Annotated in this window: 58 protein-coding genes and 2 pseudogenes (2 of these 60 cut by a window edge); 42 read left to right on the forward strand and 18 right to left on the reverse strand. The window is 68.0% G+C overall.

What is annotated here, in order from left to right:
* The 8 genes and pseudogenes from C5E41_RS07865 to C5E41_RS36140 form a co-directional block, all read left to right on the forward strand.
* Positions 1 to 650, forward strand: the 3' portion of a protein-coding gene (locus tag C5E41_RS07865) for an alpha/beta fold hydrolase (protein ID WP_181063154.1). Its footprint begins 283 nt before the window's first position; the window shows 650 of its 933 coding nt (coding positions 284–933); its start codon lies off the left edge, out of view; it ends in the stop codon at positions 648 to 650.
* 576 nt (positions 651 to 1,226) lie between these two features.
* The gene (locus C5E41_RS07870) at positions 1,227 to 2,207 is read left to right on the forward strand and encodes a terpene synthase family protein (protein ID WP_146097499.1); all 981 of its coding nucleotides are present in this window, start codon (positions 1,227 to 1,229) and stop codon (positions 2,205 to 2,207) included.
* 149 nt (positions 2,208 to 2,356) lie between these two features.
* Complete coding sequence (locus C5E41_RS07875; protein ID WP_104375197.1) at positions 2,357 to 3,490, forward strand: polyprenyl synthetase family protein; 1,134 nt, start codon at positions 2,357 to 2,359, stop codon at positions 3,488 to 3,490.
* 202 nt (positions 3,491 to 3,692) lie between these two features.
* Positions 3,693 to 4,331 (forward strand): TetR/AcrR family transcriptional regulator, encoded by a 639-nt coding sequence (locus C5E41_RS07880; RefSeq protein ID WP_104375382.1) that lies wholly within the window; start codon positions 3,693 to 3,695, stop codon positions 4,329 to 4,331.
* Between the two features lie 110 nt (positions 4,332 to 4,441).
* A pseudogene (locus tag C5E41_RS07885) lies at positions 4,442 to 4,738 on the forward strand (dehydrogenase); the annotation flags it as partial.
* Positions 4,739 to 4,775: 37 nt separating this feature from the next.
* Positions 4,776 to 5,999: an acyl-CoA dehydrogenase family protein gene (locus tag C5E41_RS07890; protein WP_104375198.1), complete on the forward strand. Its 1,224-nt coding sequence runs from the start codon at positions 4,776 to 4,778 to the stop codon at positions 5,997 to 5,999.
* 1 nt (position 6,000) lies between these two features.
* A pseudogene (locus C5E41_RS07895) lies at positions 6,001 to 6,264 on the forward strand (SDR family NAD(P)-dependent oxidoreductase); the annotation flags it as partial.
* A 12-nt stretch (positions 6,265 to 6,276) separates the two neighbouring features.
* Entirely contained in the window at positions 6,277 to 6,384 is a 108-nt protein-coding gene (locus C5E41_RS36140) for a hypothetical protein (RefSeq protein ID WP_439956533.1), read from the forward strand.
* Between the two features lie 78 nt (positions 6,385 to 6,462).
* On the opposite strand, the gene C5E41_RS07900 is transcribed toward C5E41_RS36140, so the two are convergent.
* Positions 6,463 to 7,446: an Acg family FMN-binding oxidoreductase gene (locus C5E41_RS07900; RefSeq protein WP_104375200.1), complete on the reverse strand. Its 984-nt coding sequence runs from the start codon at positions 7,444 to 7,446 to the stop codon at positions 6,463 to 6,465.
* Positions 7,447 to 7,601: 155 nt separating this feature from the next.
* Positions 7,602 to 8,756, reverse strand: a complete 1,155-nt coding sequence (locus C5E41_RS07905) for a PucR family transcriptional regulator (protein WP_146097500.1) — start codon at positions 8,754 to 8,756, stop codon at positions 7,602 to 7,604.
* A gap of 448 nt (positions 8,757 to 9,204) precedes the next feature.
* Between C5E41_RS07905 and C5E41_RS07910 the strand changes: the two genes are divergently transcribed.
* The 3 genes from C5E41_RS07910 (at position 9,205) to C5E41_RS07920 (ending at position 11,192) form a co-directional block, all read left to right on the forward strand.
* Positions 9,205 to 9,747, forward strand: coding sequence for a hypothetical protein (locus C5E41_RS07910; RefSeq protein ID WP_104375383.1), 543 nt, complete (start codon positions 9,205 to 9,207; stop codon positions 9,745 to 9,747).
* 352 nt (positions 9,748 to 10,099) lie between these two features.
* Positions 10,100 to 10,306, forward strand: coding sequence for a hypothetical protein (locus C5E41_RS07915; protein WP_258080826.1), 207 nt, complete (start codon positions 10,100 to 10,102; stop codon positions 10,304 to 10,306).
* A 94-nt stretch (positions 10,307 to 10,400) separates the two neighbouring features.
* Positions 10,401 to 11,192 (forward strand): tetratricopeptide repeat protein, encoded by a 792-nt coding sequence (locus C5E41_RS07920; RefSeq protein ID WP_104375202.1) that lies wholly within the window; start codon positions 10,401 to 10,403, stop codon positions 11,190 to 11,192.
* Here the strand turns inward: C5E41_RS07920 and C5E41_RS07925 are convergent.
* Positions 11,180 to 11,908, reverse strand: a complete 729-nt coding sequence (locus tag C5E41_RS07925) for a M50 family metallopeptidase (RefSeq protein WP_219823112.1) — start codon at positions 11,906 to 11,908, stop codon at positions 11,180 to 11,182. The two genes, C5E41_RS07920 and C5E41_RS07925, sit on opposite strands and share 13 nt — an antisense overlap.
* 124 nt (positions 11,909 to 12,032) lie before the next feature.
* Between C5E41_RS07925 and C5E41_RS07930 the strand changes: the two genes are divergently transcribed.
* Positions 12,033 to 12,368 (forward strand): hypothetical protein, encoded by a 336-nt coding sequence (locus C5E41_RS07930; protein ID WP_245921224.1) that lies wholly within the window; start codon positions 12,033 to 12,035, stop codon positions 12,366 to 12,368.
* Between the two features lie 48 nt (positions 12,369 to 12,416).
* Here the strand turns inward: C5E41_RS07930 and C5E41_RS07935 are convergent, their stop codons facing one another.
* Positions 12,417 to 13,970: a succinic semialdehyde dehydrogenase gene (locus C5E41_RS07935; protein ID WP_104375203.1), complete on the reverse strand. Its 1,554-nt coding sequence runs from the start codon at positions 13,968 to 13,970 to the stop codon at positions 12,417 to 12,419.
* A gap of 237 nt (positions 13,971 to 14,207) precedes the next feature.
* On the opposite strand from C5E41_RS07935, the gene C5E41_RS07940 reads away from it, so the two are divergent.
* The 5 genes from C5E41_RS07940 (at position 14,208) to C5E41_RS07960 (ending at position 19,458) form a co-directional block, all read left to right on the forward strand.
* Positions 14,208 to 15,431 carry an MFS transporter gene (locus C5E41_RS07940; protein ID WP_104375386.1) on the forward strand — a complete coding sequence of 408 codons (1,224 nt, stop codon included), beginning with the start codon at positions 14,208 to 14,210 and terminating at the stop codon, positions 15,429 to 15,431.
* A 214-nt stretch (positions 15,432 to 15,645) separates the two neighbouring features.
* A complete protein-coding gene (locus C5E41_RS07945; RefSeq protein WP_104375204.1) occupies positions 15,646 to 18,087 on the forward strand; it encodes a sensor histidine kinase in 2,442 nt (813 codons plus the stop codon).
* Positions 18,065 to 18,490: a roadblock/LC7 domain-containing protein gene (locus C5E41_RS07950; protein WP_104375387.1), complete on the forward strand. Its 426-nt coding sequence runs from the start codon at positions 18,065 to 18,067 to the stop codon at positions 18,488 to 18,490. Before C5E41_RS07945 ends, C5E41_RS07950 begins: the two co-directional genes overlap by 23 nt.
* The gene (locus C5E41_RS07955; protein WP_104375205.1) at positions 18,487 to 18,870 is read left to right on the forward strand and encodes a DUF742 domain-containing protein; all 384 of its coding nucleotides are present in this window, start codon (positions 18,487 to 18,489) and stop codon (positions 18,868 to 18,870) included. The genes C5E41_RS07950 and C5E41_RS07955 overlap by 4 nt, the downstream gene beginning before the upstream one ends.
* Before the next feature lie 6 nt (positions 18,871 to 18,876).
* Complete coding sequence (locus C5E41_RS07960) at positions 18,877 to 19,458, forward strand: GTP-binding protein (protein ID WP_030514367.1); 582 nt, start codon at positions 18,877 to 18,879, stop codon at positions 19,456 to 19,458.
* 23 nt (positions 19,459 to 19,481) lie between these two features.
* On the opposite strand, the gene mtnC is transcribed toward C5E41_RS07960, so the two are convergent.
* The 4 genes from mtnC to C5E41_RS07980 form a co-directional block, all read right to left on the reverse strand.
* The gene (gene mtnC / locus C5E41_RS07965; protein WP_104375206.1) at positions 19,482 to 20,213 is read right to left on the reverse strand and encodes an acireductone synthase; all 732 of its coding nucleotides are present in this window, start codon (positions 20,211 to 20,213) and stop codon (positions 19,482 to 19,484) included.
* Entirely contained in the window at positions 20,210 to 20,782 is a 573-nt protein-coding gene (locus C5E41_RS07970) for a 1,2-dihydroxy-3-keto-5-methylthiopentene dioxygenase (protein WP_104375207.1), read from the reverse strand. Before C5E41_RS07970 ends, mtnC begins: the two co-directional genes overlap by 4 nt.
* The gene (gene mtnA, locus C5E41_RS07975) at positions 20,779 to 22,500 is read right to left on the reverse strand and encodes an S-methyl-5-thioribose-1-phosphate isomerase (RefSeq protein ID WP_104375208.1); all 1,722 of its coding nucleotides are present in this window, start codon (positions 22,498 to 22,500) and stop codon (positions 20,779 to 20,781) included. Before mtnA ends, C5E41_RS07970 begins: the two co-directional genes overlap by 4 nt.
* Before the next feature lie 492 nt (positions 22,501 to 22,992).
* Entirely contained in the window at positions 22,993 to 24,237 is a 1,245-nt protein-coding gene (locus tag C5E41_RS07980) for a KasA/KasB family beta-ketoacyl-ACP synthase (protein ID WP_104375209.1), read from the reverse strand.
* A 39-nt stretch (positions 24,238 to 24,276) separates the two neighbouring features.
* Between C5E41_RS07980 and C5E41_RS07985 the strand changes: the two genes are divergently transcribed.
* On the forward strand, positions 24,277 to 24,882 hold the full coding sequence (locus tag C5E41_RS07985) for a TetR/AcrR family transcriptional regulator (protein ID WP_104375388.1): 606 nt from the start codon (positions 24,277 to 24,279) through the stop codon (positions 24,880 to 24,882).
* Between the two features lie 28 nt (positions 24,883 to 24,910).
* The gene (locus C5E41_RS07990) at positions 24,911 to 25,351 is read left to right on the forward strand and encodes an SRPBCC domain-containing protein (RefSeq protein ID WP_104375210.1); all 441 of its coding nucleotides are present in this window, start codon (positions 24,911 to 24,913) and stop codon (positions 25,349 to 25,351) included.
* 49 nt (positions 25,352 to 25,400) lie between these two features.
* On the opposite strand, the gene C5E41_RS07995 is transcribed toward C5E41_RS07990, so the two are convergent.
* From C5E41_RS07995 to C5E41_RS08005, 3 genes are all read right to left on the reverse strand, one after another.
* Positions 25,401 to 25,625 (reverse strand): hypothetical protein, encoded by a 225-nt coding sequence (locus tag C5E41_RS07995; RefSeq protein WP_082857040.1) that lies wholly within the window; start codon positions 25,623 to 25,625, stop codon positions 25,401 to 25,403.
* Positions 25,626 to 25,660: 35 nt separating this feature from the next.
* Complete coding sequence (locus tag C5E41_RS08000; RefSeq protein WP_104375211.1) at positions 25,661 to 26,416, reverse strand: HNH endonuclease family protein; 756 nt, start codon at positions 26,414 to 26,416, stop codon at positions 25,661 to 25,663.
* 330 nt (positions 26,417 to 26,746) lie between these two features.
* Positions 26,747 to 27,865: an NAD(P)H-dependent flavin oxidoreductase gene (locus tag C5E41_RS08005; RefSeq protein ID WP_104375212.1), complete on the reverse strand. Its 1,119-nt coding sequence runs from the start codon at positions 27,863 to 27,865 to the stop codon at positions 26,747 to 26,749.
* A gap of 335 nt (positions 27,866 to 28,200) precedes the next feature.
* Between C5E41_RS08005 and C5E41_RS08010 the strand changes: the two genes are divergently transcribed.
* Complete coding sequence (locus C5E41_RS08010) at positions 28,201 to 28,650, forward strand: SRPBCC family protein (RefSeq protein ID WP_104375389.1); 450 nt, start codon at positions 28,201 to 28,203, stop codon at positions 28,648 to 28,650.
* Positions 28,651 to 28,684: 34 nt separating this feature from the next.
* Here C5E41_RS08010 and C5E41_RS36145 read toward each other — a convergent pair whose 3' ends face one another.
* From C5E41_RS36145 to C5E41_RS08030, 3 genes are read right to left on the reverse strand one after another with little or no spacing between them, the layout of a single operon-like run.
* Positions 28,685 to 29,101 (reverse strand): hypothetical protein, encoded by a 417-nt coding sequence (locus C5E41_RS36145; protein WP_439956531.1) that lies wholly within the window; start codon positions 29,099 to 29,101, stop codon positions 28,685 to 28,687.
* A 60-nt stretch (positions 29,102 to 29,161) separates the two neighbouring features.
* Positions 29,162 to 30,193: a MerR family transcriptional regulator gene (locus tag C5E41_RS08025; protein WP_104375213.1), complete on the reverse strand. Its 1,032-nt coding sequence runs from the start codon at positions 30,191 to 30,193 to the stop codon at positions 29,162 to 29,164.
* The gene (locus C5E41_RS08030) at positions 30,187 to 30,864 is read right to left on the reverse strand and encodes a HEAT repeat domain-containing protein (protein WP_104375214.1); all 678 of its coding nucleotides are present in this window, start codon (positions 30,862 to 30,864) and stop codon (positions 30,187 to 30,189) included. The genes C5E41_RS08025 and C5E41_RS08030 overlap by 7 nt, the downstream gene beginning before the upstream one ends.
* Before the next feature lie 88 nt (positions 30,865 to 30,952).
* Here C5E41_RS08030 and C5E41_RS08035 point away from each other — a divergent pair, with 88 nt between their 5' ends.
* The 3 genes from C5E41_RS08035 to dinB all read left to right on the forward strand — a co-directional run bounded on the left by C5E41_RS08035 (position 30,953) and on the right by dinB (position 33,736).
* Entirely contained in the window at positions 30,953 to 31,567 is a 615-nt protein-coding gene (locus tag C5E41_RS08035) for a class I SAM-dependent methyltransferase (RefSeq protein WP_104375215.1), read from the forward strand.
* Positions 31,568 to 31,638: 71 nt separating this feature from the next.
* Positions 31,639 to 32,100, forward strand: coding sequence for a phage tail protein (locus tag C5E41_RS08040; RefSeq protein WP_104375216.1), 462 nt, complete (start codon positions 31,639 to 31,641; stop codon positions 32,098 to 32,100).
* Between the two features lie 412 nt (positions 32,101 to 32,512).
* Entirely contained in the window at positions 32,513 to 33,736 is a 1,224-nt protein-coding gene (gene dinB / locus C5E41_RS08050; protein WP_104375217.1) for a DNA polymerase IV, read from the forward strand.
* Positions 33,737 to 33,799: 63 nt separating this feature from the next.
* Here dinB and C5E41_RS08055 read toward each other — a convergent pair whose 3' ends face one another.
* Positions 33,800 to 34,219, reverse strand: a complete 420-nt coding sequence (locus tag C5E41_RS08055) for an NUDIX hydrolase (RefSeq protein WP_030514386.1) — start codon at positions 34,217 to 34,219, stop codon at positions 33,800 to 33,802.
* 105 nt (positions 34,220 to 34,324) lie between these two features.
* On the opposite strand from C5E41_RS08055, the gene C5E41_RS08060 reads away from it, so the two are divergent.
* Positions 34,325 to 35,284: a patatin-like phospholipase family protein gene (locus C5E41_RS08060; protein WP_104375218.1), complete on the forward strand. Its 960-nt coding sequence runs from the start codon at positions 34,325 to 34,327 to the stop codon at positions 35,282 to 35,284.
* 60 nt (positions 35,285 to 35,344) lie between these two features.
* On the opposite strand, the gene C5E41_RS34870 is transcribed toward C5E41_RS08060, so the two are convergent.
* A complete protein-coding gene (locus C5E41_RS34870) occupies positions 35,345 to 35,836 on the reverse strand; it encodes a winged helix DNA-binding domain-containing protein (protein ID WP_258080827.1) in 492 nt (163 codons plus the stop codon).
* 479 nt (positions 35,837 to 36,315) lie between these two features.
* On the opposite strand from C5E41_RS34870, the gene C5E41_RS08070 reads away from it, so the two are divergent.
* From C5E41_RS08070 to C5E41_RS08090, 4 genes are all read left to right on the forward strand, one after another.
* A complete protein-coding gene (locus C5E41_RS08070; RefSeq protein ID WP_258080828.1) occupies positions 36,316 to 37,026 on the forward strand; it encodes a YoaK family protein in 711 nt (236 codons plus the stop codon).
* A gap of 255 nt (positions 37,027 to 37,281) precedes the next feature.
* The gene (locus tag C5E41_RS08075) at positions 37,282 to 37,815 is read left to right on the forward strand and encodes an OmpA family protein (RefSeq protein WP_146097501.1); all 534 of its coding nucleotides are present in this window, start codon (positions 37,282 to 37,284) and stop codon (positions 37,813 to 37,815) included.
* Between the two features lie 773 nt (positions 37,816 to 38,588).
* Positions 38,589 to 39,047, forward strand: a complete 459-nt coding sequence (locus C5E41_RS08085) for a MarR family winged helix-turn-helix transcriptional regulator (RefSeq protein WP_104375220.1) — start codon at positions 38,589 to 38,591, stop codon at positions 39,045 to 39,047.
* Between the two features lie 98 nt (positions 39,048 to 39,145).
* A complete protein-coding gene (locus C5E41_RS08090; protein WP_181063155.1) occupies positions 39,146 to 40,129 on the forward strand; it encodes an aldo/keto reductase in 984 nt (327 codons plus the stop codon).
* A 21-nt stretch (positions 40,130 to 40,150) separates the two neighbouring features.
* Here C5E41_RS08090 and C5E41_RS08095 read toward each other — a convergent pair whose 3' ends face one another.
* Positions 40,151 to 40,540 carry a PASTA domain-containing protein gene (locus C5E41_RS08095; protein WP_104375221.1) on the reverse strand — a complete coding sequence of 130 codons (390 nt, stop codon included), beginning with the start codon at positions 40,538 to 40,540 and terminating at the stop codon, positions 40,151 to 40,153.
* 281 nt (positions 40,541 to 40,821) lie between these two features.
* Here C5E41_RS08095 and C5E41_RS35915 point away from each other — a divergent pair, with 281 nt between their 5' ends.
* Positions 40,822 to 41,277 carry a TetR/AcrR family transcriptional regulator gene (locus C5E41_RS35915; protein ID WP_104375222.1) on the forward strand — a complete coding sequence of 152 codons (456 nt, stop codon included), beginning with the start codon at positions 40,822 to 40,824 and terminating at the stop codon, positions 41,275 to 41,277.
* Here C5E41_RS35915 and C5E41_RS08105 read toward each other — a convergent pair.
* Entirely contained in the window at positions 41,172 to 41,600 is a 429-nt protein-coding gene (locus C5E41_RS08105) for a CBS domain-containing protein (RefSeq protein WP_104375223.1), read from the reverse strand. The two genes, C5E41_RS35915 and C5E41_RS08105, sit on opposite strands and share 106 nt — an antisense overlap.
* A 230-nt stretch (positions 41,601 to 41,830) precedes the next feature.
* On the opposite strand from C5E41_RS08105, the gene C5E41_RS08110 reads away from it, so the two are divergent.
* The 13 genes from C5E41_RS08110 to C5E41_RS08170 form a co-directional block, all read left to right on the forward strand.
* On the forward strand, positions 41,831 to 42,238 hold the full coding sequence (locus tag C5E41_RS08110; RefSeq protein WP_181063156.1) for an Rv3143 family two-component system response regulator: 408 nt from the start codon (positions 41,831 to 41,833) through the stop codon (positions 42,236 to 42,238).
* Between the two features lie 343 nt (positions 42,239 to 42,581).
* Positions 42,582 to 42,962: an NADH-quinone oxidoreductase subunit A gene (locus tag C5E41_RS08115; protein WP_063030371.1), complete on the forward strand. Its 381-nt coding sequence runs from the start codon at positions 42,582 to 42,584 to the stop codon at positions 42,960 to 42,962.
* Between the two features lie 103 nt (positions 42,963 to 43,065).
* On the forward strand, positions 43,066 to 43,620 hold the full coding sequence (locus C5E41_RS08120; RefSeq protein ID WP_104375224.1) for a NuoB/complex I 20 kDa subunit family protein: 555 nt from the start codon (positions 43,066 to 43,068) through the stop codon (positions 43,618 to 43,620).
* A gap of 170 nt (positions 43,621 to 43,790) precedes the next feature.
* The gene (locus C5E41_RS08125; RefSeq protein WP_439956372.1) at positions 43,791 to 44,417 is read left to right on the forward strand and encodes an NADH-quinone oxidoreductase subunit C; all 627 of its coding nucleotides are present in this window, start codon (positions 43,791 to 43,793) and stop codon (positions 44,415 to 44,417) included.
* Positions 44,417 to 45,748 carry an NADH dehydrogenase (quinone) subunit D gene (gene nuoD, locus C5E41_RS08130; protein WP_104375226.1) on the forward strand — a complete coding sequence of 444 codons (1,332 nt, stop codon included), beginning with the start codon at positions 44,417 to 44,419 and terminating at the stop codon, positions 45,746 to 45,748. Before C5E41_RS08125 ends, nuoD begins: the two co-directional genes overlap by 1 nt.
* The gene (gene nuoE, locus C5E41_RS08135) at positions 45,745 to 46,506 is read left to right on the forward strand and encodes an NADH-quinone oxidoreductase subunit NuoE (RefSeq protein ID WP_104375227.1); all 762 of its coding nucleotides are present in this window, start codon (positions 45,745 to 45,747) and stop codon (positions 46,504 to 46,506) included. Before nuoD ends, nuoE begins: the two co-directional genes overlap by 4 nt.
* Positions 46,506 to 47,864, forward strand: a complete 1,359-nt coding sequence (nuoF, locus tag C5E41_RS08140) for an NADH-quinone oxidoreductase subunit NuoF (protein ID WP_104375228.1) — start codon at positions 46,506 to 46,508, stop codon at positions 47,862 to 47,864. Before nuoE ends, nuoF begins: the two co-directional genes overlap by 1 nt.
* On the forward strand, positions 47,861 to 50,329 hold the full coding sequence (locus tag C5E41_RS08145) for an NADH-quinone oxidoreductase subunit G (protein WP_104375229.1): 2,469 nt from the start codon (positions 47,861 to 47,863) through the stop codon (positions 50,327 to 50,329). Before nuoF ends, C5E41_RS08145 begins: the two co-directional genes overlap by 4 nt.
* 1 nt (position 50,330) lies before the next feature.
* Entirely contained in the window at positions 50,331 to 52,247 is a 1,917-nt protein-coding gene (gene nuoH / locus C5E41_RS36150) for an NADH-quinone oxidoreductase subunit NuoH (RefSeq protein ID WP_104375393.1), read from the forward strand.
* Positions 52,244 to 53,119: an NADH-quinone oxidoreductase subunit J gene (locus C5E41_RS08155; protein WP_104375230.1), complete on the forward strand. Its 876-nt coding sequence runs from the start codon at positions 52,244 to 52,246 to the stop codon at positions 53,117 to 53,119. Before nuoH ends, C5E41_RS08155 begins: the two co-directional genes overlap by 4 nt.
* On the forward strand, positions 53,116 to 53,415 hold the full coding sequence (nuoK, locus tag C5E41_RS08160) for an NADH-quinone oxidoreductase subunit NuoK (protein WP_025350204.1): 300 nt from the start codon (positions 53,116 to 53,118) through the stop codon (positions 53,413 to 53,415). Before C5E41_RS08155 ends, nuoK begins: the two co-directional genes overlap by 4 nt.
* Before the next feature lies 1 nt (position 53,416).
* Positions 53,417 to 55,321: an NADH-quinone oxidoreductase subunit L gene (nuoL, locus tag C5E41_RS08165; RefSeq protein ID WP_104375231.1), complete on the forward strand. Its 1,905-nt coding sequence runs from the start codon at positions 53,417 to 53,419 to the stop codon at positions 55,319 to 55,321.
* Positions 55,318 to 56,030 carry the beginning of an NADH-quinone oxidoreductase subunit M gene (locus C5E41_RS08170; RefSeq protein WP_104375232.1) on the forward strand. It continues 937 nt past the right edge of the window, so only the first 713 of its 1,650 coding nucleotides appear in the window; it begins with the start codon at positions 55,318 to 55,320; its stop codon lies off the right edge, out of view. Before nuoL ends, C5E41_RS08170 begins: the two co-directional genes overlap by 4 nt.

The following is a 56,030-nucleotide window of genomic DNA, read 5'->3' on the forward strand; positions in this document are numbered from 1 at the left end:
TCGGACTCCCGCGAGCCCACCTGGTGGGGTTCTCGGTGGCCGGATGGATCTGTCAGCTCGCCGCGCTCGACCACCGCGACCGGGTGTCGGCCCTGACTTTGATCAATACCAGGCCGACGTCCCCTGGACCCGCGGACCCCGATCTGCCCGACCACTCCGACCGGATCATGGGCTTCTTCGCCGCGACACCGCCCCCGGACTGGTCCGACCAGGCGGCGGTGATCGACTACCGCGTCGAACAAGCCCGGATACTCTCGGGCGCAAACGGATTCGACGAGCAGCACGCACGGCAGCAGGCGCGGCGCACGGTCGATCGCACCACCGACATGGGCTCCAGCGCGCTCAACCTGGCCTTCGTCGACGCCGGCGGTCGCTCAGCACGAGGCCGATGCGGTGCTCGCCGATCGGCAGCCCTATCTCGGCGCGGCTGGACTTCTGGGAGCGTGGCAGCGCCGGCGCGACATGGTGGTCGATCCGTAGCATGCAGAGCCAGGGCGAGATCGCGACTCGACGCGGCCCGTGTCGCCGCAATGCCGGCCGGAATCCAGGGTGGTGACGGCATCCCGCCGGCGACCGGTGACATCGGTTACCTGGAGTCCGCCCCCGACACCGGAATCGACCCGCTGCGAACCGCCGTCGAAACCCACTGAACTGCAAGGACTTCGGACTGGCTGCCGGAGGTTCCGGAACATTCGCCGGCCCGGTTCGCGCTGCGCGGGCCGGGTAGCCTGCCGTAAACTTGGCGGCGCCCGCGAAGGTGGCGGAACGAGGGGGCCATGAATCGTTCGCGATATCCGGCGCGACTACCCGATCGGCATGTTGTGCCGATTGCCACGATCGTGCTGAGGTCGGGGCCTGCCCTTGCTCCTCGGCTGCACGCCGAGCGCGAGTCGCACGCGCCTATCCGGCCGTCGTATCTCCGCCGACTCCCCCGTGAGGTACGGCGACGCGCCGATCCCGGCCGTGCGGAACGGGTGGTCTTCCGTGCCCCCTGTCGGCGATCGCCCAATGAATGCTCCCGGGCAGGCGGCGTATCCGCCGCCTCTCCGCGGCGAGTGGTTCGCTGTTTCGCCGAATCCGCCGGGAAGCATGTGGGCATGAGCGACATCGATCCGAATCCGTTGTGGCACTTCGTGTTGTCGTCACCCTGGGTCGACCCGATATCTCAAACCGAATGCCCGGATTGCCGTACTCGCGTTAAACTGCTTGGGAGATAGGCGGTTTCGATGCATGTAACTGAGTTCTTCATGCCGTTCGATTCGGCGGGTGCCAATCCCGCCGAATCGGAGGCCGAGCAGGCCATGTGGGCCTGGCTCGAACGTTGTGATCTGGTTCCCTCGGAGCCGACCCGCCGGCGCATGCGCCGGACCCGGCCGGCTCGCATGTACGCGCTGTGGTGCCCGTATGCCGAGGCGGACGCGCTGGGATTGCTGAGCCGATTCACCGCATGGGCATTCATCGTCGACGATCAGTTCGACATCGAAATTCCCGACCCGGCACGGACATTGGCGACCATCACCGCACTGGAGGAGGTATTCGAACCCGGCGCGCGCCCGACCGGGGTGCTCGCGGTGGCCTTCGCCGAGCTGTGGCGCGAACTGTGCGCGGGACGCTCGAGTCAGTGGCGTCACGCGGTGCGCACCGAACTCTCGGCATGGCTGTGGACCTACTACACGGAGAGCATCGGGCGGCTCACCGATCGCTATCCCGATCTGGACGACTACCGCGCCCACCGGCGGGACTCGGTCGCCCTGTACGTGTTTCTCGATATCAGCGAGATCGCCGAGGGGGTCGACCTGTGCGCGGCAGCGCGGGCTCTGCCGGCGTTGCGCGCGATACGGGAGGCATCCGTCGAACATATGGGCCTGTTCAACGACATTCTGTCCATCGACTCCGACGAGGCGTCGGATTATCTGTACAACTCGGTGCTGCTGGCCGAACGTCAGCTCCGTCTCGACCGGGAACGCGCGGTCGACGTGGTCGACCGTATGCTCACCGCATGCGTGCGCCGCATGCTCGCGGGCATCGACGCACTGCCGGCCGAACTCGACGCGGCGGGACTGTCCGGCCGCGACCGCACCGATATCCTCACCACCGCAACCTGCTACACCCGATACGTCCGAGCCAACTTCGACTACCACTATCAGGCCGCGCGTTACACCAGCGCGCCGCGCGAGGCACTCGAGCACGGCGCTCCCCTGGCCTGACGACGAACCCGCGGAGGCAGGCGTTGTGCAAACGCAACCCGGGCCATCGCCCGGCCCGCGGGTTCCGATGCGACGATGAATACTTCACGCACCGCCGACCGCGACGCGGAGCGGGCGCGGCGGCTGTGCCCGAGCGAGCGGGGCCGGTAATGCGAGCATCCAAACCCACCACTTACTCTCCGGGGCAACGTCTTCCCGCGGCGGACCGCAAGGACTGCGCGGTCGCCCGTGAACCCGGGCGCCGTCCCCGCGCCACCACCGATGCCGCTCCGGGCACGCGCGTCGCGGCCACCCTGCTCGCCGATGCCCGCACGGCGATCGCGCCGGTCCTGCGGGCCGCCGTCGCCACCCTCGGTCACCCCCTCGACCGGATGGCCGGTTACCACTTCGGGTGGTGCGACGCCGAGGGCAACCTGCGCGCCGGATCCCACGGCAAGGGCCTGCGCCCGGCGCTGACCCTGGCCGCCGCGGCCGCCTGCGGCGCACCGACCGCCGATGCCGTACACGCCGGCGCCGCGGTCGAACTGCTGCACAACTTCTCCCTCGTCCACGACGACGTGATGGACGCCGATCCGCTGCGCCACGGCCGGCCCACGGTCTGGCAAGTGTGGGGCACCACCAATGCCACATTGCTCGGTGACGCGTTGCAGGCCTTGGCGTTCGCGGTGCTCTCCGACGCCGGATTGCCGGAGGCGGCTGGTGCCGCCGCGGTGATCCGGCTGGCCCGCACCGCCGCGACCCTGTGCCACGGCCAATATCAGGACTGCGATTTCGAAACCCGCCCGGATGTGAGCGTCGAGGACTACCTGTCCATGGCGGCCGGCAAAACCGCTGTGCTGCTCGGCTGTTCCTGCGCCCTGGGTGCGTTGTGCGCGGGTGCGGATTCGCGGACGGTGGCCGCGTTCACCACCTTCGGCCGTAATCTCGGCCTGGCGTTCCAACTGGTCGACGACGCCATCGACATCTGGGGCGATCCAGCGGTGACCGGTAAACCCGCGCTCAGCGATCTGGCTGCCCGGAAACGGTCGTTTCCGGTGGTGTGCGCGTTGGCCTCCGACACCGACGCGGGACGCGAATTGGCCCGGCTGTACAGCGAGCCACGGCCGATGACGACGGCCGACGTAGTGCGCGCGGCCGAACTGGTCGCCGCCGCCGGTGGCCGCGAACTCACCCGCGAATATGCCGACCGGGCACTGCGTTCCGCGCTCGCCGGGCTACCGGCGGGCGTCGCCCGGGGCGATCTCGAAACCCTCGCCCACGTCGTGGTCCGGCGGAACAGGTGAAGCGGCCTGTGATCGTTCGCAGACGATCACAGGCGGCGCGTGATGGGGCCGCGGCGACGAAACTGCACACCGCGGCCTTGGCCGCATCCAGTTCTGTGCCCTTGGCCGCATCCAGTTCTGTGCCGCCATCGGCCTCGTCGGCTATAACTGCTGCATGGGAAAGTTCGGCGAGGATGGTCGCAGCACGGACACAGCGCCGTCGATGGCCCGGACTTCCCTGCTGCGGGAATTGCCCACCACCGAGCGCGGGCTGCGTACCCGCTCGGCGCTGATCGCCGCCGCGCGCCGCGTCTTCGAGACCAGTGGCTATCTCGACACCCGGCTGGTCGACATCACGACCGAGGCGCACTGCTCCTCCGGCACCTTCTACACCTATTTCTCCAGCAAGGAAGAGATTTTCGCGGCGGTTCTGGAGGTCGCCCAGGAGGACATGATGCACCCGGGGATGCCGCATGTGTCCGAGGCCGACGATCCGGCCGCAGTCGTGGCCGCGAGCAACCGCGCCTACTTCGAGGCCTATCAGCGCAATGCCAAACTGATGGGCCTGCTGGAACAGGTGGCCAATATCGACCCCGAATTCCGGGTGCTGCGCCAGCGCCGCGCCGCGGCGTTCATCGACCGCAACGCTCGCAGTATCGAATCGCTGCAACGTCGCGGGCTGGCCGATCCCGAGCTGGATCCGCTCCTCGCCTCGCGTGCTCTCTCCGGGATGGTCAGCCGCTTGGCCTTCGGGCATTTCGTGGCCGGTGACGACACCGGTCGCCCGGCCGACCTGGACGAGCTCACCTATACCGCGACCCGGTTGTGGGTCAACGCGCTGCGGATTCCGGCCAGGTCCTGACTCGCCGTTTCGTCCTCCGGCGCGGCGCGGACCTGCTACAACAGCAGAGTGCGGCCCGCGCGCACACGCAAAATTGAACTTGACGTCAACCTCAACTACGATGAGGTGACATCACGGACGGGGGTACGGCAGTGCAGGTTGCGCAGATCGACACACCCCTGCTGTATGCCGGGCTCGACTCCGGCGACCGGCTCGGCGCGGCCTCCACCCGGGCGGTGACCACCGCCAGCGAGGTGCTCGAACCCGCACAGGTCGCCGACGCGGTACTCGCCGCGATCGACGCCGAGCAGTTCTTGATCCTGCCGCATCCGAGTGTGCTCGAGATGTATCGGCGCAAAGGGGCCGACTACGACCGCTGGCTCGCCGGCATGCGCCGCTACCAGCGCAGTCTGCTCGACGAGATCTGAAGCATCACAACAGAGTTCACAACGATCAGGAGATCACATGTCGATGTTCGACATCTCCGAGCGGGCCGAGAAATACCGCGGCCGGCTGCTGGAGTTCATGGATTCGCACGTCTACCCCGCCGAGGCCGTCTACGACGAGCAGATGCGCGCCGCCGGCGATCCACACTTCCAGCCGCCGATCCTGGAAGAGCTCAAGGCCGAGGCGCAGCGGCGCGGCCTGTGGAATCTGTTCCACCCCTACCCGGAATGGGGTCCGGGTCTGACCAACCTCGAGTACGCACCGCTGGCCGAGATCATGGGCCGCAGCCACCTGGCGCCGGAGGCGTGCAACTGCAGTGCCCCGGATACGGGAAACATCGAGGTCTTCACGCTCTTCGGCACCGACGAGCACAAGGAGAAGTACCTGAAGCCGTTGCTGGCGGGCACGATCCGCTCGGCGTTCGCGATGACCGAACCCGCGGTCGCCAGTTCCGACGCCACTAATGTGGAACTGTCGATGGTGCGCGACGGCGACGAGTACGTTCTCAACGGCCGCAAGTGGTTCGCCTCCAACGCCTTGCACCCGAACTGCACCGTGCTGATCGTGATGGGCAAGACCGATCCCGACGCTGCGCCGCACCGCCAGCAGTCGATGATGGTGGTCCCCATCGACGCACCGGGCGTGACCGTCATGCGCGGCGTGCCGGTCTTCGGCTACCACGACCGCGAGGGTCATGCCGAGATCGATTTCGAGAATGTGCGGGTACCGCTGAAGGACGTGCTGAAGGGTGAGGGGGAGGGCTTCGCGATCAGCCAGGCTCGGCTCGGTCCCGGCCGTATCCACCACTGCATGCGGGCCATCGGAATGGCCGAGCGCGCCCTGGAGTTGACGTGCCGGCGCGCGAGTACGCGCATCGCCTTCGGCAAGCCGATCGCCGCCAACGCCAATATCCAGGACTGGATCGCCGAGGCGCGCATCGATATCGAGATGATCCGGCTGCTGACCCTGAAGGCGGCCTATCTGATGGACACGGTCGGCAACAAGGAGGCGCGCACCGAGATCGCCGCGATCAAGGTCGCCGCTCCGAATATCGCCTTGAAGATCGTCGACCGGGCCATCCAGGTCCACGGTGGCGCCGGTGTCACCGACGACTTCCCGCTCGCCATGGCCTGGGCGCATCTGCGCACGCTGCGGCTGGCCGACGGACCCGACGAGGTGCACAAGCGCACGCTGGCCCGGCAGGAACTGCGCAAGTATCGAGATGTGAAGGCGAACAACTGATATGCCGAACGCGGATCTGACCGGCCGCACCGCGATCGTCACCGGCGCCTCGCGCGGCATCGGCCTCGCGACCGCGCAGGCCCTCGCCGCGGCCGGGGCCGATGTGGTGCTGACCTCGCGGGATCAGGAATCGGCCGAGGCCGCGGCCGCGCAGGTGCGGGGCAACGCGCTCGGTATCGCCGCGCACGCCGTCGACGAGGATGCCGCGCGCGCCTGCATCGACCGCACCCTCGAGCGGTTCGGCAGTGTCGACATCCTGGTCAATATCGGGTCGGCCATCGCGTTCCTGGTATCCGACGCCGCACGCTGGATCACCGGTGAGGTGATGGTCGTCGACGGTGGGCAGCGACTCGGCCACCCGGCGGCATTCCGGGCGGCACCGTGACCGCCACGCCGAAGCAGGCCGGGCGTGATCACCTCACGGGAGATCGCGGCGGCCGCGGGCCTTGTAGCCGCGGGCCGCTCAGATCGCCACGGGGGTCGCGAGCACCTCGGTGACGAGCCGCCGCGGTGTCTGCGGCAGCAGCGCGGCGCCGGCGGGCAACCAGCCCAGTCGCACCATCGTCTGCGGGTAGGCGCACTCCAACAGCACCCCGTGGCGAATGTGGGCGCGCAGGTCGGGCATGGCCAGCGGTTCGGACTGCAGACTGGACGACAGGCCCAGCGTGGTCGCCGACAACAGCAGCGCGCTGACCGCCTCCCCCGCGCGCAGCCGAGCGAGCCGATCATCGCCGGCCGTGCACACCACCAGCCATTCGGCGGCCTCCGGTTCGGTGGCCGGATCGGCCAGTTCCGGTGACTCGAACCGCCGCCTGGCGATCTCGTCGTCGGGACGCGGGGCCGGAGTATTCGCGGCCGGAACACCGTCAGAGGTCCCGTGCCGACCGCTCCACACCGCCAATTCGTGCAAATATGCGGGGTCGGCGGCGTGGCGCACAGATGCGACCCGGGCAGCTTCGGCCAATTCCGGGCGTAACTCCTGCGGCACCTGCCGGGCAGCGGCGCCGTAGGAACGAGCCGCGGCGGACACCTCCCGTACGAACGCCTGCGGTACCGGTCGCGCGCTGTAGCGGCGACGATCCGACTGCCGATGGCCGATCGCCGCGGCGAGTTCGATATCACGCGCCGACGGCCGGTGCGTCGGGCGCACGGTGATGGCCGCGAGGTGATCGGGATCGGCGTCGTGGGGAAGGTAGGTGACCTGCGCGGACCAGCCGAGCATGGCCAGTGCCATCCGCATGTGATGCAGTGCCGCACCGCAGCTCAATAGCAGTGCACGCTGGGCCGGATCGGTGACGACCAACTGCCGGGACCGATCGGCATACAGGTGGATGGCGTCCTCGCGCAGCGACCACCGCCACGGCTGGGTGTTGTGCACCGAGGGTGCGCGCACGGCCATATCGACGGCGTCGGCGAATTCCGCGGTGACCGGATCGGCGAATGTCATGATGCCGGTCCTTCCTTTTCGAGCGTCGCACGGACATGTGGACGCGGTGACCGGATCTCGGTCCCGCGTTGTTCCTTGTATCGATCAACCACCGGCCCGGGCGCAGAGTTTCGTAATAGTTGACAAAATATGGGCGGGTCTGTTCACCAATCGACTCATGAGTCCGGGCGGCCGGAACGCAGTTCCCGATAGCGCAACGCCCACCACACCTGCTGCATCACGTGCGGATCCTTCAGCGATGCACCCGTCAGCTCCTCGAATCGGGACAGCCGATAGCGGACCGTATTGTGATGCAGATACAGCCGATGACCGGTTTCACTGGCATTGCAACCGGCCGTCAGGTAGGCGTCTACGGTCTCGAGGATGGCCTCGGCGTCGACGTCTACGAGCGGGTCGAGGTAGCGGCGGACCATCGCGGCCCCGACATCGCTGTCGCTGACGACGGCCGGCAGGAGGCCCAGGTCGGTTAAGGTGTGGCGCCCCGGACGCTCGAACAGGCGCGCGGTCTCGGCGACCCGGCCGGCGATATGCAGCGAATGCGGGATCCGCTTGAGCGGACAGGCGGGGCCCACCCCGAGGAACACTCCGGCCGAGGGTGCGGAATCGTCGTGCGGATCGCAGATACCGACCACATCGCGTTCCAGGATCGCGACCACACCACCTGGTGGCCGGAATCCTGGCCGTTGCCGCAGCTCCCACTCCGTCTGTTCCGGCTGCCCGGTGATCGCGCGGAAGGCCGAATACGTGCCGTCCAGGCGGAGTCCGATGTGTTCGGCACGGCGGCGCAACTCACCGGCGGGCAGTGCGCCCTCGGCGAGCGCGCGAACCATATCGTCGCGCCGGATATCGAGGCGGCGCGTGATCTGCGCTTCGGCTTCGCGGTGGGCGGAGGTGCATGCGACGGTGGCCGCGTCCGAGGCGCGCAGTAGGGCACCGAGGAACGACAGCAGCGCGGCGCCGCGCCGGGTCGCCCAGTGTTCGGAGGTGCTGATGCGTTCGATCACCTCCCCCATCACGATCTGCCATCCGCGCAGCATCGCGTCGAGCGGCACACCGAGTTCGGCCCGCAATGCGCCGTAGGCTCGGAAATCCGCGAGCTCCCGCTCGTCGAGTGGCCGATCGGCCGCCGTGGCGGTGATCAGACGATCGATCGCGGCGGCGATCGAGGGCGTCAGGCTGGCGGTGGCAACCCCCCGGTACGCCGGAATCTCCCGCTGCAGCCGGGTGCAGATGTGGTCGGCGAGCTCGACGGAATCGCCGATCGCGGAGGAGCGCAATCGCGGAGGCGTCGAACCGTCGTCGTCGCTCACATCGATCGACGATACGGCGCGCGGGTGCGCCAGCGTAGGTGTTCGCGGTCGGGTCACCGAGTCGGAAGGAATCCGTTGTCGCAGTACTCGGGCCTTCCCGACATCGTATCGGTGGTGCCGAGTCGATCCGGTGGGTGCGGGGCGCGGCGCGGATTCCGGAGCGGCCGGGTACGCCACGGGAGCCGGGAGCAGCGCCGGGATGTGCGGTTCGCCGCCGGTCACGGCGTCCGCCCGGCGATACCTCCGGTGGACGTCCGTTCCGTCCCGGTCGCGCCGGCTCCCAGTTCCCGCGAACGGTAGGCAAACCCTCTGTGCGCGAAGCGATTTCGGCTACCGTCAAGCGGAAAACGAACACCGGGGCGCTATCTGGGTAAGAATGAGAACGGCCGAGATCCGGCCAGAGGGGACATGTCGGCCCGGCCGGGCCGACGGAATGTGGGGAAAGATCATGAGAGCCAAGAAATTCGCCGCTACCGCGCTATTGGCCGTCGGTGCCACCACCGCGGCTGCCGGTGTCGCGCAGGCCGCGCCGGCCACGGCCTCCGCGATCGCTGTGCGCGGGGTCGAACAGGGCGTCGGCTTCGTCACCGCGCCGACCGCCGACCACACCGGTCTGGCGACCACCGTGGACGCCGGATCCTTCACTGTCACCGGCGATGCGGTCACCCTGACCGATGCCGCCGGCCGTGCCGTGGCGTCGATGCCGCTCGGCCTGCGCACGGCGTCCGGAACGGTCGGCCTCACACCGCGCATCGACAATGCCGGCCGCACCCTCACGCTGACGCCGCAGTCGGCCACCGATCGGACCGCACGGGCCATCGACGAAGCCTCCGACACGCTCGCTCGCAAGCAGTACAACGCGGGCGTCGGCGCCCTGGTCGGCGCCGGAATCGGTGCGGTCCTGGGCTTCTTCCTGGGTGGTGTCGGCGCGCTGGTCACGATTCCGATCGGCGCCGGGATCGGAGCCCTGATCGGCTACTCGACTCCGTAGCCGGCACCCCGCGCGGCCGTGCGGTCTCTCGCCCGGCGAACCCGCACGGCCCCGCGACGGGCCGCAGGATATGGATATGCGGCCGCACTGGGACATGTCACGATCATGTCGTCGCCGGGCCTGTAACCCCACAGGCATTCACGAATTCTGTTGGGAGCCGCCATGATCGGCGCGCTCACTCGAGGCGTCCGGCAGTACTGTCATCGCATGATGAGGTCGTCGGCTCACTCGCGGCGCCGGGCGGTGGCCCTCTGCTCTTGCAATTGCGGGCAGGAGATGAACCATCTCGCTCGCGTCCCGCCCGAGCTGTACCACGAATTCGCCTGACGGATCCGGCAGTCACAATGGTGGAGTGCCGAATTCGCAGATCTCCCCCGCTGTCGCCGCGCTGATCCGCTGGCAGGACAGCGGTGGCGTCTGGCGCGTGCTGGGCCGGCGCGGCACGCACGTGACCATCGGATTGTTCGAATGCACCGGCGGAGACGAGGTGGATCGCATCGTCTCCGCGGACCCGGCCCTGCGGGAGTTCGTCGGCCAGCGCGGCAGCAGCGAGGACTGAACCCGCCGGTTCGGGCGCCATTCCCCGGCCGCAAGGACTACGGTGTGCGCGGCAGTGCATCGATTCCCCTACAGCTGCGGCGAAAGGCGACGCGATGGCCGGTACCGGTGAGGCGAATCGACCCCTGGCCGAGCGATATCCGGGCACCGAGCCGGTCGGGTGGCGCGGCGTCACAGTTCATCCGATGTACTCGCAGCGCCTGGGAGCGGAACCGACGGTGGTGCGGTTGTCGCTGCGCGCCGCGGCACCGCCGTCGGGATTGCTGGGCCTGGGCATCGGGTTGTCGGTGATCGACGGCTATGTCATGCTGCGCGGCAGTAGGTTGCCGGGCGTCGATGTGTGGAGCGATGCCCTCGCCGAGGGGATCGATCTACGCCTGTCGGGAACCGGCCCGGCGGCCGCCTACACCCTCACTCCAGTGTGGATGACCGCCGCGGGCGCGGTCGAATCCTGGACGGGCAACTACGGACTCGTCATCGAACGCGGCACAGGCGCGACCATGGTGCTGCGCTGCAGTACCGGCGTCGGAGAACCCGATTTCGGCGAATTGGTGGTGGCGGTGACCGCCACCGTCGACGCCGCCGGCGATCAGGACCGGTTCCGGTCCGCGCTCTACCACCTCGGCGTGGAGGCGCACACTCGCGGCGACCTCGACCAGGCCCGGCGGCTGTGGCGGCAGGCGGCCGATCTCGGACATGCCGGCGCGGCCTACGATCTCGGCGTAGTCGGTTACCGCACACACGAATTCGACGAGGTGCAACGCTGGTGGCGTATGGCGGCCGAGCAGGGCGACTCCCGCGCGATGGCCGGTCTCGCGGAAGTGCTGGAGCGCCGGGGTGATTCGGAGGCGGCCCGGCGGTGGCGTGCACAGGCTCAGGACGGCTGAACCCCCAGTAGCTGCCCCGCCCCCAGCACCAGTGCCGCGAGAGTCAGCAGGCCGAACACGACGACCCACAGTCGCGCCGGAATGCGGGTGAGCCATGCCAGCTGATCGGCATCGGATCCGTCGCCGCGCACCGACACCTGCCACAGTTCGATCACCGCGCGCACGCCACCGAACAGCAGAAACCACGTGACCACATAACCGAAGACGCCCTGCCACACCGCGGTTCCGTACCAGGACACGGCGAAGGCGGCCCCGCCCACGCAGATCACGGCGAGGAAGCCGAACAGGTTGCGGATCAGCACGATCAGCACCACCAGCGCCGCGATGAGGATCCACAGCATGATCGTCTGGCGTCCGGCGCCGAGCAGGATCGCGAATCCCAGTCCCACCGCCGAGGGCGCCGGATAGCCGGCCAAGGTGGTCAGCACCATCCCGAAACCTCGTGGCTTGCCACGAGATACGGTCACCCCCGAGGTGTCCGAATGCAGCCGGATACCGCTGAGGGTGCGGCCCGTGCCGACCGCCACCACCGCGTGGCCGATCTCGTGGGCGATCGTCACACAGGTCCGCAACACTCGCCACACCGGCCGGTAGAGCACCACCGCCGCTGCCGCCGCTGCCGTCGCCAGCACAACCCATACCGGCGGCTGCGGGGATATCGTCGTCAATTTGTCGGTTACCGACGACACCGCATCGGCCGTTCGAGACAGCTGCACCGCCGTAGGGTAGCGGTCCGTCCGATTCGGCCCGATACGACGGGCTATTCGGCTGGGGGAACGCTTAGGCTTGCGGTCGAATTGCCGGGATCGGCCCGGCACGCGGCCTCGACGAGGAGACCAGATGACACCCAGGGCCCATCACAGCATCGCCGCGCTGTTCGGCACCATCGCAGCGGCCGCGGTGACTGCGGGCCTGCTGAGTGGATGCTCGGACGTGCAGCGCGCGATCAACAAGGGTGGCGACACCCCGTGCAGCGACTACGTCAAACAGGACGCCGACACCAAGCGGGTCACGATCACCAAATTCGTGAAACAGCAGACGAACAACGATCACGAGCCCGCCGGCACCCAGGTCGACGCCACCATGGCGGCGGTCGACTTCCTGTGCGCCAACCAGCGCAACGCCGACACTCCGATCAAGAACGCGAATCTGACCGGAATCTTCTTCAACCAGTGAGTGTGTGCCGGGCCGGTCACCGCGGCGCCGGTGACCGACCCGTTCTGCTCAGCGTCCGGGCAGGTAGCGGAAGCTGCGCGCGAGTGTCATCAGCAACGGCTGCCACTTCGACTGCGGAATCCCCAGTGGCGCATCCAGATTCATTCCGCGGGTGACGACCACCGTCTGCGGTTCGGTGAACTTCAGCAGTCCGTCGGGGCCGTGGCGGCGCCCGACACCGGAGATGCCCATACCGCCCATCGGTGCGCCGGTGCTCCCCCACGCCGGTGCGTAACCCTCGTCGACACACACGGTTCCGGTGCGCAACCGGGCCGCGATGGCCTGGCCCTCGGATGCGCTGCTCGCCCATACGCTGGCGTTGAGCCCGTATTCGGTGTCGTTGGCGCGGGTGATCGCCTCCTCGACATCGGCGACCGGATAGATCGAGACCAGCGGACCGAAGGTCTCGTTGCGGCCGCATTCCATCTCGTCGGTGACCTTGCTCAATACGGTCGGCTCGAAGAACAGCGGCCCCAGATCGGGACGCGCGTTGCCGCCGGCGAGAATTTCGGCGCCCTTGGACGTGGCGTCGGCGACATGCTTGGTGACCGTCTCGAGCTGCGCCGGTGAGATCAGGCTGCCGATATCGGTCGAGAAATCGTAGGCCGCACCGAGTTTCGCGGCGCCGACCGCCTTGACGAACTTCTCGCTGAACTCCGCCGCGATCGACTCCTCGACATAGATTCGCTCGATCGAGATGCACAGCTGACCGGCGTTGGAGAAGCAGGCACGCACGGCCGCCTTGGCGACCTTGTCCAGATTCGCACCACGGGTCACGATCATCGGGTTCTTGCCGCCGAGCTCGGCGGAGAATCCGATCAGCCGCTTGCCGCACTGCTGGGCCAGTTCGCGCCCGGTGGCCGAGGAGCCGGTGAACATCAGGTAGTCGCACCGATCGACGATCGCGGTGCCGACCACGCCGCCCGGGCCCGGAATCACCTGCAGCACATCGCGGGGCAGACCTGCGCGCAGCAGCAACTCCACGCTCGCCAGCGACGAGTACGGTGTCTGGCTGTCGGGTTTGACGACGACCGCGTTGCCGGCCAGCAGCGCCGGGATCGCATCGCCGATCGCCAGCACCATTGGATAATTCCACGGCGCGATGACGCCGACCACACCCTTGGGCTGGGTGCGTACCTGCGCGCGGTTCAGCACCGGGAACGCGCCCGGCGCCGAATGCGGCGCCAGCAATTTCGGCGCGACGCGGGAGAAGTAGCGGGCCGCGAACATCATGCCCAGAATTTCTTCCTGTGCCGCCCACCGGGCCTTGCCGGTCTCGGCCTGGATGACGTCCATCAGATATTCGCGTTCGCCGATGATCAGTTCGCGGAAGCGGTCCAGCACCGCCGCCCGCTCCTTGGGCGTGCGTTTCGCCCAGTCCACCTGCGCGGCGCGGGCGCGGGTGAACGCGGCGCTCACATCATCGGCGGTACCCACCGGCACCTCACCCAGCGGCCGCCCGGTGAACGTCTCGGCGATGGTCTTGTTCGCGTGTTCACGGGAACCGTCGACGGACGCGAACGCCCGCAGACGCTCGAACACCGCAGCTTCCGGCACGGGCATCGTCGCCTCCTACTTGTGAGTAATGTAACCCTCCGATACACATAATCTACCGCGCGTTGCGCCGGCATATCTCCGCCCTGGGACGGATATTGTCTTGGCGTTTCGGCGGGGTGCGCCACCGCGCAGCGCATGCGTCACACCGGCGCGCTCCGGGGGGCGTTTCCCCGCCGCGGCTGCAGGCCGATGCGATCATGGATCCGTTCGGTGCGGCGGATCGGCGACGACCGGAGGCGGATCATGGCGGCTCGGCGAGCTGATGCGCGGCCCAGGCGGGACCCGGCCCCGCCGCTGGGCGCCTGGGGTTTCGTCGTCCGATTCGGAATTGTCAGCTTGCTGGCGGATTTTGTGTACGAAGGGGCGCGGTCGATCACCGGGCCGCTCCTCGGGTCGCTGGGCGCGTCCGGATTCGTCGTGGGCGTGGTGACCGGAGCAGGCGAGGCGGCCGCGCTGGTGCTGCGTCTGGTCTCCGGCCCGCTCACCGACCGCACGCGGCGGTTCTGGGCGTGGACCATCTCCGGCTATGTGCTCACCGTGGTCAGCGTCCCGCTCCTGGGTGTCGCGGGGGTGTTGTGGGTGGCGGCCGCATTGGTGATCGCCGAGCGGGTCGGCAAGGCGGTGCGAAGTCCGGCCAAGGACACGTTGCTCTCGCATGCCACCACGGTCACCGGGCGCGGCCGTGGCTTCGCGGTGCACGAGGCGCTCGATCAGGTCGGCGCGGTCGCCGGGCCGCTGACCGTCGCGGCGGTTCTGGCCGCGACCGGTGACGATTTCACTCCCGCCCTCACCATACTGGCGATCCCGGGCGCGGCGACGCTGCTGTTGTTGGTACGCATCCGGATCCGTGTTCCCGATCCGGCGCGATACGAACCCGGCGCGGCGCCCCGCCCCGGAATCTCGAGAGTTCCGCTGCCTCGCCGGTTCTGGCTGTACTGCCTGTTCACCGCCGTCTCGATGCTCGGCGCCACCACCTACGGCGTGCTGTCGCTGCACATGGTGGCGGCCGGAGTATTCACCGCGGCCACGGTGCCGGTGGTCTATGCCGGGGCTACGGGTGCCGATGCCGTTGCCGCGCTGGCCTCCGGCTGGCTGTACGACCGCGTGGGCGCGAAAACGCTACTCGTCCTGCCGGTTTCGACGGCACTGGTGCCGGTCCTCGGCTTCGCGGGTGGCAGGGGCGCCGTGCTGGCGGGTGCACTGCTGTGGGGTGCGACGGTCGGTGTGCAGGAGTCCACACTGCGCGCCGTGGTGGCCGATCTGGTTCCGGCCGATCGCCGCGCCACCGCCTACGGCATCTACGCCGCCGTCCTCGGCACCGCCACCGCCGCCGGCGGCGCGATCACCGGATTTCTGTCCGACGCCTCGTATTCGGCATTGGTCGCCACCGTCGTCGTGGTCGAGTGCGCGGCCGTGGTCGTCCTGTCCGCCCTCGCCGCGCGCCGACGCCCAGCGGCCGGCCGGTAACCGAACTCCCCGCTCGCAGCGGGCTTCGAGCGCAGATATACCTAACGCTGTTCAAACGTGTGGATTGCCACAATCTCTCGATGGCAGTCATCTTCACCACACTCGACAATCAACTCCTGAACTGCCAACTCATATCCGACAGCGAAAGTCAACATAGGTCTCGCTCAGTGGTATCAGACCTGAAGATCGAAACATCGCCCGTTATGTTGTGCCGATGTTGAGAGCGAGGCTCGGTATCCGGACCCGCATCCTGGCCATCGCAGTGATTCCAAGTTTGACGTTGCTCGGAATCGGTGTGGGCACAGCGGGTTATCTGGTATGGGAGGGGCAACACGCCAAGGACTGGGCATCGATCCTGGGCAATGCCAATGTGCACACTCGCGAGATGATCGCCGCGGTCGAACAGGAACGGATGCTGTCACTGTGGCATCTGGCCGGTGAGCACGGCGACCCCGCCGCTCTCGGCGCGGCTCGCACGCGAGTGGACAATGCCCTGCAGGCCCTGGCCGCCACCGAGAACAAACTGATGACCAGCGGTTCGAATCCGATGGGTGACGACACCGGCGGATTCGAAACCCTCGAGAAGCAACTTCCGGCCATTCGCGGCGGGATCGATGCGGGCGCGCTGCCGATTCCCGAAACCTACGCCATCTACAACCGGATTCTGGATGCCGTCATCGTCGGCACCAATCTCACCATCCCGACCGCACCCGACGCCGCGGTCGCCCAGCAGCTGGCCGGCGGTCTGCGCACGCTGCACGCGATGGAGGGCATGTCGCGCAGCGCCGCCCTGACCGCGGCCGAACTCAACGGCCAGATCCTGGCCGGGCAGATGCGCGACGACTACCGCAACCTGGTCGGCTACTACCGGACCGAACTTCCCCAGCTCGCCACGGATCTCACCGGCCCCCCGGCGGACAAGATCAAGACGGTCATCGCCTCCCCGGCCTGGCAGCAACTGGCCGCGATGGAGGACTACCTCATCCATCCGCCGGCGCCGAACAAGAGCGGCGAATCGCCGCCGCCGATGAGTTTCGCCGATTGGCGCACCTCGGCCGAACAACTCGGCGACCAGCTGCTCGCCGCCTGGCAGTATCAGAACGACCATGCCAACCAGACCGCCGTCGACGACGGCGACCGCACCGCGACCAACTCGCTGTGGGCCGGCGCCGGGATACTGGCGATCGCGATCATCGCCTTCCTGCTGTCGCTGTGGCTGGCCAACCGGTTGATCGGGCGGCTCGAGCGGCTGCGCACCGAAACCCTCGCGCTGGCCGAGGTACGCCTGCCCGAAACGATGCGCCGCCTGAGCGAAGGCGAGAACGTCGATCCCGAGACCGAGGCGGCCCGGCTGGACTTCGGTTACGACGAGATCGGTTCGGTGGCCAAAGCGTTCAACCGCGCCCACACCGCGGCCGTCTCCGCCGCGGTCACCGAGGCGCGCACCCGCGAGGGCGTGCGCGCGGTATTCCTCAACATCGCGCACCGCAGCCAGATCGTGGTGCACCGCCAGCTCGAGATTCTCGACGAAGCCGAACAGCGCCAGGAGGATCCGGCGCTGCTCGAGACCTTCTTCCGGCTCGACCACCTGGCCACTCGCGAACGCCGCAACGCCGAGAATCTCATCATCCTCGGCGGCGGCGAACCCGGCCGGCAGTGGCGGCGCCCAGTGCCGCTGGTCGAACTGGTACGCAGCGCGATCGGTGAAACCCTCGACTACGCACGGGTTCGCGCGCATCGGATGCCGCAGGTGTTCATCGTCGGCAACGTGGTCGCCGACCTCATCCACCTGCTCGCCGAGCTGGTCGACAACGCCACCTCCTTCTCCCCGCCGCAATCACGGGTCGAGGTGAGCGGCACCGTGGTCGGCAAGGGGGTGGCGATCGAGATCAGCGATCAGGGCATGGGCATGCCCGCCGACGAGCTCGAACGCGCCAACGAGATGCTGCGCAACCCACCGGACTTCGGTGTGGCCACACTGTCGGCCAATTCGCGCCTGGGCCTGTTCGTGGTCGCCCAGCTGGGCGCTCGCCACGGCATCACGGTGCGGCTGTCGGAATCCGATTACGGTGGCATCCGCGCCATTGTGCTGGTACCGACCGCCGTTGTCGCCGCCGATGCGCCGCTGGCGGACCATCTGCCCGAACGGTTCGCCGGCCGCCGCCCCGAGCTCGCGATGACCGGTGAGATGCCGGCCATCCCCGCGGCCGAAACGACCTCGGCCGCAACGTCGCTGGCGACCCTGTCGCCGCCGCAACCGCAGGCCTGGCCCGATTACCCGCGCACCGACAGCGCGCCGCGTACCGACGACCGGAGCTGGGCCGACACCTCGGCCCGGCGCGAGGCTCCGCCGCGCCACGAGCTGCCCGCGACGCCCACCGACCAACCGGCGCGTCACAGTCCGCAGCGCCCGTCCTACACTGGCAGCGATGCTCGCCCACCGTTGCCCCGCCGTCGCCGACAGGCCAGTCTGGCACCGGAATTGGCGCACGACCCCCAACTCGACGCTGCGTCCCCGCAGCGGCCGCGCTCGGCGGAACAGGCACGAGACCTGATGTCCGCCATCGAGAACGGAACCAGGCAGGGGCGGCGATCGCAGCCCGGCCCCACCCCGGACGAACAGGAAGGTGAAGGTGACTTCTTCCAACGCAGGTGATCTGAACTGGCTGCTCGACGATCTGGTCGATCGCCTGGCCGGGGTGCGCTACGCGGTGGTGCATTCCACCGACGGGCTGCTGCTGGGCCGCTCCACGTCGATGAGCCGCGAGGACGCCGAACACTTCGGCGCCATGTCGGCCACCCTCTACGGGCTGGCGCGCAGTGCCGGAAACCGGTTCGAGGGGGGCGGCGTACGCCAGGCCGTCATCGAACTCGACCGTGCGGTATTGTTCGTCACCGCGGCCGGTGACAACGCATGTATCGCATTGCAGGCCAACGAGAACGCGAATCTGGGTATGGTGGCCTACGAAATGAATCTGACCGTGCAGCGAGTCGGCGGTTACCTGTCCACCGATCCGCGAAACGGTCTGGCCGAGCACGTGGAGCATAGATTGTCATGACGCGCTTCGGTCAACCGTGGTTCGACGATGCGGCCGGCCCTCTGGTCCGACCGTACGCCGTAACGCGGGGCCGCACCATGGGGGCGGGACACGATCTGGACATGCTCACCCTGGTGGTGACCGTGTCACCGGGTCCGCCGCTGCGGCGCGTCGAACCCGAATACGCGGAAATCGTTCGGCTGTGCCGGACCCCGCAATCGGTGGCCGAAGTCTCGGCGAGACTCGAGTTACCGTTGGCGGTGACCAAGATCCTCGTCGGTGATCTCATCGGCGAGGGTCTGCTGAATTTCCGGGCCCCCGCCCGGACCGACACCGATACCGGCGGGACCGGCGAACTGAACATTTTGCGAGCAGTACTCGATGGAATCCGAAAGCTGTAGAACACCGTGCCTGATATTTCGTCCTCGGCCGACCTGGCTGCCTCGGTCAAAATCCTCGTAGCCGGCGGTTTCGGCGTCGGGAAGACCACCATGGTGTCCTCGATCAGCGAGATCACACCGCTGCGCACCGAGGAACTGATCACCGAATTGTCCACCGGCATCGACGATCTGTCGGGCGTGGAGGGCAAGACCACCACCACCGTGGCGCTGGACTTCGGTCGCATCACCATCGACCAGAACCTGGTGCTGTACCTGTTCGGTACGCCCGGCCAGGACAGATTCTGGTTCCTGTGGGACGAATTGGCGCGCGGCGCGCTCGGAGCGGTGGTCATCGCCGACACCCGCCGGCTGGAGAACTCCTTCGCCGCCATCGATTTCTTCGAACGGCGCGGGCTCTCGTTCGCGGTCGCGGTGAACTGCTTCGACAACGCCCCGGTCTACACCACCGAGGAAGTGCGCGACGCGCTCGATCTCGACGCCCACATTCCCGTGGTGCTCTGCGATGCGCGCGACCGCAGCTCCTGCAAGACGGTGCTGATGACGCTGGTCGAACATCTCATCGCGCGGGCCACCAGCTCGGTGGCCTGAGCGTCGGATCGGCGCGCGGCCGCTCAGCGGGCGGCCGCCACCGGATCCAGCTCGGCGAAGCTGCCGATCCACCGATGCGGCGGCCGCGGCGAATTGGGCTCGCCGGCACGGGTGACGCCGACCGCCTGCCACCCCGCTGCCACCGCGGCATCCAATTCGTCGGGATGGTCGGACAGGAACAGGATCGCCCCTGCCGCCACGCCGATCTCCGCCGCGATGCGGCGATAGGACCGCTCCTCGCGCTTCGGCCCGGCATTGGCCAGATCGAACCAGCCGCTGATCAGCGACGCCAGCTCGCCCCCGCGCGCATACGCGAACCAATCTTGTTGATTGCGCACCGAACCCGACGAATACACCCACAGGGTGAGTCCGGCGCCGTGCCAGGCACGCAGCGCCACGGGTGCGTCGGGGAAGAACTCGCCGAACAGGGCGCCCTCGCGGAATCCCCGAGCGCAGATCACCCCCTGCGCGGTCTTCAGCGGCGCCGCCTTGACGTCGGAATCGAGCCAGCCGCGCAATATGCCGGCGATCTCGTCGAGGTCGGCGTCCGGCCGCCCGGCCAGGTCACGAGTCTGCTCGATCACCGTCTTCGCGGTGCCGTCGGGGTCATCCGCCAGCCACCGCGGCAGTCGGCGGCGGGTGTAGCCGTACAGATCTTCGCGGACCGAGGTGGTGGGGCTGGTGGTGCCCTCGATATCCACGACGACCGCCCGGATCGAAGGGCCCCGGCCGTCGGATCGATGCTCGTCGCTCATGCGGCGACGAGCTCGTCCAGCGTCGGAAAGCCCTGTGCGATGGGATCGCCGGTGAAATCGCCGATCCAGCCGTCGGCCTCTTCGAAGAACCGGATCGCCACGAAGTCCGGGCGGGTTCCCATATCGAACCAGTGTCGCGTCCCCGCGGGCACCGACACCAGATCACCGCCCTCGCAGACCACCGCGACGACCTCCGGTTCCAGGTGCAGGTAGAAGCAGCCGCGACCGGAGACGAAGAAGCGCACCTCGTCCTCGGCGTGGCGATGCTCGGACAGGAACTTCTGCCGCGCCGCGCGCGCCTGTTCGGGCCACTGCGGATCGCTGTCGTCGGGATGCAGCCGGGCCAGGTCGATATGGCGGTAGCGGCCGTCGACGTTGAGATCGCCGATCCGATCCCGGTAGTTCCCGAGGATCTCCTCGGACGCGATGTCGGCGGTCACGGCCTGAGCGGGCCAGCGGTCGAAAACGATTCCGCGCGCAGCCAGTTCGGCCGCGATGCGGTCCGGGTCGGTGGTGTGCAGACGCACGTCGGCCGGATCGGTGTCGGCCGCGATATGCAACAGGGTCATTGCGGTTGCTCCTCGAGAATGCGGTCGGTGGAGATGTCGCGGCGTCCGGTGAGCGACACCAGTTCACACAGGGCCTCCAGGCACTCCGCGCGGTCGCGGGCCTGCGCGAGATCGGCGCCCCAGGCGGTGATGCCGTGCCCGGCGATGAACAGCACCGGCGGGGCCGCCGGATGCGCGCGCAGATATCGGTCGATCTCCGCGCCTATTCTCGACACGTCGGCGTGATTGGGGAAGACCGGAATGTCGATGGTGTCGCCGGAGCGCAGACCCTTGATCAGTTCGAAACCGGTGAATCGCATCGGGTTCGGGGCGCCGATGGAGGCCGCGGTGGCCCGCGGTGAATGCACGTGTACCACCGCCGCGGCCTCGGTCGTGCGGTAGATCGCGGTGTGGATCGCGGTCTCCGCGGAGGGACGGCGGTCCCCGGCCAGCGGTTCGGAGTTCTCGATCCGCACCCGGACCATATCCGCGGCGGTCAACTCACCTTTGGACAGGCCGCTGCCGGTGACGACCGCGGTGGGACCGGAGGCCGCCGAGGCGGTCTCGGATCCCACCCCGGAAGCGCCGTCACGCACGGAGATGTTGCCGGCGGTGCCCGGCATCCACCCGCGGGCGTACAGGTCGCGTGCCAGGGTCGCGATCGCGGCGGCGTTCGGCGAATCGGCGGGGTCCTGGGCAGCGGAATCGGCGGCGCGCGGATCGGCGGCGACGATCGCCTGCGCCGCAAGCGGATTCGTCTCGTCGACCAAGCCGTTCTCGGTGACCACGGCGGTCACCAGTTCGGGCGGTGTGACATCGAAGGCCGGGTTGAAGACCGCGGTGCCCTCGGGGGCGGCCACATAGTCGCCGACGTGGGTGATCTCCGCAGACCCGCGCTGTTCGACGACGATGTCGGCGCCGGTCGCGGTCGCCGCGTCGCGTGTGGATTCGGGCGCCACCACGATGAACGGGATGCCGTGATGGCGAGCGGCCAGTGCCAGTCCGTACGTGCCGATCTTGTTGGCCACCGAGCCGTCGGCGGTGATGCGGTCCGCGCCGACGATCACACAGTCCACCTGCCCGGTCGCGATCGCCCAGGCGGCGGCCGAGTCGACCGTGAGCCGATGCGGAATGCCGGCCTCGGCCAGTTCCCATGTGGTCAGGCGCGCGCCCTGCAGCAGCGGGCGGGTTTCGTCGACCAGGACGCTGTCGATCACGCCGCGCGCGTGCAGCACGCGCAGCGCCCCGATCGCCGTGCCGAACGCGGTGGTGGCCAGACGGCCGGTGTTGCAGTGGGTGAGCATCCGCAGTGGACGATCCGGGCACAGCCGTTGCACCAGGTCGGCGGCGTGTTCGGCGGCGGCCCGGTTGACCCGGCCGTCTTCGGCGAGCAGTGCCTGTGCCTCGGCGAGCACCCCCGCGGCGCCGCCGTCGGCGAATTTCGCCAGGGCTCGTCGCACGCCCCAGGACAGATTCACCGCGGTGGGCCGGGCGCCCTCGATCCGGACGGCCTCGGCTCGGACCTGTGCGGGATCGCCGGGATGGGCGAGCGCGGCGAGCGCGACTCCGAAGGCCCCGGTCACGCCGATCGCGGGGGCGCCGCGCACCGCCAGGGTGGCGATCGCGTCGATCACCTGGTCGACTGTCGTCAGCCGCAGCGTGCGCACCTCGTGCGGCAGCGCGCGCTGATCGATCGTCACCACGGCGCCGTCGACCCACGTGATCGAACTTTCACCCATTCCGCGCACAACCCTCACCACTCGACCCAGCTACCCCTCAAACGGTAGCGAATCAGAGGTCACCGGCCCGCACCAGGTTTACCCTCGCCCGGATCCGATCCTGCGGCTGCCGCTACCGGTCGTGAGCCGTCCCGAAAACGGCAGTGTGCGCACACGTGCACCGCGTGCGCGGCCGCAGGTGGGCTCCGACTCCGCTGTGGCGCTCGCGTACCCTCGCGATCCGGCATGTGCGCGCGGCAAGTGGCCGTGTGTATCCGCGGCTGCACAGCGGCCGATGGCGCCGCGGGCCGGCCGGTCCGGAACCATCCTTTCGCCGACTATCGCTCGAAGACGCTGCCGGTCAGGGTTTTCCGTCGCCGTTTGGGCGAAATGTCGTGCCGTTACCGCAGTTCCGGAGTGGTTGTCCACAGTCGGCGTGTCATCCACAACGGCCGGTGGACAAGCGTGAACAGCGGTTGTTCCACATCGCCGGAGCCACCTGGGCCGAAGGCGTCAGGCGCGCCCGAATGCGAGTGTGACGTTGTGTCCTCCGAACCCGAAGGAATTGCTCAACGCCTGTGAGATTCGCTGTGGACGGGCCATCCCGTGCACGATGTCGAGTTCCACGCCAGGGTCGGGATTGTCGAAATTCAGTGTGGGAGGCACGGTCTGGTCGCGCAGTGTGCACAGGGTGAGGATGGCCTCGAGCGCTCCGACCGCACCGATCGAATGTCCGAGCGCGGACTTCGGCGCGTACACCGACGCATGCTTCGCTACGGCCGCAATGGCGTTGGCTTCCGACGCGTCGCCGATCGGGGTCGAGGTGGCATGCGCGTCGATGTGGTCGATGTCGGCGGCGGTCAGGTCCGCGGTGGCGATGGCCCTGCGCATCGCTCGGGCCGCGCCCGCGCCGTCGGGGTCGGTGCCGGTGATGTGGTAGCCGTCGGAAGTGATTCCCGCGCCGAGAATCCGGCCGTGCACGGTGGCCCCGCGGGCCCGCGCGAACTCCTCCGATTCCAGAACCAGCAGCGCACCCGCCTCTCCGAAGACGACCCCGTCGCGATCGCGGTCGAAAGGCCGTGAGGCCAGGCCGGGTTCGTCGTTGCGGGTACTCATCGCCCGCATCATGGCGAAGCTGGCGATCGGGATCGCCTCGATATATCCCTCCACGCCACCGGCGATCACGACATCGGCCTCGCCTGTGCGAATCAGCCGCCACGCCTGCGCAATTGCCTCCGCGCCCGAGGAACACGCCGAGGTCGGCGCGTAAACCCCTGCCTTCGCGTCGAATTCGAGCCCCACCCGGGCGGCCGGCCCGTTCGGCATCACCATCGGAACCGTCAGCGGCGGCACCTTGCGATACCCGCCCTCCCGCATCGCGTCGACCGCAGTGAGAAAGGCATCCCCGCCACCGAGTCCGGTGCCGACGGCCACCGCGAGGCGTTCGGCGTCGACCTCCGGTGTCCCCGCCTCCGACCAGACCTGGCGGCCGAGTACCAGCGCCAGCTGCTGCACATAGGAGTGCCGACGCTGTTCGATGCGGGTCAGGTGAGCGCCCGGATGTTCGGTCAGCCGCCCGCCGATCCGCACGGGCAGGTCGTAACGCGTCACGAACTCGTCGGTGAGCGGCCCGATCCCGCTCTTGCCCGCCAGCAGCGCCGACCAGGTGCTGTCGAGGTCGGGGCCGAGGCAGGTGGTGGCGGCCATGGCGGTGACGACGACATTCCGCGACGTTTGTGTAGCAGTCGTTACACTCATGCGGATATGAATACCCGTAGCGACCGCTACAGTCAACATGTGCCTCGACCACTCGACCAGGCCCGGCGCGCGGAACTGCTCGCCGGGGTGATCGCCTATATCGGCGAATACGGGTTGACCGAACTCTCGCTGCGTCCGCTGGCGGAATACCTGGGAACCAGCTCGCGCATGTTGATTCACTATTTCGGGACAAAGGAACAGATGCTGATCGCGGCGCTCGAGACCCAGCGCCCCGATATCGCGGGCATGTTCGCCGACGTTCCCGACCTGCCGGCCCTGCGCCGCCGTCTCATCGAATCGTTCAGCGTCAACATCACGACGGAATGGGTGTCCAGCACGCGCGTGCTGTTGCAGGTGATGGGGGTGGCCGCGGTGCCCGACAGCCCGTTCCGTTCCTACGGCGAAGACGCCGTACACGTTCTGGTCACCACGCTCACCGATGTGCTGAGGAGCTTCGAGCCCACCGTCGCCGACCCGGAATCCACCGCCACTCTGCTCATTTCGGGCGTGCGCGGGTTGCTGCAGGACCGGTTCGTCACCGGCGACACCGCCCGCGTGTCGCGCGCGGCGCGGCTGCTGATCACCCAATCGCTCACACTGCCCGAACCCGGCGCCGGTCGATCAGCGGACCCACGGTATCGCTGATAGAACAAGTTTCAGTATTGTTGCCGCCATGGCTTTCGTGATCGATGACACCGTGGAGATCGACGCACCCGCCGAGGTGGTGTGGAAGGTGCTGACCGACCTGGGCAGCTACGGTGAATGGAATCCGTTCGTCATCGAATGCCGCAGCACGCTCGAACCCGGCGATCCGATCGAGATGCACGTGCGGCTGGGTTCGCCGAAGCCGCGCAAGCAGGTCGAATGCATCCGGACCCGCACGCCCGGAATCGAATTCAGCTACAGCATGAAGCCGGTGCCGCTGGGCATCCTGCACAGCCTGCGCTCGCACACCGTGACGCCACTCGACAACGGCCGCACCCGGTACCGGTCGCATTTCGAGCTGGGCGGCCTGCTGGGGCCGGTCGTGACGCTGGCGCTCGGCAAGGCACTGCATTCCGGCTTCGGTGGCATGACCGCGGCGGTCAAGGAGCGCGCAGAATCGCTGCGCTGAGCATCCCTGCGCTGAGCCTCGCAGGCGGTCGAATCCTCGCGTCGGGCGTTCAGGCCTCGAACGGGATCGTGTTGCCCGCGGCGTCGCGGTTCCCGCGACCGGCGTCGATCGCGCTGACGAGTTCGGCGACGTCGGTCCAGGTGCGGGCGGGTTCGCCATCGAGATTGCCGATGTGATACCAGGTTTCGGTATCCCGATAGCGAACCAGTCCCCTGCCCTGCTCGTCGACGGTGACATCGAGTTCGCCGGACACCGTCCCTTCCTCGTCGGTCATGACGGCGGCCTTACCGGTGATTTCGATGATGTCGCCTATGTGAACTCTCCTCGGTGGAGGCAGTCGTCGACCGCGGTGCGCAATGCGGTCTGTTCCGCCGTGTCGATGGTCAAACCGTATTTTACCTTGATGCGAATGTAGCGCTGAACGTACTCGCAGCGGAACACGCCGGGTGGCAGATAATTCGCCGCATCCTGGTCACCCTTGGACCGGTTGGCCGACGGGTCGGAGGCGACCAGATTGATCGCATCGTTGGCGATATTGCGGCGCGTATCGGTGTCGACAGATTGCGCGCCGGAACGCCAGGCCTCGGCCAGCGGGACGATATGTTCGGCGTCGACTCCGGCGGGGTCGGTGATCCATTTGTAGGGCTTGAGTTTTCCGGTCTTGGCGTCGAGTACGCCGTAACGGTCGCGCCAGCCACCGTCCTTGCCGAGCGTCAGTTTGCAGGTCGCCGCGTCGAGGGTCACCGAGCCCGTGGCGTCGCGCAGCATCATCACATCGCGGGTGGTGCATTTGGCGTACTGGGCGTATTTGTCGCCGAATCCGTGTTCGGGAGTGTTCTGATCCCAATGCGGGAATTGTTCGCGGCTGTACCCGGTCATCGGCGCTTCCGGTGCGACGACGAGTTTCCCGAGCAGGGCGTTGACTTCTTTACCGGAAAAGGTAGCGGCGGCAGCGGAATCGGGTTTCGGATCGCTCTTCTTACCAGCCTCGTCGATGAAGCTGTACCCCACGGCCAGCACGATGGCGAGGAGGACGGGCGCCACGATCGCGGCCAACCGGCGCATACCGGGAGAGGATATCTTCACCACCGCGCCCCGATCGTGTGGTCGGGCGCGCACCGCGAGCCGCGGAATGCCCGAGGCCGGAATGCGGTGCCTTCGAGCGCAATCCGAGCAAACCTTCGGACGGTGGGGTACTGATCAACTTGCCGGCCGCATTCGGGCCGTTCACCGTATGTACTTCTCATCGCGCATACAGAGTGTCAACCGGCACCGGCAAACCGCAAGTGCACCAGTTGCTTCCGTAGCCGCTTCGATATGGAGCCGAGGTATATGGGGAGCCGAGGTGGAAAGAGCGGTCCGGCAGGGCACAGCGGCCCCGCCGGACGGGCATCGTCAGCTGTTGAGCTTGTTCAGCCGCTCGCAGGCCTCGAGGTACTCCTCCATCAGGCGCTGCATGACGTCGGAGGTCCGCTCGACCTTGTTCATCATGCCGACGACCTGGCCGACGGGGTTGAAGTTGACGTCCTTGGCCGCCTCGGGATAGCGGTGGCCGCGCTTGACGCCGTCGAGGGCGACCATCATCTGCAGCGGCATGCCCAGCGGATCCGGGGTGTCCGGCCGCTCCCACGCCTCGGTCCAGTCGTTGCGCAGCATGCGGGCGGGCTTACCCGTCCACGCCCGCGACCGCACGGTGTCGTGGCTGGTGGCATCGATGTAGGTCTGCATCTGCGCGGGCGGCACATTGGCCTCCTCGACGGTCAGCCAGATCGAGCCGGTCCACGCACCCGCGGCGCCCATCGCCATCGCGGCGGCGACCTGGCGGCCGTTGCCGATCCCCCCGGCGGCGAGTACCGGCAGATCGCCGACGGCGTCGATCACCTGCGGCCACAGCACCAGCGAGGAGATCTCACCGCAGTGGCCGCCACCCTCGGTGCCCTGGCAGACCACGAAGTCCAAGCCGGCGCGCTTGTGGTTGAGCGCATGCTTGACCGAGCCACACAGTGCGCCGATCAAACGGCCCGAATCCTGGACCTTCTCGACGATGTCGTCGGGCGGGGTGCCGAGCGCGTTGGCGACCAGCTTCGCCTTGGGGTGCTTCAGGATGACGTCGACCTGCGGACCGGCCGTGGTGGCCGTCCAGCCCAGCAGCTGCTCGTGATGTTCGCCCTCGGGCAGCTTCGGGACGCCGTGGTCGGCGAGGATCTTCTCGGCGAAATCGCGGTGGCCCTGCGGAACCAGTTTGGCCAGTTCGGCTTCCAGCTGCGCGGGGCTCAGTCCGTCGATGCCCTTGCCCTCGTACTTGGACGGGATGACGAGGTCGACGCCGTACACGCCGTGCACATGTTCATCGAGCCAGGCCAGTTCGACCTCCAGCTCCTCGGCGGTGAAACCGACCGCACCCAGGACGCCGAGCCCGCCGGCGTTGCTCACCGCGGCGGCCACGTCGCGGCAATGGGTGAAAGCGAAGATGGGGACATCGATGCCCAGTCGTTCGCAGATCTCGGTATGCATGGCGGGGTGACTCCTCTGGTCTTCCGGCGCTGGAACTTCGCCACAACACTAGAACACGTTTCATATTAAGACTAGTGACTCATCGATCAGGAATCGAGAGTTGAGCCGAAAATGCCGGTCGATGGCGGTTACACGCCGTTGTCGAGGAGGAGGTCATCGGCCCGTTTTCGCCATTCAGTGTGGGCAACATGTTCTAGTTAGGCGTCGATCAACCGCTCCACCGAGCCTGCGGCGTCCGGATGGGTGCGACCTTTGCCGACCGGCCGGTTCCGCGTGCGTCGCCCGGAGACGTGGAATGCTCCTGGGATGGATGTGATCGGGCCGGGGGTGTGCCGGTGACCTACGAATCGGAATTGGATCCGGCCGCGGTGGAGATCGGCGGGTTCTTCCCGCACGCTCCGGCCCTGCTGTGGCGGGCGCTGACCGAACCGGATCTGGTCGAACGCTGGCTGATGCGGTCGATCGGGCTCGAACCGGTGGCGGGCACGCATTTCATCTTCGCGGTTCCGACCGAGCCGAGCGCGGAGATCGCGTGTGAAGTGCTGGCGGCCCGCGCGGGTGAACAATTGACCTACACCTGGATCGACCTGCGGGCGAAGTTTCCCGCCCGGTGGGTGGTCGACTGGGTGCTCGAGGCGCAGGGGCGCGGGACGCGAGTGTTGTTGACTCAGACCGGTTTCGACATCGGCGATCGGCGGCAGAAGATGGCCCGCAACGCGATGGAGCGGGGATGGCGGGGCACCTTGAACCGGCTGCACGAGGTGCTCGACGAGGTCGAACCCTGATCCGCGCGGGTTGTCTGCTCTGTCGGGTGAACAGTCAGCGCCGCGGCGGCGCTGGCTCCATGTGCACCACCTTGGTGGTGGTCATCTCGTCGAGAAGTTCGGGACCATAACCGAATCCGGTGCCGGACGTGCCGCGCGGTTGCGCCGCGCCGCCGGGCGCGCCACCGAAGACCGACGTGCCGGTGCCCTCAGGAATCCGCCCGCCCACCAGCGCTTTCGCGCCGCCCGAGATCGCCTCCCGCACCTGGGTGTGCACCTGCGTGCGCAGCCGCTCGTCGACCAGCGGTTGCCGATCGAGATTCCACCGCCGCGCCTGTTCGCACAGTACGGCCCGCTCGCGCAGGCTCGGTAGCTGTGCCGCCACCTCGAGCATGCGGTCGAACTTCTCCTCGTCGCGTTCTCGCCGCCACTGTTCGTGACACAGGTACTGCCGCCGCCCGCCCGCATCCACCCGACCGCTTGAATGAGTCCCTGCGCATTGCGCATCACGCGATACCCGCGCGGGGAGCGATCATGCGAGCTCGGTGGAGCCGCGGCCCGCGGGTGGCCTGTGTTCGAGCGTGCGGACCAGGGCCGCGGCGAGCAGCGCGACCGTCCGATCGTCGTCGTCTATCAAGGGCCGCAACGTATTCAGCGCGAGGCAGCCGGGCAGCTCCGCCAGTGCCTGGGTGAGCCGGAGCCGCACCGGTGAACCCGGCGGATGTGCGGCCAGCTCGCCGGCCAGTGCGCCCAGGATGCGATCCGCCCACTGCGCGTCGCGAGCCAGCGATCCCAGGAGTTCGGCCGCTTCGACGTCGTTCGGGCCCTCGATTACGGTGGCGACGAGTTCCGGAACCGCGCGGGTCTCCCCACGCGCGCCGAGGGCGAGTGCGGAGATCCTGCGGACGGTCGCGTCCGCGTCGGTGAGCGCCTCCAGTAGCACCGCGCCGGCCTCCTTCCCGGATATCTCGGCGAGCGCCGCCACCGCCCGCCGTCGGACCTCGACATCGGCGGAGTCCAGGCCGGCGGCCACGTGCAGCACTCCCTCCGCTCCGGCCCGCGCGAGCGCCCATCGCAGCGCCCCCGCGACATAGGGATCGGATTCGGTGAGCACCGCCTCGGCGAGCAGCTCGACCGGCATCTCCTCGGCCGGAGCGAGGACGGCCTGCTGCCGACGGGCGGCATCGGACGACCCCAGTCCGCGCAAGAGCTCGACGATGCGCAGCGCGTCCTGCCAGCCGGAGGGTTCGGCCGCCTCGACCGCACGCAGTCGTTCGAGCAGCTCCCGGTCCCGGCTCAAGCGCTCTTCGGTCGCTCGCACGAGGTCGCCGACCAGTGCGGACGGCGTGAAGCCGGGGTCGTCGAGGGCCCGCCCGATCTGGGTCAGCGACAGGCCCAGTGACCGCAGACCTTCGACATGGAAGATCCGCCGGATGTCCTCGACCGAATATTCCCGGTAGCCGCCGATGGTGCGGCCGGTCGGCCGCACCAGCCCCAGCGAGTCGTAGTGCCGGAGCATCCGGGCGCTCACTCCCGAATAACGGGCCACTTCGCCGATCAGCACGCGGCCGACTCCTCCCGGTCCGGTCCGAGCGCACGAACCCTTCTGGCCTCGTCGATCGCGAGGTCGAAACCGGCGTCCGGATCATGTAGCAGGCCTTCGGTGGCGCGCGCGTGTGCCCGCACCACCGGATCCGGGTTCGTCATCGCCGACCGCAGAACCGGTTCGACGACCTCGCCCAAAGCGACCAGGGCGCGGCTCAAACTCAGCCGCACCTCCCGGTCCCCGCGGCCGAACTGGGTCGCCAGTGTCTGCGCCAGCACGTCCCGGTCGGCGTCGGGCACGAGGATGACGGCGGCCCGCCACGCACTGCGTGCGACGTCGTCGTCGCTGTCCTGCAGCAACGACCGCGTGATCGCGGGCCAGGCGCCGCGGTCCCCGATCTTGGACAGGGTGTGCAGCGCTTGGCTGCGCGCCTGGGGACGGTCCGAATCCAGTTGCGCACGCAGTTTCGGAACTGTGACCGCAGCCGGTAGCCGGGTGAGCGCCCAGGTGAGCATGTCGCGCACGAAGAAGTCCGGCTCGATCGCGCACCGCTCGACCAGCGCATCGACCATATCGGCCGCGGGACGGGTGCCGAGCGCCAGCGCCGCCTCGAGCCGTGTCGACGAGTTGTCCGCCGCCAGTGCGTCGAGTACTCGCGTGTTCTGTGTGTTCCTGTGTGTCGAAGTCATCGGAACCACCTCCGGAAGTCCAGTGAAGACCTTGTCACGATGGCAAGGTCAAGTACACGCACCGGACCGAGAGAAAAGGCAACAGACCATGAGCGGACGCACGCCCAGCCAGTGGGAAGAGATCACTGCCGCCGATCCCGCGCATTCGACGTGGTATGTGGAGCGTTTCCGGGCGATGGCGGCCGAGGGCGCGGACATCGTGGGCGAAGCGCGCCTGATCGATGCGATGGTCGGCCGCGGTAGCCGGATTCTGGACGCCGGATGCGGTCCGGGGCGGCTGGGCGGCTACCTGTATCGCGCCGGTCATGTCGTGGTCGGCGTCGACGTCGATCCGGTGTTGATCGCTGCGGCGGAACAGGACCATCCCGGTCCGATCTGGCTGGTCGGTGACCTCGCCGAACTGGATCTGCCGAGTCGCGGGATCGAAGGCGACTTCGACGCGATCGTGTGCGCGGGCAACGTGATGACATTCCTGGCGCCCTCCACCCGAGGCGCGGTGCTATCCGGTTTCGCGCGCCATCTGGCACCCGCCGGGCGGGTGGTGGTCGGGTTCGGCGCCGACCGCGGTTACGAGTTCCCGCAATTCCTGGCCGACGCCGAACACGCCGGACTCAGGGTGGATCTGCGGCTTTCGACATGGGATCTGCGCCCGTTCACCGACGAATCCGACTTTCTGGTGGCGGTGTTCTCGCGCGCGGAGTGAGGCCGAACCTGCCCGGTCCGCGACCTACGACGCTGTAGAGTTCGACCGACACACTCGCGGAGGAGTTCGCCATGACCTACACAGTGGACTTCACGACGGTATCGACCGACGGACTCGAATCGTCCCCGGTCGCGGACACTTTGGCCGGCCTGCGCGCCAACGAGGCCCGATACTTCAAGAACAAGTACGACCACGTCTTCACGGTGGAGCCGGCCAAGGAGGCCCAGTCGACCATCGACTGGGTCAGCCGGATCCTCGAGGACGAACGCGGCATCGTCATCGCCTCCCGCCCACTCGAGGCCACGGCCTTCGAAGCGGACGGCATCCGCTTCGCCTATGTCTTCTACGAGAACGGCCTGTCGATCAACGTCATGTATTCGATCGACGATTCCGGTAAGCGGGCAGTGGGTTTCAAGCTCTCCGACGGGATGGACATCCCCACGGAACTCTCGTCTTTCAAGTTCGCGAGGCAGAAGTCGAAGCTGGCGGGCACAATTCGCGGCTCCTACTTCGTCATCAAGAACCAGTACTGATTCGCGGGCCGCCGCGGCCGGGACCGGTACCGGGCGGGCACGCTCACAAGGCACCGACTCCGCCGCTGTGAGAACCTCGCTCTGTGAATCTCGTGGGGCGGTCGGTTCGCCGACGCAGCGAACCCGGGCGACCTCGCGGGTGAGGTGGTCGCGCTCCGGCACGCTGGTGGCGGTGCCCGCCGCCGCGGCGTACCTACCCGTCGGATTCAGCAGTTCGGCGTACCACTCCACGATCTGTACCCAGTCCGTCTCAGCGGCGGTCGGGGCATCGGCGCGCAAGGCGGCGATCGCTGCCTGCGTATTCGCCCAGGCGACCGGTCCGGTTCCAGCTGCTCGTGACCGAAGCAGGCCACGCCCGAGACCGTCGCGATCGGCGCAGGTGGCCCGACGAGAGTGGTCTAGTATCGAACGTATGTTCGCATCGGATGGGGAACCGGCGGAAGGGGGCCGTAAGGGGGCGGTGATTCTGCATGCCGATCTGGATTCGTTCTATGCGTCGGTCGAGCAGCGGGACGCACCGGAGTTGCGGGGAAAACCGGTGATCGTCGGGGGCGGGGTGGTGTTGGCGGCGAGTTACGAGGCGAAGGCGTACGGGGTGCGGACGCCGATGAACGCGCGGCAAGCATTGCGGCTGTGTCCGCATGCGGTCGTGGTGCCGCCGCGGATGTCGGCCTACGCGCAGGCGAGCCGGGCCGTGTTCGAGATCTTCCATGCCACCACTCCGGAGGTCGAGGGCATCTCCATCGACGAGGCCTTTCTCGATGTCGGTGGGCTGCATCGCACTTCGGGTGCCCCGATCGATATCGCGGCCGGATTGCGGGCGCGGGTGCGGGCCGAGGTCGGACTGCCCATCTCGGTCGGCGTGGCGCGGAGCAAATTCCTCGCCAAGGTGGCCAGTGCGGTCTGCAAACCCGACGGCCTGCTGCTGGTGCGGCCCGAGGCCGAACTCGAGTTCCTGCATCCGCTGCCGGTCGAACGGCTCTGGGGCGTGGGCGAGGTGACCGCGCGGACATTGCACGAACACGGCATCACCCGGATCGGGCAACTGGCCGATACCGACCCGATGGAGTTGTGCGGTCTGCTCGGTCGCGCCGCCGGACGCCATCTGCACGCCCTCGCCTGGGCGCGGGATCCGCGCCGGGTCGACACCGGTCGCCGGCGCCGATCGATCGGTGCGCAGCGCGCGCTGGGAAACCGGCCGCGCACCGATGCCGAGATCGAGGCCTATCTGCACGGCCTGGCGGATCGGCTCGGGCACCGCTTGCGGACGGCGCGACGGATCTGCCGAACCGTCGTGCTGCGCTTACGCTTCGCCGATTTCGGCCGCGCGACCCGTTCGCACACCCTGCCGACCGCCACCGACGACGGGGCGACGATCCTGCGGGCCGCCCGCACCCTGCTCGCGGCCGCGCGCCCACTGATCGAGGAACGCGGTATCACGCTCATCGGGCTCGCCCTGACGAACCTGCAGAATACGGATCCACGGCAGCTGATGCTGCCGTTGGATGCCGGCCCGGACACCACACTCGACGCGGCACTGGATGCGGTGCGCGACCGCTTCGGCGCCGGAACCGTTACCCGGGCGGCACTGCTCGGGCGCGGTGAAGGCTTGTCGGTGCCGCTGCTCCCCGACTGAATTGCCGGGCCACGGAAGTCGGAGCCACGGAAGTCGGAGCCACGGAAGACCGAGCCCCAGGAATCATTGCGCCGGTAGCAGTCCGCGCGCCACCAGATCATCGAACAGCACCTGGTCGACAGGCGGCACCGCGGCCCGGTCGGCGTAGGTGAACCAGGCGATTTCGGCGATTTCGCTGCTCGGCTCGATGGTGCCGGCGTAGTCCGCGGTGTAACAGCTCATTCGCACCGAAACCTCGGTGGCGCCGGGCAATTCGGCTTCGTAGGTGCCGACGTGGGCAACCGACTCCGGAATCAGCACCACGGTGAGCTCCTCGGAGATCTCCCGGATCAGTGTCTGCCGATCGGTCTCCTCGCCCTCGCGCTTGCCCCCGGGAATGTAGAACTCGTCCTTGCCGTCCGGGCGGGCGCACAGGATCCGGCCGTCCTCGATCAGCACCCAGGCCACGGTATCGATGAGGCGCCGTGACGATTCGATCCGCATCCGCGCAGCCTACCCGGGTGCATCCCGACCGTCCGAGCCTCGGGCGACGCATCCGCCGCGGCGTGATAGACAAAGCTGAACGCAGTGATCGGAAGGTGTGGTGCGATGCCGGACAGTACGCAGCCGACGGGTCCGGTGGAGCTGATCGCGCAACGCTTACGCCGCGGCGGCACTGGTGGTGAACATCGCGACGGGGCGCGGCTGGCCCTGGTCATCGAGGGTGGCTCGGCACGCGGGGTCTATTCGCACGGCATGGTGACCGGCCTGGAAGAACTCGGGGTGCTGCGGTGTTTCGACGCGGTCTACGGCGCCTCGGCCGGCGCGCTGAACGGGGCGTGGCTGTTGTGCGGGCGAGCGGCGCGGGCGCGGCGCGCCTGGCATTCAGATGTGGTGCGGCGGGTGATCTCCCCGGCTCGGGCGCTGCGCGGCGGTCTGGTCGTGGACACCAGATATCTGGTGCACACCGTGTACGAGCGTGTCGTCCCGATGGACTTCGCGGCGATCCTCGGCAATCCGGTCACCTTCCACCCGATCGGCACCGATATCGCCGACGGCAGCGCCGTGGATCTGCGCCCCCACATCAGCGATATCCCCACCCTGCAGCGCGCGCTACGCGCCAGCACCTGTATGCCGGTTCTGGCCGGACGCCCGGTGGCGGTGGGCGGCAGTCGCTACGTCGATGCCGGACTGTCCGAATCGGTGCCCATCACCACCGCCCGCGCCCAGGGCGCCACCCACATCGTTGTGTTGCGTACCCGGCGGTCCGATGAAAAGCCCAGCGTCCCCTCGGATTTCGAACGGCGCGTGGTCGCGCGAGTGCTCGGTGTTTCGGGCCCGAAAGTGGCCGAGAGCTGGCTCGCCCGCGCCACGCAGTTCGCCGCCGAGGAGCACCGCATGACGGCCGACCCGTCGATTCTGCAGATCCGCCCACCCCTGGGCGCGCCCACGATCGGCCGGGTCGCCCGCGATTCCGCGGTTCTGTTGCGCGCCCTGGACCTGGGCCGCGCGGCCACCCGGGCGGCGCTCGGCAGCGCTGTCGGATCCACGGGAGACGTCGCAATCTGAGTCGTTCCCACCGCAGCCGCGGGTGACCGACCGGAAAGTGGCGAGCAGCTCTCGGCGGGTTCAGTCCAGGTTCAGCTGGTCGCGGCCGGTGGCACGGGCGGGGTGGACGGCCTCGGCTCGGAGCAGCTCCGAATCGACATCTTCGTCGTCGAACATGCTCACCCGGAGGGTGTTGTCGACGGTTTCCCACGTTCCGGCGATCCGGCCCCCGACGAGGACCAGGGGCGAGATCCAGCCGGCGGTCCGGCTGACCTTCGTGCGATGGGCCGGAGGTAGGAGGACCGGATCCGTGGTGCCGGGGCTGAGCGCGTATTGGTCGAAGGGGCCGAGCAGGCGAACGCTGTCGGTGGGAGTCGTGGCGGCTAGATCGGCGGCGTCCTCGGTGCGGATCCCGGTGCGGCGGCCCTCGACGTCGACTTCGGTGAGTTCGGGTCCCAGATCGGAGAACCATTGGCGGACAGTGCTTTTGCGCAACACGCCGCGGATGAGCCAGGCGTTGAACGCCTCCGGTGTGCCCGGACCGTAGGCGACCGCGTCGGTCAGCGCCTTCACATCGCCGGGATCGGCGCCGAAATTGCGTTGCCACGCAGGCTTCTCCCATGCGCACCGAGGCGATCAGGGCCGACGCGGCGGCCGCCGTGTCGGGTGTCATCGCGTGCAGCGTGCCGCGCATCGCCCACGCCTTCAGCAGCTCACCGGCGTCGAGCGCGCGTACGAGCTCTCCCGGCGCTCCCCCGCACCGCACGGCCACCGCGGTCTCGGCCACGGACGTCACCTGCGCCTACACCCCGGCCAGTCGCCGCGCCACCGCGACCGCATCCCCGGCGTCACGCGCCTCGACGAATCCCCTCCGCAATCGCCACGCGAACACCTGGCCCCATGTGGCCTTCACCGCACCTCCCACGTCCGCACACCCGCCGATCCGCGCGCTCACCCTACGGCTCTCCACCGACAACCCACAGAGTCGTGACGCCTCGCACACCACAAGGGCAATTCATGCGTGTTTGTGCATGTATTGCTAGTCTGTTGCCGTGACTCCGAAATCCGAAGACTCCCCCGAGCCGTTCTGGACGCTGGAGACCCGGCTGGCCTCGGCACTGCTGATCCTGGCCGGATTCGTGGGCGCCGCCGCCTACACCCACTCCGAGGGCTACTTCGTCACCTTCATGACCGGCAATACCGAACGCGCCGTCATCGGCGGATTTCTCGGCGACTACACCCTCGCGGCCGGCGCCTTCGCCCTGATCGTGTTCTTCCTCGCCGGCGTCCTGGTGGCCTCGATCTGCCGCCGACACTGGTGGCGCAACCATCCGCACGGCGCGACCATGCTCGCCACCGCCGCCCTCACCCTGGCCGCCGTCCTCGACACGATTCTCTACCGGCACGACTCCGATCTCGGCCTGGTGCCGATTCTGCTCGTTTCCTTCGGGATGGGTTCGCTGAACACCTCGTTCGTCAAGAACGGCGAGGTGTCGATCCCGGTCTCCTACGTCACCGGAACCCTGGTGAAATTCGCTCAAGGCGTGGAGCGGCATATGGCCGGCGGCACCCATCGTGAATGGCTGGGCTACGCGGTGCAATGGCTGTCGTTCGCCGCTGGCGCCTTGATCGGCGGTCTGGTCTCGCTGGTCGTCGAGGGCGCCGACATGCTCTACACCGCCGTCATCGCCTCCGCCCTCGTGGCCGCCTACACCTGGCACGCCGACCTCGGCTGGGTGCAGCGCCATCCCTCTTCGGAGTAACGGGCGCGGCCGTGGTATCCGCGCGACCGGCGGCACCGAATCATAGGTGTCAGGTCGTTCATAGGTGTCAGGTCGTCTCGCCGGCCGCGTTCGCGCTGTCGCCGACCCGCCCAGACCTGGGTTGCGGTGGATGTACGTCTCAAAAGGTTCGTATCGGAGGGTTTGGAGCCCGGCCATTCCGCCGCCGTCCTCCGCTACGAGAACGCGTGGGCGGTCGCGTTGCGGCGCGACCGCACGGAGATCAGGAGAAGCAGCATGAAAATCGTCACAGCGGCAGCGGTGCTGGCGACCGGTGCGGCCGCACTGATTCCGATCGCCGCGTGCTCCTCGGACAACAACAGCAGTCCGGCCGCGGTCACCACGACCACGTCGCACGGCGAGCACACCGATATGCGAAGCAGTCTCGCCACGACGGCCTCGTCGGTGGTCGGCTCGGCCCTCAACTCCGCGCAGCAGGCGGTGCAGAACGCGATCAACAGCGTCCTGTCCGCGGCGCCGATCAGCTTCGACAAGGGCAGCTCCGATCTGAGCCCGACCGATGTCGCCACGATCAAAGCGGTGGCGCTTCCGCTCAAGGGCAACGACACCGCGGTCAAGATCGAAACCTACGCCGTGGATTCGAATTCCGGGGCGGCCGACTCGCTGGCCGAGGCGCGGGGCAACAACGTCGCCACGGCCCTGCAGAACGAGGGGATCGACAAGGCTCGCATCACCGTGCACGCGGAAGGCAATCCGATCGAGTCGAACGTGCAGATAGATCAGGCGACGATCTCCGTCACCATGAAGTAGCGGTCACCGTTCGGCGTCCGGATCGCCGCCCTCCACCTCCGTGCGCGTCGATCCGGGCACCAGCACCTTGGTGATCGTCGCCGCCCCGACCACGACGAGCGACCTCACGAAAGCTTGCGCACCAGGCCACCGCCGGACTGGCCGTAATCGCGGAACAGGCTTTCCAGTTCGGTGAGCAGATTGGCTCCGGGCCGAAATGCGAGAAATGCAGGTTCAGATCGGCTTCGGCCGCCGCCATCGCCACCTGCATTTGGCCGCGATCGTAGCGATGGAACGAATCCCCCTCCACGATCGCGGCATTCAAGGCGTAGTCACCCGCGTCGTGTCATCATGGCAAGCGACGACGACCACGGCTCCAGGCAGTGAAACGGCAATCGCCGTTACATCCCGAGCTCAGCTCGAGCGCGGACGTCCCACTCCGGGGTTCGAGTGGTCGAAGCGCTGCGTTGCGCGCGGGGTTCGTTTGCCGGTGTGTTCATCGCCGTCCTGAGTCCGTTAACCCATTGTCAAGTCCAAGATACCGTGTGCCCGAAGCATTTTCGACTCTCCAAGGCTGGGACGCCGGGCCCAGGATGTCCGCCGTCGATCCGGCCACCAGCACGGGCGCGCGGGCACGGTTCGCAACCGCCCCACCGAACGAGGCCAGGCCGGCCGGGGAAACGCTCGGCGCCGCCGATGAGTAGGCCGAACGCGTCGGGATCGCGTGGGAGCGCATACTTACTGAATCGGACATCGCCGACGGTCCCAGCACACGCGGAGGAGCGACAACGCCCATGATCCAGCAGGAGCGCGCACGCAGCGCGGAGGAACTTGCCGAGGCGGCGGATCTGTATTTCGCGCTCGGCAGGATCACCCGGCTGCTGCGGCGCTCCGGTGACCTGGGCTCACTGAGTCCTGGCTCGGCGGCGGCACTGGGCACCCTGGTGCGCAGCAGCCCGATGCGGCTGGGCGATCTGGCCGCCGCCGAACACGTCACCGCCCCCACGATGTCGCGTATCGTGTCGGGCCTGGAGAAGTGCGGATATCTCGAACGCACCGCCGACCCGGCCGACGGCAGAGCTCAGTTGCTGACCGTCACCGAACAGGCCAAATCGCTGGTCAACGGGCTCACCTCGGCCCGGATCCAGCGCTTTGCCGCGGCCCTTGACGATATCGATCCGCAACAGCGCCGCACGCTCGGCGACGCACTGGCCGCGCTGGTCGCACGGCTCGACGACGACGGCTCCCCGTAACGGCTTGACGTGGAGCGCACTCCAAGTCGTAGCGTCGGCCCCATGAGTTCGCAGGGACTCACCATCCAATCCGATGGCACCTCAGGAGGACCGCTCGCATGATCGCGACCAGGAAACTCGGCGAATCGACCGTCGGCGCGCAGGGACTCGGCTGCATGGGCATGAGCCAGGCCTACGGTGTGCGCGACAACGACGAGGAGTCGATCGCCACCATCCATCGCGCCCTCGACCTCGGGGTGACCCTGCTCGACACCGCGAACGTCTACGGCGGCGGCGCCAACGAAGAGCTGGTGGGCAAGGCCATCGCCGGTCGGCGCGACCAGGTGGTACTCGCGACCAAATTCGGCATCGTGTGGGGCGAGGGCGGCAGCATGGGCGCCCGGGGCGACGCCGCCTATGTCGCGCAGTCCTGCGACGAATCGCTGAAACGCCTCGGCGTCGACCATATCGACCTGTACTACCAGCACCGCGTCGACCCGAATGTGCCGGTCGAGGAGACCTGGGGCGCGCTGTCGGAACTGGTCACCGCGGGTAAGGTCCGCTACCTCGGCATCTCCGAGGCCTCCGCCCAGGCCATCCGTCGCGCGCAGGCCGTCCATCCGGTGACCGCACTGCAGAGCGAATGGTCGCTGTGGACGCGCGGTATCGAAGAGGAGGTCCTGCCCACCTGCCGTGAACTCGGCATCGGGATCGTGCCGTTCTCCCCGCTCGGCCGCGGCTTCCTCACCGGCTCGATCACCTCCACCGCCGATTTGCCCGACGACGATATGCGCCGCGCGCTGCCCCGCTTCGCCGACGACAACATCGACCGGAACCTGGCCGTCGTCGCCGAGCTGCGCGCAATGGCGGCGGAAAAGGGCGTGACCGCAGGGCAATTGGCGCTGGCGTGGGTCCAGGCCCGTGGTGACGACGTGGTCCCGATTCCGGGCACCAAGCGCCGCAGCTATCTCGAGCAGAATGTGGCGGCCACCGAGATCGAGCTCAGCGCCGAGGATCTGGCGCGGATCGAGGCCGTCGCCCCGGCCGATGCCTTCGCCGGGGCCCGCTATCCCGAGCACCTGGCTCGCGCCGCCGGCAAATAGTGAGCCGCCGGCGAACGGTGATCAATGCGGGACGTCGACCGTCAGCGTGACCGGGGTGTCCGCGGCGACCGGCGTCCCCGCCTCCGGCTGCTGGGCGGTGACCGTCCAGGGAGTCGTCGCGGCGCTCGGATCGTGCATCACATCGCGTCCGTCCGCAGTGGTGACACCGGTGACGTCGAAGCACAGCGCCGCACCGACCACGGTCTGTCCCAGTGGCTTTCCGCGGAAGTCGGGTAGCGGGCGCGGCCAGGGCTGCGCGCCGCAGTCATGGCCGGCCGCCGCGACCGAACTCGATTGCGCCGCAGCGGATGTCGTGGTCGTGCCGCTCGCCTGGTCGTCGGAGGAGCCGCCGCACGCTCCGACGGTGCAGGCGACAGCGAGCAGGGATGCGGCGAATGCGATGCGGCGCATGGATGTCCTTCGGATCGAGCGGCGTGTTCGGCGCCGCCGACCAGCGAACGGGCGCGCGTGCAAGGCACCCTAATACGCGATCGGTCACCGATCGAATCGGCCGGATCACCGCCGGAATATGCCATGTGGTCGGCGGCCGTTCGGAACGCTCCACAACGCAGACGCCGGGCGGTGAGCTCCGAGGGACAGCGCACGTCTCGAACCCCACCCGATACACCCGATGCCGGCATCGGCGATCTCGTGGTTCCGAACGAACCGCCCGAGGGGATTCTGCTCCGAAAATGCCACGCGCCTATCATCTTTCGGGGTTACGAACCAGTCAATTTCCAATCACTGTGTGGCAACGGCGGATTCGGCGGGCACCGGCGCGCTGCTGTGGCGAGGGCCGGACCGGCGGGTACACGGCGGTTTCCATCGCGGACCTCACCGCGGCTTCCGGGGTCAGCAACGGCACGATCTATCACCATTTCGGCGCCAAGGACGGCGTGCTGGCCGAACTGCCGCACGGTGTGCTGCTCCCTGGACTGACCAACGAGGCCCCCGCCGGTGGCCGCGGCCGGAGTGCCGGAAACCGGGCCGCACGTCAGTCACCCGGCGGAAGGCTGATCGGCTGCCACCACCTGCGGGATGCTCAACCGTGCAGGTACTGCTCGAGGTGTTCGCGCTCGTCCTGCAACTCCGAGATCGCGCTCTTGACCACATCTCCGATACTGACGATCCCGACCATTCGTCCGTGATCGACGACCGGCAGATGCCGGATCCGATGTTCGGTCATCGTCGCGCGCAAACTCTCCACCCGATCCTCGGGCGAGCAGGTGTGCACGATCGCGGTCATGATGTCGGACACCGGCCGGGTCAACAGCTGCGCACCCTGTCTGTGCAGGCAGCGGACCACATCCCGCTCCGAGACGATCCCGTCCAGTGCGCCGCCGCCACCGCACACCACCACCGCGCCGACATTGTGTTCGGCCAGCACCGCCAGCAATCTGTCGACCGTCGCCTCCGGCGCGATCGTCACCACACCGGCCCCCTTGTTGCGCAAAACCTCCGAAATTCGCATCGTCCACCGCCCTGTCGAGCCTGTCATTGTTACGCCCTGCCGGGACAGTTCTGCCGCCGAACTGCCGCCGCTTATAAGGATCGCGCGTTTTCTGCGCGGTGACCAGCAACGATTCCGATCGGCACGATCAACCTCGCGATGAATCCGGGCGGCGAGCGCCACGCCCGGCGCGGGGCCGTTGCCGCTCGAGCTGCCACCGCGGCCGACCTGATGGACGTAGCATCCCAAGTGTGGCCGATGCGAACCGTCCCGCGCTGCGGGTTCTCGTCTACAGCAGCGATGCCGACACCCGTCGCCAGGTGATGCTGGCGCTGGGTAAGCACCCGCATCCCGACCTGCCGCCGTTCGACTACCGCGAGACCGCCACCGCACCGGTGGTGATCGAGCAGTTCGACGCCGGCGGGATCGACCTGGCCATTCTCGACGGTGAGGCCGCCCCCACCGGCGGAATGGGGCTGGCCAAACAGCTCAAGGACGAAATCGCCGACTGCCCGCCCATCGTGGTGCTGACCGGCAGGGCCGACGATGCCTGGCTCGCCGCCTGGTCCCGGGCCGAGGCGGCGGTCGCGCATCCGCTGGACCCGTTCCAGCTCACCTCGGCGGTCACCACGGCTCTCAACGCTCGCCCCGCCGCCTGATCAGCGTTTTCCCGGTCGGCCGATAACTTCGTGGGCCGACCCTTCTGGTGCCTGTCGAGGGTCGCGGCGCGCCCGGCCACGGGGAGGCCATTGCGCCGTTTCGGTCATAAGTGACAGTTCCGAATTCGATCAAACACCGGGGCGGAACCGTCAGCATTCAGAAAGAGCGGTTGTAGGCTGTGCTGTAGCTCACACGAGCGTGGCTGTTGATATGAATGGCGCCCCGCCTGCCTGTCGTCCCGCGCTCGCGCTCGAGCTGCGCTTCGGGGTGAGACTGGCCCGGCAGACGACGATGTCAGCCCCGCCTCGGCAGTTGCCGGCGAGGGAGAGGGGTTGTGCCGTTGTGAATACCCAGGTGCCGACTCTTGTGCTCGGTGCGATCGCTGCGGCGTTCGCGCTGGGATCGGTGTTGCTGGCGGCCGTGATCGGCCCGAAACGCTACAACCGAGCCAAACTCGAAGCCTACGAATGCGGTATCGAACCCACCCCGCACGCCATCGCCGGCGGGCCGGGAAATGCTGCGGGACAACGCTTTCCGGTGAAGTACTACCTCACCGCGATGCTGTTCATCATCTTCGACATCGAGATCGTATTCCTCTATCCGTGGGCGGTGCACTTCGATGCCCTCGGCGTCTTCGGGTTGGCGGCCATGGCGCTGTTCATTGTCAACGTCTCGGTTGCCTACGCCTACGAGTGGAGGCGCGGCGGCTTGAGCTGGGACTGAACGCGGGCGGGCCGATCGGCCCGTCGGCACCGCATACCCAACCCGTCGTCCCGGCGTCCGCCGGGACCGAGGATTCGCACACGGAAGTGAGAGTTGATCCGAGATGGGGCTCGAGGAGAAATTGCCCAGCGGCTTCCTGCTGAGCACGGTCGAACAGTTCGCCGGATACCTGCGTAAGGGCTCGCTGTGGCCCGCGACGTTCGGGCTGGCCTGCTGCGCGATCGAGATGATGGCCACGGGAGCCGGGCGCTTCGACAGCGCCCGCTTCGGGATGGAGGTCTTCCGCGCCTCCCCCCGGCAGGCGGACCTGATGATCGTCGCCGGCCGGGTCAGCCAGAAGATGGCGCCGGTGCTGCGGCAGGTCTACGACCAGATGACCGAACCCAAATGGGTGCTGGCGATGGGGGTGTGCGCCTCCTCCGGCGGCATGTTCAACAACTACGCCATCGTGCAGGGTGTCGATCATGTTGTGCCCGTGGACATCTACCTGCCCGGCTGTCCGCCGCGCCCGGAGATGTTGCTGCACGCCATCTTGAAACTGCACGAGAAGATCCAGCAGATGCCGCTGGGTGTCGACCGCGCCGAGGCGGTGCGCGCGGCCGAGGCCGCCGCGCTCGCCTCCACCCCCACGATCCGGATGGAGGGGTTGCTGCGATGAGCCTGGACGCACCGCGCAGCGCCGGCGATCCGCCCGACAGCCCCGCGGATATCGAATCCTCCTCCGGCTCGGGCGGTTCCGGCCCGGCCGGCGAACCGGCGATCGAACCCGAGTCGCGCGGCCCCTCCCCCGACCGGCCCGACGACGAGGTCATCGGCGTGCGCCGCGGCATGTTCGGCGTCAGGGGCACCGGTGACACCTCCGGGTACGGGCGGCTGGTCCGGACCGTCGCGCTGCCCGGGAGTACCCCCGCGCCCTACGGTTCCTATTTCGACGAGGTGGTCGCCGCCCTGGCGCAGTCGGTGGGAGACGACGCATTCCGCGCCGCGATCGAGAAGATCGTGGTCTTCGCCGGGGAACTGACCCTGCACGTGCGGCGGGAACGGGTGGTCGAGGTGGCGCACGCGCTGCGCGACGACCCGGCGTTGCGCTTCGAACTGTGCCTCGGCGTGAACGGCGTGCACTATCCGGACGACACGGGTCGCGAACTGCACGCCGCCTACCACCTGCTGTCGATCACGCACAATCGCCGGGTGCGGGTCGAGGTGTCGGTGCCGGATTCGGATCCGCATATGCCCTCGCTGTTCGCGGTGTATCCGACCACCGACTGGCACGAGCGCGAAACCTACGACTTCTTCGGCATCGTCTTCGACGGTCACCCGTCGCTGACGCGGATCATGATGCCCGACGACTGGCGTGGACATCCGCAACGCAAGGACTACCCGCTCGGCGGGATCCCGGTCGAATACAAGGGCGCGCGTATTCCGCCGCCGGACCAGCGGAGGACCTACAGCTGATGAACCCCACCGAAATCACCGGCGCCGCAACGGATCCGGTCGCCGATAGCCCGGCGGTCACGGTCGTCGGACAGGACTGGGACGATGTGCGCGAGGCCCTCGACGGCGCCGCTGAGGAGCGCATCGTCGTCAATATGGGACCGCAGCATCCGTCCACGCACGGCGTGCTACGGCTGATCCTCGAGATCGAGGGCGAAACGGTCACCGAGGCGCGCTGCGGAATCGGCTACCTGCACACCGGCATCGAGAAGAATCTCGAATTCCGCAACTGGGTGCAGGGCGTCACGTTCGTGACCCGGATGGACTACCTGTCCCCGCTGTTCAACGAGACGGCCTACTGCCTGGCGGTGGAAAAGCTGCTCGGCATCACCGACGATATTCCCGCTCGAGTGAACATCGTTCGCGTCATGCTCATGGAACTCAACCGCATCTCCTCGCATCTGGTGGCGCTGGCCACCGGAGGTATGGAACTCGGCGCGCTGACACCGATGCTGTTCGGATTCCGCGAGCGCGAGCTGATCCTCGACATCTTCGAAACGGTCACCGGACTGCGAATGAACCACGCCTACGTCCGTCCGGGCGGACTGGCGCAGGATCTGCCGCCCGACGCGGTGGGCAAGATCCGAGATCTACTGGCGCTCATGCCGAAACGGCTGCGCGATATGGAGTTGCTGCTCAACGAGAACCCGATCTTCAAGGCCCGCACCCGCGGCATCGGCTATCTCGACCTGGCCTCGTGTATGGCATTGGGAGTGACGGGCCCGGTCCTGCGCTCGACCGGGCTGCCGCACGATCTGCGCAAGTCGCAGCCGTACTGCGGCTACGAGGGCTACGAGTTCGACGTCATGACCGACACCGGATGCGACTGCTACGGCCGCTACCTGATCCGCATCAAGGAGATGAAGGAGTCGCTGAAGATCGTCGAGCAGTGCCTCGACAAACTCCGTCCGGGCCCGGTCATGGTGTCGGACAAGAAGATCGCGTGGCCGGCCGACCTGACACTCGGCCCCGACGGACTCGGCAATTCCGCCGAATATATCGGCACCATCATGGGCACCTCGATGGAGGCGCTGATCCACCACTTCAAGCTGGTCACCGAAGGGATGCGGGTGCCGCCCGGCCAGGTGTACGCATCGGTGGAGTCCCCGCGCGGCGAACTCGGCGTCCACATGGTCTCCGACGGCGGAACCCGGCCCTACCGTGTGCATTTCCGCGATCCCTCGTTCACGAATCTGCAGGCCGTGGCGGCGATGTGCGAAGGCGGCATGGTCGCCGACGTGATCGCCTCCGTGGCCAGCATCGACCCGGTGATGGGTGGTGTCGACCGATGACAGCCGAACCGATTCCCGCGACCACGACCGGTCGCGACCCGATCCTGCTGCGGTTGTCGCAGCGGCCCGTCCCCTACCCGCCGCAGGTGCAGAAGAATCTGCGGGCGGAGGCACGCGAGATCATCGACCGCTATCCGCACTCGCGTTCGGCGCTGCTGCCACTGCTGCATCTGGTGCAGAGCGTCGAAGGATACGTCAGCGGCACCGGGATCGGGTTCTGCGCCGAACAACTCGGGCTCACCGACGCCGAAGTCACCGCGGTCGCCACCTTCTACTCGATGTATCGCCGCACACCGACCGGCGACTATCACGTCGGAGTCTGCACCAATACGCTGTGCGCGGTCATGGGCGGCGACGAGATCCTGGCCGCGCTCACCCGCCACCTAGAGATCACCCCCGGGGAAACGACCGCCGACGGGTCCATCACGCTGGAACACCTGGAGTGCAACGCCGCCTGCGATTACGCACCGGTCGTCATGGTGAACTGGGAATTCTTCGACAACCAGACCCCAGAATCGGCCCGCGCGCTCGCCGATGCGCTGCGAGCCGGCCGCGAGGTCACCGGCACCCGCAGCAGCGCACCGTTGTGCACCTTCCGCGAAACAGCCCGCATCCTTGCCGGATTCCCGGATCGGCGGCCCGACGCCAACGACGGCACCCCCGGAGAAGCCACGCTCGCTGGTCTGCGTGCGGTGACCGAGCAGTCGACACCTGCTGCGCCGCATCATGATTCGGATAGTGAACAGGGGCAACGATGATGACGCTCGCGCCCGTACTCACCCGCTACTGGGATCAGCCGCAGTCGTGGACCCTCGACACCTACCGGGCCCACGACGGCTATCGTGCCCTGTCCCGGGCACTGGGCATGCATCCCGACGAGGTCATCGCCACGGTGAAAGACGCCGGGCTGCGCGGCCGCGGCGGCGCCGGATTTCCCACCGGCATGAAGTGGGGTTTCATCCCGCAGGATCCCGAGGGATCGCCGGCGGCCGGTAAGCCGCACTACCTGGTGGTCAACGCCGACGAATCCGAACCCGGCACCTGCAAGGACATTCCGTTGATGATGGCGACCCCGCACGTGCTGGTCGAGGGCGCCATCATCGCCGCCTATGCCATCCGCGCCGCCCATGCGTTCATCTATCTGCGCGGCGAAGTCGTGCCGGTGCTGCGCCGGCTGCAGACCGCCGTCGAAGAGGCCTATGCCGCAGGCTATCTGGGCCGCGACATCCTCGGTTCGGGTTTCGACCTCGACCTGATCGTGCACGCCGGGGCCGGCGCCTACATCTGCGGTGAGGAAACCGCCCTGCTGGATTCGCTCGAGGGCCGCCGCGGCCAGCCTCGCCTGCGGCCGCCCTTCCCCGCTGTCGCCGGGCTGTACGCCTGCCCGACCGTGGTCAACAATGTGGAGTCGATCGCGAGTGTGCCCGCCATCCTGCACAACGGCGTCGAATGGTTCCGTTCGATGGGGTCGGAGAAATCGCCCGGCTTCACTCTGTACTCACTGTCCGGGCACGTCACCCGGCCGGGGCAGTACGAGGCGCCGCTGGGTGTGACGCTGCGCGAACTTCTCGGCCACGCCGGCGGTGTGCGCGCCGGGCACACCCTGAAGTTCTGGACTCCCGGCGGCTCCTCCACGCCCTTGTTCACCGCCGAACACCTCGATGTGCCACTGGACTACGAACATGTGGGCGCGGCCGGATCCATGCTGGGCACCAAGGCATTACAGATCTTCGACGACACCACCTGCGTGGTCCGCGCGGTTCTGCGCTGGACGGAGTTCTACGCTCACGAATCCTGCGGAAAATGCACCCCCTGCCGGGAGGGCACCTACTGGTTGGTGCAGTTGCTGCAACGACTGGAGTCCGGCGGCGGTACCGACGCCGATCTGGACACCCTGCTCGATATCGCCGACAACATCAACGGCAAATCGTTCTGCGCGCTCGGCGACGGTGCGGCGAGCCCGATCGTGTCCTCTCTCGGACACTTCCGCGACGAATACACCGAACACATCCGGCTGGGCCGGTGTCCGTTCGATCCCGCTCGCTCGACCGCCTGGGCCGCCGCCACGGCGGCGAATGCCACCACCGCAGCGACGCCTGCCGAAGGAGTGCGATGACCGTGACAGTCAGCCACAACAGTAGTGGCGTCATCCCCCAGGACATGGTGACGGTCACCATCGACGGCACGACGATCGCCGTGCCCACCGGAACGTTGCTTATCCGGGCGGCCGAACTCGTCGGAATCCAGATCCCCCGGTTCTGCGACCATCCGCTGCTCGATCCGGTCGGGGCGTGCCGGCAATGCCTGGTCGAAGTGGAGGGACAGCGCAAGCCCGTCGCCTCGTGCACCATGGCCGTCACCGATGGGATGATCGCCCATACCCAAATCAGTTCGCCGGCCGCGCAGAAGGCGCAGGCCGGTGTCATGGAACTGCTGCTGATCAACCATCCACTGGACTGCCCGGTCTGCGACAAGGGCGGGGAATGCCCGCTGCAGAACCAGGCGATGTCCAGCGGCCGGCCCGAATCGCGCTTCGAAGGCGTGAAACGGACCTATCCCAAACCGATTCCGCTCTCGCCCGCGGTGCTGCTGGATCGGGAGCGGTGCGTGCTGTGCGCCCGCTGCACCCGGTTCTCGCAGCAGATCGCCGGTGATGCGTTCATAGAACTGATGGACCGCGGCGCACTGCAGCAGGTCGGGATCGCCGCCGGCGAGCCGATGGATTCCTACTTCTCCGGCAACACCGTGCAGATCTGCCCGGTCGGCGCCCTCACCGGCACCACCTACCGCTTCCGCGCCCGTCCCTTCGACCTGGTATCGAGCCCGGCGGTGTGCGAGCACTGCGCCGCCGGGTGCGCCCAGCGCACCGACCACCGCCGCGGAAAAGTGCTGCGCCGCTTGGCCGGTGACGATCCGCAGGTCAACGAGGAATGGAATTGCGACAAGGGCCGCTGGGCCTTCACCTACGCGACCGAACCCGATCGGATCACCACCCCCCTGGTCCGCGACGACAGTGGCGGCCTCGTTCCGGCCTCCTGGTCGGAGGCGCTCGCGCGAGCGGGTGCGGGACTGGCCGCCGCCCGCGGGAACGCCGGAGTGCTGGTGGGTGGCCGGGCCACCGTCGAGGACGCCTACGCGTATGCCAAATTCGCGCGCATCGCACTGGGCACCAACGACATCGATTTCCGCACTCGTGCTCATTCCGCCGAGGAGGCCGAATTCCTGGCCGCGGCGATCGCCGGACGGGGGGTGCGGGTGGACTACGGGGCGCTGGATTCGGCGCCGGTCGCCCTGCTCGCCGGTCTCGAACCCGAAGAGGAATGCCCGATCCTGCATCTGCGGCTGCGCAAGGCCGCCCGCACATCCGCGACCGCGATCTATTCGCTGGCCGCCTACGCGAGCCGGGGTCTGCGCCGGATGTCGGGCCGGTTGATCCCGACCGTGCCCGGTGACGAGGCGCGCCTGCTGCAGGCGCTGGCGGTCGCGGGCGCGGGATACGAATGCCCGCCCGATCCGCCGGGCCTCGACGAACTCGCCCGCGCGCTCCGCCGCCGCGGCGCGGTGATCCTGGCCGGCGAACGACTGGCGACGCTTCCCGGCGCGCTGTCGGCGGTGGCGGCACTGGCCGAGACCACCGGCGCCACGGTCGCATGGGTGCCGCGCCGCGCCGGGGAACGCGGCGCGCTCGAAGCGGGTGCGCTGCCCGGTCTGCTGCCGGGCGGCCGCCCGATCGCGAACGCGCGTGCGCGCCAACAGGTTCAGCGACTCTGGCAGGTCGACGAACTGCCGGCCACACCCGGACGCGATACCTCCGCAATCCTCGACGCCGGCCGTCACCCCGGCGCGCTGCTGGTCGGCGGTGTGGAAATCGCCGATCTGCCCGATCCCCGTGCCGCCCGGGCCGCCCTCGAGGCCGCCGCGTTCGTGGTCAGCCTGGAATTGCGGCACAGCGAGGCCACCGAGCGGGCCGATGTGGTGTTCCCCGTCGCCTCGGCCATGGAGAAGTCGGGAACATACCTCACCTGGGAGGGCCGGCCACGGCCGTTCGGCGCCGCCCTCGGCGATGCGACGGTACGGCGGCAGGCGGCTCCGCTGGCCGATCATCGCGTGCTGCATTCGCTGGCCGACGAGATGGGTGTGCGACTGGGCTTGCCCACGGTCGAGGCCGCTCGCGCGGAATTGGACGCCCTGGGTGTCTGGGACGGGCCGCGGCCGCAGGCGCCGGCGCATCCGTCGGCCGCATTACCGGATACCGAAACCGGCACCGCCCTCCTCGCCGGCTGGCGCATGCTGCTCGACAACGGCCGCATGCAGGACGGCGAACCGAATCTCGCCGGCACCGCCCGCCGCGCGGTGCTGCGCCTGTCGCCGGCCACCGCCGCCGAAATCGGCGCGGCCACCGGCGATTCGGTGCGGATCAGCACCGGGCACGGTCGCATCGTGGCGCCGCTGGAGATCACCGAGATGCCCGATCGCGTCGCCTGGCTGCCGTGGAATTCGGCGGAGTCGACGGTCAACGACCGGCTCACCACCGCCCTCGGTCACCGCGTGCGCATCCAACGGGAGGACCCCCATGAGTGAGATGTCGCCGGCCGTGCTGGTCTCGGCCCCGGCCGATCTGTCCGCCTTCGGTCACGACCCGTGGTGGCTGGTCGTGGTCAAATCCGTCGGTATCTTCATCTTCCTGCTGCTCATCCCGCTGCTCGCGGTGGTGATCGAGCGGAAGGTGGTGGCCTGGATGCAGATGCGGGTCGGACCCAACCGGGTCGGGCCGCGTGGTTCGCTGCAATCCATCGCCGACGGGGTGAAGATGCTCCTCAAGGAGGACATCGTCCCGGCGATGGTCGACAAGCCCATCTACATTCTGGCGCCCATCGTTGCGCTGATTCCGGCGGTGATGGCGTTCGCGGTGATCCCGCTCGGACCGGAGGTATCGATCTTCGGCACGCGCACACCCCTGCAGTTGACCGATATGCCGGTGGGAGTGCTCTACATCCTCGCGATGACCTCGATCGGGGTCTACGGGATCGTGCTGGCGGGGTGGTCGTCGGGATCGACGTATCCGCTGCTCGGCGGTCTGCGGTCGACCGCGCAGGTGATTTCCTACGAGATCGCGATGGCGGCCTGTTTCGGGGCGGTGTTCCTGCTGGCCGGGACCATGTCCACCTCCGGCATCGTGGAGCGGCAGTGGGGTACTTGGAACGTGTGGCTGTTGCTGCCGTCGTTCGTCATCTACGCGGTGGCGATGGTCGGCGAAACCAACCGCGCCCCCTTCGATCTCCCCGAAGCCGAGGGCGAACTCGTCGGCGGTTTCCACACCGAATACTCGTCACTGAAATTCGCGATGTTCATGATGGCCGAATACATCAATATGGGCACCGTCTCGGCGCTGGCCACCACACTGTTCTTCGGCGGCTGGCACGCCCCCTTCCCGCTGAACCTGTGGGACGGCGCGAATTCGGGGTGGTGGCCGCTGCTGTGGTTCACGCTGAAGCTCTGGACGTTCCTGTTCGTCTTCATCTGGTTGCGCGGGACACTGCCGCGGCTGCGCTACGACCAGTTCATGAATCTCGGCTGGAAGTTGCTCATCCCGGTGTCGCTGCTGTGGGTGATGATCGTGGCGACGCTGAAGGTGGTGCAGGACAACGGCCACGACGTGCAGACCACCGGCCTCGTGACCGCCGGGGTGATCATCTCGGTGGGACTGCTGGCGATGATGTTGCGCGCCGGGCGTGCCGGTGACAATCCCACACCGGAAACCGCTGGGCCGCAACAGTTCTCGGATTTCCCGGTTCCGCCGATGCCCGAGACCGCGCCCACGGCCACCAAAGCCGGTCTCCTGGACCCCATCGGCGGATTCTGGGTCACCTTCGTCACGATGTTCAAGAAGAAGAACACCGAGTTCTACCCCGAGGAGAAGGTGCCGACCGCGCCGCGCTACCACGGCCGCCACCAGCTCAACCGGCATCCCGACGGCCTGGAGAAGTGCATCGGCTGCGAACTGTGCGCGTGGGCCTGCCCCGCGGACGCGATCTACGTCGAGGGCGCCGACAACACCGACAGCGAGCGCTACTCCCCCGGCGAGCGCTACGGCCGCGTCTACCAGATCAACTATCTGCGTTGCATCGGCTGCGGACTGTGCATCGAAGCATGCCCCACCCGGGCGTTGACGATGACCAACGAATACGAGCTGGCCGACGACAATCGCGCCGACCTGATCTACGAGAAAGACCGGCTGCTCGCCCCGCTGGGCGACGGGATGATCCCCCCGCCGCACGCCGCCTACCCGGGCGCCACCGAGGAGGACTACTACCTCGGCGCTGTTCCCGCAGCTCCCGGCACCGACCGCGATACCGGCCTCGGCTCCACCGGTAACGCCGTGGCACGGCCATCCGGTTCCCGCGGTTCGGATCTCGTGGGTCCGGACCCCGCGGACCCGGCCGTCGACGCGGCGGGACGGCAACCAGCCGCCACCGGCGCACAAGGAGGTGCGCAGTGAATCCGCGAGTGGATATCCTCGCCGCCGAGGCGGTTACGCGAACATCCACCGGCGAGGCCGTGCTGTTCTGGGTCCTGGCCGTGGTCGCGGTGGCCGGTGGCCTCGGCATGGTGTGTGCCCGCAGGGCCGTGCACTCCGCGCTGTGCCTCGCGGCCACCATGATCACCCTGTCGGTGTTCTACATCGCCCAGGACGCGCTGTTTCTGGGGGTGGTGCAGATCGTGGTGTACACGGGCGCGGTCATGATGCTGTTTCTGTTCGTCCTGATGCTCGTCGGTGTCGACTCTGCCGAATCGCTGCGGGAGACGTTGCGCGGGCACCGCATCGCCGTCGTCGTGGTGAGTCTCGGATTCGGGCTGCTGCTGATCGGGGCGATCGCCCGGGGCGTGCGCGACGATTCGGTGGCGGCCACCGGTCCCGGATTCGGCGCCGACCCGATCGCGGCACTGGCCGAACTGATCTTCGTGCGTTACGTGTGGGCCTTCGAACTCACCGGCGCGCTGCTGATCACCGCCACCATCGGCGCGATGGTCCTCGCGCACCGGGAACGGTTCGGGCCGCGCACCGGGCAGCGCGAACAATCGCAGCGCCGCCTGCGTGAAGGCCACCGCATCACGCCCCTGCCCACCCCCGGTGTCTATGCCCGCCACAACGCCGTCGACGTGCCGGCCCGGCTGCCCGACGGCTCGTTCGCCGAACTGTCGGTGAGCACCATCCTGCGCCATCGCCGGCGCCGCGCCCACACCGAGGACGCGGTGATCGGTATGCGAGAAGGCAACGGCAGTGGCTCGAACGGCAGTGAAGAGAACGGCAGTGGCGAGAGCGACGGCGCCCGAGCGACCGGCGACAACGAGAGGAAGGCTCCGCGGTGAATCCGGACAACTACCTGTATCTGTCCGCCCTGCTGTTCACCATCGGCGCGGCCGGGGTGCTGGTGCGGCGCAACGCGATCGTGGTGTTCATGTGCATCGAATTGATGCTCAACGCGGTCAATCTCGCTTTCGTCACCTTCGCCCGGCAGCACCACAACCTCGACGGGCAGGTGTTCGCGTTCTTCACGATGGTCGTCGCCGCGGCGGAAGTCGTCGTGGGCCTGGCGATCATCATGACCATCTTCCGCACCCGCCGCTCGACCTCGGTCGACGACGCCAACCTGTTGAAGTACTGACGTGGGTACCGGGAATCTGCTCTGGCTGCTGCCGGCCCTGCCCGCCGCCGGCGCGCTGATCCTGCTGCTGGCAGGACACCTGAGCGACCGCTGGGGGCATTGGCTGGGCTGCGCGACCGCGGTCGCCTCGTTCGGCGTGGCGGTGTGGGCGTTCGCCGAGATGCTCGGCCGCGCCGGCGCCGATCGCGCGGTGTCGCACAACTTCTTCAGCTGGATACCGGTGGCCGGACTGCAGGCGGAATTCTCGCTGCAGCTCGATCAGCTGACGATGTGTTTCGTCCTGCTGATCACCGGCGTCGGCTCGCTGATCCACATCTACTCGGTCGGCTATATGAGCCATGATCCGGCGCGGCGGCGGTTCTTCGCCTACCTCAATCTCTTCCTGGCCGCGATGCTGATCCTCGTCATGGCCGACAACTATCTGGTGCTCTATCTCGGCTGGGAGGGCGTGGGCCTGGCCTCGTACCTGCTGATCGGGTTCTGGCACGAGAAGCCGTCCGCGGCCGCGGCGGCGAAGAAGGCCTTCGTGGTCAACCGTGTCGGCGACATGGGGCTGGCGATCGCGCTGTTCCTGATGTTCGCCACCTTCGGCTCGGTCGATTTCGGGCACGTGTTCGCCGGTGTCCCGCAGGCGAGCGACGGCACCCTGACCGCCCTGGGCCTGCTGTTGCTGCTCGGCGCGTGCGGTAAATCCGCGCAAGTGCCGCTGCAGTCCTGGCTGGGCGACGCGATGGAAGGCCCGACTCCGGTGTCGGCGCTCATCCACGCCGCCACGATGGTGACCGCGGGTGTATATCTGATCGCCCGTTCGAACGCGATCTTCGACGCGGCGCCGGCGGCGCGCGCGGGCGTGCTGGTGGTGGGCGCGGTGACGCTACTGTTCGGCGCCGTGATCGGCTGCGCGAAGGACGACATCAAGAAGGCGCTGGCGGCGTCGACGATGAGCCAGATCGGCTATATGGTGCTGGCCGCCGGACTGGGCCCGGCCGGATATGCCGTGGCGATCATGCATCTGCTCACCCACGGCTTCTTCAAGGCCGGTTTGTTCCTCGGCGCCGGATCGGTCATGCACGCGATGAACGACGAGACGGATATGCGCCGTTACGGCGGGCTGCGAAGGTATCTGCCGATCACGTTCGTCACCTTCGGTCTCGGCTATCTGGCGATCATCGGAGTGCCGCCGTTCGCCGGGTTCTTCTCCAAGGATCGGATCATCGAGGCCGCGTTCGGCTACGGCGGCGCGAACGGCATCACCCTCGGCGCCGCGGCGCTGCTCGGCGCCGGGATCACCGCCTTCTATATGACGCGGGTGATGTTGCTGACGTTCTTCGGTGAAAAGCGTTGGACTGCAAGCAAATCCGGTATGGAGCCGCATCCGCACGAAGCCCCCGCGGTGATGACCGGCCCGATGATCGTGCTGGCAATCGGCTCGGTGTTCTCCGGCGGGGTGTTCGTCTTCGGGTCGTCACTGCAGAACTGGCTGGCACCGGTGGTCGGCACCGAACATGCCGAAAGCGCCGTGCCGGCGTGGGCGGTCACCGTGGCAGCGCTGGTCGTGGTCGCGATCGGTGTCGCGGTCGCCTACCGCCAGTACGCGTGGCGGCCGGTGCCGCTCACCGCCCCGCAGGACGTCACGCCACTGACCGCCGCGGCTCGCCGCGATCTGTACGGCGACGCGTTCAACGAGGCCGCGTTGATGCGTCCGGGCACCCATCTGACCCGCTCGCTCGTCTTTCTCGACAACCGCGGTATCGACGGCATCGTCAACACCACGGCCGCGGTGATCGGCGGCCTGTCGGCGCGAATCCGGCGTGTGCAAACGGGTTTCGTGCGCTCGTACGCCCTGTCCATGTTCACCGGCGCGGCCCTGGTGGTCGCGGCCCTGCTGGCGGTGAGGTTGCTGTGACGGAGTATCCCTGGCTGACCACACTCTGGGTACTGCCCCTGGCCGGCGCCGTCGTCGTACTGGCCGTTCCGGCCGGCCGGCGCACGGTGGCCCGGGCGACCGGACTCGTGTTGTCGCTGGCCACCCTGGCCGTCGCGATCGTCGTCGCGGTGCGCTTCGATCCCGGCGGCCCGCAATATCAACTCGTCGAATCACACCGCTGGATACCGGCTTTCGGCGCCGGCTACACCCTCGGCGTCGACGGCATCGCGCTGGTGCTGCTGCTGTTGACTGCCGCACTGGTGCCGCTGCTGATCCTCGCCGGATGGAAGGACGACCGCGAGGCGGGTAGCGGGCGGCGGGTCGCGCACATCTATGTCGCGCTCACCCTGATCGTCGAGTCGATGGTGCTGATCTCGTTCGTCTCGCTCGACATCCTGCTGTTCTACGTGTTCTTCGAGGTCATGCTGATCCCGATGTATTTCCTCATCGGCGGCTTCGGGCCCCGCACCAGCGGCGGTGAATCGGTGGCCGCGGAACTGGCACTGCGGCAGCAGCGTTCGCGCGCGGCGGTGAAATTCCTGCTGTACAACCTGTTCGGCGGCCTGATCATGCTGGCCGCCGTGATCGGGCTCTACGTACTCACCGCACGGTCACATCTCGGCGGTGAGGGTGGCACCTTCGATTTCCGGGCGGTCGCGGCGGCGGCGAATTCCGGGCAGCTCGGCGC

The organism is Nocardia nova, assembly GCF_002933465.1.
Taxonomy (GTDB): domain Bacteria; phylum Actinomycetota; class Actinomycetes; order Mycobacteriales; family Mycobacteriaceae; genus Nocardia; species Nocardia nova_B.

Excerpts from the sequence above, each read along its gene's own strand:
- C5E41_RS07870 (WP_146097499.1), top strand. The coding sequence starts at position 1,227 with ATGCATGTAACTGAGTTCTTCATGCCGTTCGATTCGGCGGGTGCCAAT.
- C5E41_RS07875 (WP_104375197.1), top strand. The coding sequence starts at position 2,357 with ATGCGAGCATCCAAACCCACCACTTACTCTCCGGGGCAACGTCTTCCC.
- C5E41_RS07880 (WP_104375382.1), top strand. The coding sequence starts at position 3,693 with ATGGCCCGGACTTCCCTGCTGCGGGAATTGCCCACCACCGAGCGCGGG.
- C5E41_RS07890 (WP_104375198.1), top strand. The coding sequence starts at position 4,776 with ATGTCGATGTTCGACATCTCCGAGCGGGCCGAGAAATACCGCGGCCGG.
- C5E41_RS07900 (WP_104375200.1), bottom strand. The coding sequence starts at position 7,446 with ATGACATTCGCCGATCCGGTCACCGCGGAATTCGCCGACGCCGTCGAT.
- C5E41_RS07910 (WP_104375383.1), top strand. The coding sequence starts at position 9,205 with ATGAGAGCCAAGAAATTCGCCGCTACCGCGCTATTGGCCGTCGGTGCC.
- C5E41_RS07920 (WP_104375202.1), top strand. The coding sequence starts at position 10,401 with ATGGCCGGTACCGGTGAGGCGAATCGACCCCTGGCCGAGCGATATCCG.
- C5E41_RS07930 (WP_245921224.1), top strand. The coding sequence starts at position 12,033 with ATGACACCCAGGGCCCATCACAGCATCGCCGCGCTGTTCGGCACCATC.
- C5E41_RS07935 (WP_104375203.1), bottom strand. The coding sequence starts at position 13,970 with ATGCCCGTGCCGGAAGCTGCGGTGTTCGAGCGTCTGCGGGCGTTCGCG.
- C5E41_RS07940 (WP_104375386.1), top strand. The coding sequence starts at position 14,208 with ATGGCGGCTCGGCGAGCTGATGCGCGGCCCAGGCGGGACCCGGCCCCG.
- C5E41_RS07945 (WP_104375204.1), top strand. The coding sequence starts at position 15,646 with ATGTTGAGAGCGAGGCTCGGTATCCGGACCCGCATCCTGGCCATCGCA.
- C5E41_RS07955 (WP_104375205.1), top strand. The coding sequence starts at position 18,487 with ATGACGCGCTTCGGTCAACCGTGGTTCGACGATGCGGCCGGCCCTCTG.
- mtnC (WP_104375206.1), bottom strand. The coding sequence starts at position 20,213 with ATGAGCGACGAGCATCGATCCGACGGCCGGGGCCCTTCGATCCGGGCG.
- C5E41_RS07970 (WP_104375207.1), bottom strand. The coding sequence starts at position 20,782 with ATGACCCTGTTGCATATCGCGGCCGACACCGATCCGGCCGACGTGCGT.
- mtnA (WP_104375208.1), bottom strand. The coding sequence starts at position 22,500 with ATGGGTGAAAGTTCGATCACGTGGGTCGACGGCGCCGTGGTGACGATC.
- C5E41_RS07980 (WP_104375209.1), bottom strand. The coding sequence starts at position 24,237 with ATGAGTGTAACGACTGCTACACAAACGTCGCGGAATGTCGTCGTCACC.
- C5E41_RS07990 (WP_104375210.1), top strand. The coding sequence starts at position 24,911 with ATGGCTTTCGTGATCGATGACACCGTGGAGATCGACGCACCCGCCGAG.
- C5E41_RS07995 (WP_082857040.1), bottom strand. The coding sequence starts at position 25,625 with ATGACCGACGAGGAAGGGACGGTGTCCGGCGAACTCGATGTCACCGTC.
- C5E41_RS08000 (WP_104375211.1), bottom strand. The coding sequence starts at position 26,416 with ATGCGCCGGTTGGCCGCGATCGTGGCGCCCGTCCTCCTCGCCATCGTG.
- C5E41_RS08005 (WP_104375212.1), bottom strand. The coding sequence starts at position 27,865 with ATGCATACCGAGATCTGCGAACGACTGGGCATCGATGTCCCCATCTTC.
- C5E41_RS08030 (WP_104375214.1), bottom strand. The coding sequence starts at position 30,864 with ATGACTTCGACACACAGGAACACACAGAACACGCGAGTACTCGACGCA.
- C5E41_RS08035 (WP_104375215.1), top strand. The coding sequence starts at position 30,953 with ATGAGCGGACGCACGCCCAGCCAGTGGGAAGAGATCACTGCCGCCGAT.
- C5E41_RS08040 (WP_104375216.1), top strand. The coding sequence starts at position 31,639 with ATGACCTACACAGTGGACTTCACGACGGTATCGACCGACGGACTCGAA.
- dinB (WP_104375217.1), top strand. The coding sequence starts at position 32,513 with ATGTTCGCATCGGATGGGGAACCGGCGGAAGGGGGCCGTAAGGGGGCG.
- C5E41_RS08055 (WP_030514386.1), bottom strand. The coding sequence starts at position 34,219 with ATGCGGATCGAATCGTCACGGCGCCTCATCGATACCGTGGCCTGGGTG.
- C5E41_RS08060 (WP_104375218.1), top strand. The coding sequence starts at position 34,325 with ATGCCGGACAGTACGCAGCCGACGGGTCCGGTGGAGCTGATCGCGCAA.
- C5E41_RS08075 (WP_146097501.1), top strand. The coding sequence starts at position 37,282 with ATGAAAATCGTCACAGCGGCAGCGGTGCTGGCGACCGGTGCGGCCGCA.
- C5E41_RS08085 (WP_104375220.1), top strand. The coding sequence starts at position 38,589 with ATGATCCAGCAGGAGCGCGCACGCAGCGCGGAGGAACTTGCCGAGGCG.
- C5E41_RS08090 (WP_181063155.1), top strand. The coding sequence starts at position 39,146 with ATGATCGCGACCAGGAAACTCGGCGAATCGACCGTCGGCGCGCAGGGA.
- C5E41_RS08095 (WP_104375221.1), bottom strand. The coding sequence starts at position 40,540 with ATGCGCCGCATCGCATTCGCCGCATCCCTGCTCGCTGTCGCCTGCACC.
- C5E41_RS35915 (WP_104375222.1), top strand. The coding sequence starts at position 40,822 with ATGCCACGCGCCTATCATCTTTCGGGGTTACGAACCAGTCAATTTCCA.
- C5E41_RS08105 (WP_104375223.1), bottom strand. The coding sequence starts at position 41,600 with ATGCGAATTTCGGAGGTTTTGCGCAACAAGGGGGCCGGTGTGGTGACG.
- C5E41_RS08120 (WP_104375224.1), top strand. The coding sequence starts at position 43,066 with ATGGGGCTCGAGGAGAAATTGCCCAGCGGCTTCCTGCTGAGCACGGTC.
- C5E41_RS08125 (WP_439956372.1), top strand. The coding sequence starts at position 43,791 with ATGTTCGGCGTCAGGGGCACCGGTGACACCTCCGGGTACGGGCGGCTG.
- nuoD (WP_104375226.1), top strand. The coding sequence starts at position 44,417 with ATGAACCCCACCGAAATCACCGGCGCCGCAACGGATCCGGTCGCCGAT.
- nuoE (WP_104375227.1), top strand. The coding sequence starts at position 45,745 with ATGACAGCCGAACCGATTCCCGCGACCACGACCGGTCGCGACCCGATC.
- nuoF (WP_104375228.1), top strand. The coding sequence starts at position 46,506 with ATGACGCTCGCGCCCGTACTCACCCGCTACTGGGATCAGCCGCAGTCG.
- C5E41_RS08145 (WP_104375229.1), top strand. The coding sequence starts at position 47,861 with ATGACCGTGACAGTCAGCCACAACAGTAGTGGCGTCATCCCCCAGGAC.
- nuoH (WP_104375393.1), top strand. The coding sequence starts at position 50,331 with ATGTCGCCGGCCGTGCTGGTCTCGGCCCCGGCCGATCTGTCCGCCTTC.